57 protein-coding genes and 1 pseudogene (1 of these 58 cut by a window edge) are annotated in these 52,285 nt (G+C 65.9%); 20 read left to right on the top strand and 38 right to left on the bottom strand.

Features of this window, described 5'->3' with window-relative positions:
- Positions 1–208: 208 nt before the first annotated feature.
- From AC07O3_RS04510 to AC07O3_RS04485, 6 genes are all read right to left on the bottom strand, one after another.
- Positions 209–556, bottom strand: coding sequence for an alpha/beta hydrolase (locus AC07O3_RS04510; RefSeq protein ID WP_495338681.1), 348 nt, complete (start codon positions 554–556; stop codon positions 209–211).
- 193 nt (positions 557–749) lie between these two features.
- Positions 750–1,655 carry a LysR family transcriptional regulator gene (locus AC07O3_RS04505; protein ID WP_093173551.1) on the bottom strand — a complete coding sequence of 302 codons (906 nt, stop codon included), beginning with the start codon at positions 1,653–1,655 and terminating at the stop codon, positions 750–752.
- 38 nt (positions 1,656–1,693) lie between these two features.
- Positions 1,694–2,500, bottom strand: a complete 807-nt coding sequence (locus AC07O3_RS04500; RefSeq protein ID WP_495338680.1) for an oxidoreductase — start codon at positions 2,498–2,500, stop codon at positions 1,694–1,696.
- Positions 2,501–2,540: 40 nt separating this feature from the next.
- The gene (locus AC07O3_RS04495; RefSeq protein WP_495338679.1) at positions 2,541–5,618 is read right to left on the bottom strand and encodes an efflux RND transporter permease subunit; all 3,078 of its coding nucleotides are present in this window, start codon (positions 5,616–5,618) and stop codon (positions 2,541–2,543) included.
- A complete protein-coding gene (locus tag AC07O3_RS04490) occupies positions 5,615–6,724 on the bottom strand; it encodes an efflux RND transporter periplasmic adaptor subunit (RefSeq protein WP_495338678.1) in 1,110 nt (369 codons plus the stop codon). Before AC07O3_RS04490 ends, AC07O3_RS04495 begins: the two co-directional genes overlap by 4 nt.
- Before the next feature lie 82 nt (positions 6,725–6,806).
- Complete coding sequence (locus tag AC07O3_RS04485; RefSeq protein WP_093074232.1) at positions 6,807–7,424, bottom strand: TetR/AcrR family transcriptional regulator; 618 nt, start codon at positions 7,422–7,424, stop codon at positions 6,807–6,809.
- A 107-nt stretch (positions 7,425–7,531) separates the two neighbouring features.
- Here AC07O3_RS04485 and AC07O3_RS04480 point away from each other — a divergent pair, with 107 nt between their 5' ends.
- A complete protein-coding gene (locus tag AC07O3_RS04480) occupies positions 7,532–8,989 on the top strand; it encodes an efflux transporter outer membrane subunit (protein WP_495338677.1) in 1,458 nt (485 codons plus the stop codon).
- Positions 8,990–9,039: 50 nt separating this feature from the next.
- Positions 9,040–9,270: a Med9 domain-containing protein gene (locus tag AC07O3_RS04475; RefSeq protein ID WP_143062557.1), complete on the top strand. Its 231-nt coding sequence runs from the start codon at positions 9,040–9,042 to the stop codon at positions 9,268–9,270.
- Between the two features lie 46 nt (positions 9,271–9,316).
- On the opposite strand, the gene AC07O3_RS04470 is transcribed toward AC07O3_RS04475, so the two are convergent.
- Positions 9,317–10,012: a Crp/Fnr family transcriptional regulator gene (locus tag AC07O3_RS04470; RefSeq protein WP_093074236.1), complete on the bottom strand. Its 696-nt coding sequence runs from the start codon at positions 10,010–10,012 to the stop codon at positions 9,317–9,319.
- Between the two features lie 101 nt (positions 10,013–10,113).
- Between AC07O3_RS04470 and AC07O3_RS04465 the strand changes: the two genes are divergently transcribed.
- The gene (locus tag AC07O3_RS04465; protein ID WP_495338676.1) at positions 10,114–11,697 is read left to right on the top strand and encodes a tannase/feruloyl esterase family alpha/beta hydrolase; all 1,584 of its coding nucleotides are present in this window, start codon (positions 10,114–10,116) and stop codon (positions 11,695–11,697) included.
- A 138-nt stretch (positions 11,698–11,835) separates the two neighbouring features.
- On the opposite strand, the gene AC07O3_RS04460 is transcribed toward AC07O3_RS04465, so the two are convergent.
- The 4 genes from AC07O3_RS04460 to AC07O3_RS04445 form a co-directional block, all read right to left on the bottom strand.
- A complete protein-coding gene (locus AC07O3_RS04460; RefSeq protein WP_093074240.1) occupies positions 11,836–12,141 on the bottom strand; it encodes a high-potential iron-sulfur protein in 306 nt (101 codons plus the stop codon).
- A complete protein-coding gene (locus AC07O3_RS04455) occupies positions 12,138–12,296 on the bottom strand; it encodes a hypothetical protein (RefSeq protein WP_179830444.1) in 159 nt (52 codons plus the stop codon). Before AC07O3_RS04455 ends, AC07O3_RS04460 begins: the two co-directional genes overlap by 4 nt.
- A gap of 84 nt (positions 12,297–12,380) precedes the next feature.
- Entirely contained in the window at positions 12,381–13,823 is a 1,443-nt protein-coding gene (locus AC07O3_RS04450; RefSeq protein WP_495338675.1) for a trypsin-like peptidase domain-containing protein, read from the bottom strand.
- Positions 13,824–14,246 carry a universal stress protein gene (locus AC07O3_RS04445; RefSeq protein ID WP_093074244.1) on the bottom strand — a complete coding sequence of 141 codons (423 nt, stop codon included), beginning with the start codon at positions 14,244–14,246 and terminating at the stop codon, positions 13,824–13,826.
- A 136-nt stretch (positions 14,247–14,382) separates the two neighbouring features.
- Between AC07O3_RS04445 and AC07O3_RS04440 the strand changes: the two genes are divergently transcribed.
- Positions 14,383–14,910: a flavodoxin family protein gene (locus AC07O3_RS04440; RefSeq protein WP_495338674.1), complete on the top strand. Its 528-nt coding sequence runs from the start codon at positions 14,383–14,385 to the stop codon at positions 14,908–14,910.
- A 58-nt stretch (positions 14,911–14,968) separates the two neighbouring features.
- Here AC07O3_RS04440 and AC07O3_RS04435 read toward each other — a convergent pair whose 3' ends face one another.
- Positions 14,969–15,553 (bottom strand): hemerythrin domain-containing protein, encoded by a 585-nt coding sequence (locus AC07O3_RS04435; protein ID WP_093060135.1) that lies wholly within the window; start codon positions 15,551–15,553, stop codon positions 14,969–14,971.
- A gap of 165 nt (positions 15,554–15,718) precedes the next feature.
- On the opposite strand from AC07O3_RS04435, the gene AC07O3_RS04430 reads away from it, so the two are divergent.
- On the top strand, positions 15,719–16,225 hold the full coding sequence (locus tag AC07O3_RS04430) for a universal stress protein (RefSeq protein ID WP_093060133.1): 507 nt from the start codon (positions 15,719–15,721) through the stop codon (positions 16,223–16,225).
- Between the two features lie 4 nt (positions 16,226–16,229).
- Here the strand turns inward: AC07O3_RS04430 and AC07O3_RS04425 are convergent, their stop codons facing one another.
- The 6 genes from AC07O3_RS04425 to AC07O3_RS04400 form a co-directional block, all read right to left on the bottom strand.
- Positions 16,230–17,768: a bifunctional aminoglycoside phosphotransferase/ATP-binding protein gene (locus AC07O3_RS04425; RefSeq protein WP_495338673.1), complete on the bottom strand. Its 1,539-nt coding sequence runs from the start codon at positions 17,766–17,768 to the stop codon at positions 16,230–16,232.
- A 16-nt stretch (positions 17,769–17,784) separates the two neighbouring features.
- Positions 17,785–20,262, bottom strand: a complete 2,478-nt coding sequence (locus AC07O3_RS04420) for a cation-translocating P-type ATPase (RefSeq protein WP_495338672.1) — start codon at positions 20,260–20,262, stop codon at positions 17,785–17,787.
- Positions 20,263–20,317: 55 nt separating this feature from the next.
- Positions 20,318–21,160, bottom strand: a complete 843-nt coding sequence (locus tag AC07O3_RS04415; protein ID WP_495338671.1) for a universal stress protein — start codon at positions 21,158–21,160, stop codon at positions 20,318–20,320.
- A 63-nt stretch (positions 21,161–21,223) separates the two neighbouring features.
- On the bottom strand, positions 21,224–22,261 hold the full coding sequence (locus AC07O3_RS04410) for a zinc-dependent alcohol dehydrogenase family protein (RefSeq protein WP_093173570.1): 1,038 nt from the start codon (positions 22,259–22,261) through the stop codon (positions 21,224–21,226).
- An 81-nt stretch (positions 22,262–22,342) separates the two neighbouring features.
- On the bottom strand, positions 22,343–23,299 hold the full coding sequence (locus AC07O3_RS04405; RefSeq protein ID WP_495338670.1) for a hypothetical protein: 957 nt from the start codon (positions 23,297–23,299) through the stop codon (positions 22,343–22,345).
- A 39-nt stretch (positions 23,300–23,338) separates the two neighbouring features.
- On the bottom strand, positions 23,339–24,523 hold the full coding sequence (locus AC07O3_RS04400; protein WP_495338669.1) for a DesA family fatty acid desaturase: 1,185 nt from the start codon (positions 24,521–24,523) through the stop codon (positions 23,339–23,341).
- A 244-nt stretch (positions 24,524–24,767) separates the two neighbouring features.
- Between AC07O3_RS04400 and AC07O3_RS04395 the strand changes: the two genes are divergently transcribed.
- A complete protein-coding gene (locus AC07O3_RS04395; protein WP_495338668.1) occupies positions 24,768–25,694 on the top strand; it encodes a histone deacetylase family protein in 927 nt (308 codons plus the stop codon).
- 36 nt (positions 25,695–25,730) lie between these two features.
- Here AC07O3_RS04395 and AC07O3_RS04390 read toward each other — a convergent pair whose 3' ends face one another.
- Together AC07O3_RS04390 and AC07O3_RS04385 are read right to left on the bottom strand one after the other, a co-directional pair.
- Complete coding sequence (locus AC07O3_RS04390; RefSeq protein ID WP_371127432.1) at positions 25,731–27,458, bottom strand: cation acetate symporter; 1,728 nt, start codon at positions 27,456–27,458, stop codon at positions 25,731–25,733.
- Positions 27,455–27,775 carry a DUF485 domain-containing protein gene (locus AC07O3_RS04385; protein ID WP_093060066.1) on the bottom strand — a complete coding sequence of 107 codons (321 nt, stop codon included), beginning with the start codon at positions 27,773–27,775 and terminating at the stop codon, positions 27,455–27,457. Before AC07O3_RS04385 ends, AC07O3_RS04390 begins: the two co-directional genes overlap by 4 nt.
- 126 nt (positions 27,776–27,901) lie before the next feature.
- Between AC07O3_RS04385 and acs the strand changes: the two genes are divergently transcribed.
- A complete protein-coding gene (gene acs, locus AC07O3_RS04380; protein ID WP_426388627.1) occupies positions 27,902–29,878 on the top strand; it encodes an acetate--CoA ligase in 1,977 nt (658 codons plus the stop codon).
- Positions 29,879–29,893: 15 nt separating this feature from the next.
- Here the strand turns inward: acs and AC07O3_RS04375 are convergent, their stop codons facing one another.
- Positions 29,894–30,787, bottom strand: a complete 894-nt coding sequence (locus AC07O3_RS04375; RefSeq protein ID WP_495338667.1) for an MBL fold metallo-hydrolase — start codon at positions 30,785–30,787, stop codon at positions 29,894–29,896.
- 88 nt (positions 30,788–30,875) lie between these two features.
- Between AC07O3_RS04375 and AC07O3_RS04370 the strand changes: the two genes are divergently transcribed.
- The 5 genes and pseudogenes from AC07O3_RS04370 to AC07O3_RS04350 all read left to right on the top strand — a co-directional run.
- The gene (locus AC07O3_RS04370; protein ID WP_495338666.1) at positions 30,876–31,199 is read left to right on the top strand and encodes a metalloregulator ArsR/SmtB family transcription factor; all 324 of its coding nucleotides are present in this window, start codon (positions 30,876–30,878) and stop codon (positions 31,197–31,199) included.
- The gene (locus tag AC07O3_RS04365) at positions 31,199–31,633 is read left to right on the top strand and encodes a YeeE/YedE family protein (protein ID WP_495338665.1); all 435 of its coding nucleotides are present in this window, start codon (positions 31,199–31,201) and stop codon (positions 31,631–31,633) included. The genes AC07O3_RS04370 and AC07O3_RS04365 overlap by 1 nt, the downstream gene beginning before the upstream one ends.
- Before the next feature lie 9 nt (positions 31,634–31,642).
- Positions 31,643–32,059: a DUF6691 family protein gene (locus AC07O3_RS04360; RefSeq protein WP_495338664.1), complete on the top strand. Its 417-nt coding sequence runs from the start codon at positions 31,643–31,645 to the stop codon at positions 32,057–32,059.
- Between the two features lie 136 nt (positions 32,060–32,195).
- Positions 32,196–32,645, top strand: coding sequence for a host attachment protein (locus AC07O3_RS04355; RefSeq protein WP_093060076.1), 450 nt, complete (start codon positions 32,196–32,198; stop codon positions 32,643–32,645).
- Positions 32,646–32,687: 42 nt separating this feature from the next.
- Positions 32,688–33,398: pseudogene (locus tag AC07O3_RS04350) on the top strand (response regulator transcription factor); the annotation flags it as partial.
- A gap of 112 nt (positions 33,399–33,510) precedes the next feature.
- On the opposite strand, the gene AC07O3_RS04345 reads toward AC07O3_RS04350, so the two are convergent.
- Complete coding sequence (locus AC07O3_RS04345; RefSeq protein WP_495338663.1) at positions 33,511–33,669, bottom strand: hypothetical protein; 159 nt, start codon at positions 33,667–33,669, stop codon at positions 33,511–33,513.
- The gene (locus AC07O3_RS04340) at positions 33,666–34,040 is read right to left on the bottom strand and encodes a hypothetical protein (protein ID WP_495338662.1); all 375 of its coding nucleotides are present in this window, start codon (positions 34,038–34,040) and stop codon (positions 33,666–33,668) included. Before AC07O3_RS04340 ends, AC07O3_RS04345 begins: the two co-directional genes overlap by 4 nt.
- A 224-nt stretch (positions 34,041–34,264) precedes the next feature.
- Here AC07O3_RS04340 and AC07O3_RS04335 point away from each other — a divergent pair, with 224 nt between their 5' ends.
- Together AC07O3_RS04335 and AC07O3_RS04330 are read left to right on the top strand one after the other, a co-directional pair.
- Positions 34,265–34,993, top strand: coding sequence for a winged helix-turn-helix domain-containing protein (locus tag AC07O3_RS04335; protein WP_495338661.1), 729 nt, complete (start codon positions 34,265–34,267; stop codon positions 34,991–34,993).
- Complete coding sequence (locus AC07O3_RS04330) at positions 34,986–37,100, top strand: PAS domain S-box protein (RefSeq protein ID WP_093074278.1); 2,115 nt, start codon at positions 34,986–34,988, stop codon at positions 37,098–37,100. The genes AC07O3_RS04335 and AC07O3_RS04330 overlap by 8 nt, the downstream gene beginning before the upstream one ends.
- 17 nt (positions 37,101–37,117) lie before the next feature.
- Here AC07O3_RS04330 and AC07O3_RS04325 read toward each other — a convergent pair whose 3' ends face one another.
- Positions 37,118–37,870, bottom strand: coding sequence for a Crp/Fnr family transcriptional regulator (locus AC07O3_RS04325; RefSeq protein WP_495338660.1), 753 nt, complete (start codon positions 37,868–37,870; stop codon positions 37,118–37,120).
- A 236-nt stretch (positions 37,871–38,106) separates the two neighbouring features.
- Here AC07O3_RS04325 and AC07O3_RS04320 point away from each other — a divergent pair, with 236 nt between their 5' ends.
- On the top strand, positions 38,107–38,610 hold the full coding sequence (locus AC07O3_RS04320; RefSeq protein ID WP_093060163.1) for a Rossmann-fold NAD(P)-binding domain-containing protein: 504 nt from the start codon (positions 38,107–38,109) through the stop codon (positions 38,608–38,610).
- Positions 38,611–38,663: 53 nt separating this feature from the next.
- A complete protein-coding gene (locus AC07O3_RS04315; protein WP_093173597.1) occupies positions 38,664–39,317 on the top strand; it encodes a BON domain-containing protein in 654 nt (217 codons plus the stop codon).
- 193 nt (positions 39,318–39,510) lie between these two features.
- Here AC07O3_RS04315 and AC07O3_RS04310 read toward each other — a convergent pair whose 3' ends face one another.
- Positions 39,511–40,335, bottom strand: a complete 825-nt coding sequence (locus AC07O3_RS04310) for a universal stress protein (RefSeq protein ID WP_495338659.1) — start codon at positions 40,333–40,335, stop codon at positions 39,511–39,513.
- Positions 40,336–40,522: 187 nt separating this feature from the next.
- Between AC07O3_RS04310 and AC07O3_RS04305 the strand changes: the two genes are divergently transcribed.
- Both AC07O3_RS04305 and AC07O3_RS04300 read left to right on the top strand, forming a co-directional pair.
- On the top strand, positions 40,523–42,103 hold the full coding sequence (locus AC07O3_RS04305; RefSeq protein ID WP_495338658.1) for an oleate hydratase: 1,581 nt from the start codon (positions 40,523–40,525) through the stop codon (positions 42,101–42,103).
- Positions 42,104–42,268: 165 nt separating this feature from the next.
- Positions 42,269–42,514, top strand: a complete 246-nt coding sequence (locus AC07O3_RS04300) for a hypothetical protein (RefSeq protein WP_176928965.1) — start codon at positions 42,269–42,271, stop codon at positions 42,512–42,514.
- Positions 42,515–42,520: 6 nt separating this feature from the next.
- On the opposite strand, the gene AC07O3_RS04295 is transcribed toward AC07O3_RS04300, so the two are convergent.
- The 3 genes from AC07O3_RS04295 to AC07O3_RS04285 form a co-directional block, all read right to left on the bottom strand.
- The gene (locus AC07O3_RS04295; RefSeq protein WP_256216638.1) at positions 42,521–42,694 is read right to left on the bottom strand and encodes a hypothetical protein; all 174 of its coding nucleotides are present in this window, start codon (positions 42,692–42,694) and stop codon (positions 42,521–42,523) included.
- A gap of 83 nt (positions 42,695–42,777) precedes the next feature.
- Complete coding sequence (locus AC07O3_RS04290) at positions 42,778–43,314, bottom strand: hypothetical protein (RefSeq protein WP_495338657.1); 537 nt, start codon at positions 43,312–43,314, stop codon at positions 42,778–42,780.
- On the bottom strand, positions 43,311–43,643 hold the full coding sequence (locus AC07O3_RS04285; protein WP_495338656.1) for a hypothetical protein: 333 nt from the start codon (positions 43,641–43,643) through the stop codon (positions 43,311–43,313). The genes AC07O3_RS04290 and AC07O3_RS04285 overlap by 4 nt, the downstream gene beginning before the upstream one ends.
- A gap of 215 nt (positions 43,644–43,858) precedes the next feature.
- On the opposite strand from AC07O3_RS04285, the gene AC07O3_RS04280 reads away from it, so the two are divergent.
- Positions 43,859–44,476 (top strand): LexA family protein, encoded by a 618-nt coding sequence (locus AC07O3_RS04280; protein ID WP_495338655.1) that lies wholly within the window; start codon positions 43,859–43,861, stop codon positions 44,474–44,476.
- A 126-nt stretch (positions 44,477–44,602) separates the two neighbouring features.
- Positions 44,603–44,830, top strand: coding sequence for a hypothetical protein (locus AC07O3_RS04275; RefSeq protein WP_495338654.1), 228 nt, complete (start codon positions 44,603–44,605; stop codon positions 44,828–44,830).
- Between the two features lie 25 nt (positions 44,831–44,855).
- Here AC07O3_RS04275 and AC07O3_RS04270 read toward each other — a convergent pair whose 3' ends face one another.
- From AC07O3_RS04270 to ccoS, 10 genes are all read right to left on the bottom strand, one after another.
- On the bottom strand, positions 44,856–45,548 hold the full coding sequence (locus tag AC07O3_RS04270) for a sulfite exporter TauE/SafE family protein (protein WP_495338653.1): 693 nt from the start codon (positions 45,546–45,548) through the stop codon (positions 44,856–44,858).
- Between the two features lie 2 nt (positions 45,549–45,550).
- Positions 45,551–46,957: an oxygen-independent coproporphyrinogen III oxidase gene (gene hemN / locus AC07O3_RS04265; protein ID WP_495338652.1), complete on the bottom strand. Its 1,407-nt coding sequence runs from the start codon at positions 46,955–46,957 to the stop codon at positions 45,551–45,553.
- Complete coding sequence (locus AC07O3_RS04260; protein WP_093058420.1) at positions 46,954–47,220, bottom strand: hypothetical protein; 267 nt, start codon at positions 47,218–47,220, stop codon at positions 46,954–46,956. The genes hemN and AC07O3_RS04260 overlap by 4 nt, the downstream gene beginning before the upstream one ends.
- Entirely contained in the window at positions 47,217–47,513 is a 297-nt protein-coding gene (locus tag AC07O3_RS04255; RefSeq protein ID WP_256329603.1) for a FixH family protein, read from the bottom strand. The genes AC07O3_RS04260 and AC07O3_RS04255 overlap by 4 nt, the downstream gene beginning before the upstream one ends.
- A gap of 9 nt (positions 47,514–47,522) precedes the next feature.
- Positions 47,523–48,935, bottom strand: coding sequence for a cytochrome c oxidase accessory protein CcoG (gene ccoG / locus AC07O3_RS04250; RefSeq protein WP_495338651.1), 1,413 nt, complete (start codon positions 48,933–48,935; stop codon positions 47,523–47,525).
- 22 nt (positions 48,936–48,957) lie between these two features.
- Positions 48,958–49,881, bottom strand: a complete 924-nt coding sequence (gene ccoP / locus AC07O3_RS04245; protein WP_495338650.1) for a cytochrome-c oxidase, cbb3-type subunit III — start codon at positions 49,879–49,881, stop codon at positions 48,958–48,960.
- A 13-nt stretch (positions 49,882–49,894) separates the two neighbouring features.
- Positions 49,895–50,035 (bottom strand): cbb3-type cytochrome oxidase subunit 3, encoded by a 141-nt coding sequence (locus AC07O3_RS04240; RefSeq protein ID WP_093074305.1) that lies wholly within the window; start codon positions 50,033–50,035, stop codon positions 49,895–49,897.
- A gap of 24 nt (positions 50,036–50,059) precedes the next feature.
- Complete coding sequence (ccoO, locus tag AC07O3_RS04235; protein ID WP_093074307.1) at positions 50,060–50,689, bottom strand: cytochrome-c oxidase, cbb3-type subunit II; 630 nt, start codon at positions 50,687–50,689, stop codon at positions 50,060–50,062.
- 9 nt (positions 50,690–50,698) lie between these two features.
- Positions 50,699–52,138, bottom strand: coding sequence for a cytochrome-c oxidase, cbb3-type subunit I (gene ccoN / locus AC07O3_RS04230; protein WP_093058415.1), 1,440 nt, complete (start codon positions 52,136–52,138; stop codon positions 50,699–50,701).
- Between the two features lie 65 nt (positions 52,139–52,203).
- Positions 52,204–52,285, bottom strand: partial view of a cbb3-type cytochrome oxidase assembly protein CcoS gene (gene ccoS, locus AC07O3_RS04225; RefSeq protein ID WP_093058414.1) — the 3' portion only. 56 nt of this gene lie beyond the right edge of the window; 82 of the gene's 138 nt are visible here — the last part of the coding sequence; its start codon lies off the right edge, out of view; it ends in the stop codon at positions 52,204–52,206.

Genomic DNA, 52,285 nt, shown 5'->3' with positions numbered 1-52,285 from the left:
CTGGCTCATCGCTCGTGCTCCTTTGCAGGGTTCAGTCCTTCATGCAAGAAACGTGCTCTTGTTCAGACCTTCCCTAGCTGTTGCGGCGTGAGTTGCGACTCTACAGACTTGCACAAGCGTCTCGGCTTGGCGCGTCAACTCCGCTCCCTGTACCACTCAAGATGAACGCCCTGCGCATCGACTTCTGGCATCAACAGGTCCGGGGCTTCTACTTCGCAGCGTTAACCTGCTGCGGCTGATTCAGGTACTGGGACGGAATAGCGTCTCTGTAGTAGGCCTTTCCAGTGAGGTTCTGATTTGTCGAATGCGCCTCCTTGACTGCTTCGGCATGGACGGCATCCCGGGACTTCGAGTACCCGAGTGGAGCAGCGACTCCACTCGATGCGGAATCCCGATAAGGGTCTTCCTTTTTCGCCACGGCTGCGGCCTCTGCGTCGACGTCCGCCCGAGAGCGAACGCTGGAGCTTTGGAGTACGCCATCGTAGATTTCTGCCTGGGCGTTCGAAGCGAAAAGAAGCGCAAGAAAAGCGCCCTGAGCAATTTGAATCTTCTTCATATCGGTCCTTGAAAATTGTCGGCTGGTACTTTCTCGGCTCAAACTTTCATCGATCTGAAAGTTGTCGGCCAGAGAACGCAATTTTCTGGTGCGTTATTACCGTCGGAGTACGGGTACGTAGCAACGCCGCGTCTTCAAAGCGGAAACCTTATCCCTCTTCGCCTAGGAGGTCGAGCAAGTCGACCGTTCTGGCTCAAGCACCGCGTGCAGGCTTGAGAGGTTTGATCCGGTCCTCAAGAAAGTTCAGGAACGCACGCTGTACAGCCGTACTGTGTCGCCTCTGCAAGTAAACAGCCGACAGCCACATGTCGCTGCGAACGAACTTCGACAACGCCGGCACCAGCCGTCCGCTTTCGATGTAAGGCGCCAGCATTGCCGTAGGCAAGTAGAGAACCCCTGCTCCCAATAGCGCGGCCTGGATCAGCGGCGCCGCCTCGGTTGCATTCAGGCGTCCGCTCACGGGGACTTCCAATGGAGCACCGTCAACCTCGAAACGCCACTTCGGTTGAGGGTTCAGATGTGTGCTGACCAGCGCGTTGTGGCTGGCGAGATCATTGGGGTGAGCCGGCATGCCGTGCGCTGCCCAATACATCGGCGCAGCACAAACGCTCAGGTCCATCGCAATCAATTTTCGAACAATGAGATTCTCGTTGGCCGTCGGCGCAAACCGCAGTGCGATGTCAATGCCGTCCTCCGCCAGATCTACGATCCGGTTGGTGAGGACCAGGTTGATGCTGACTTCCGGATAGTGGCCCAGGAAGGTATTGATAAGCGCTGGAAGCTGCGTCTGGTCTATGCCATGCGGCGCGGAAATGCGCAGGCGTCCGCGGGGAGTCAACGCCCGATCCTGGAGTTCTGCTTGAGTTTCTTCCACCAGTTCCAGCATGGGTTTGCTTCTTTCGAGCAGCAATACGCCGGCGTCCGTCAGACTTACAGCGTGGCTGGTGCGGTTCAGTAAGCGGACACCGAAGCGGCTTTCCAGCGTCGCGATGTACTTGCTGACGGTTCCTCTGGACAGCTTCAGCTGACTCGCGGCGCGGGAGAAGCTGCCGGAGCCCGCGACTTCGCTGAAAGTTCTCAAGAGATCCAGGCTATCCAAGGGCTTCTCCCGGCTGTGCGAGCCGCAGGACGAACTCTTCAGGCGAGACCGAGTTTTTTTCTGAGGCTCGCATCGACGAGTCCTGCGGGCATGAAGCGGCGCAGTTTCGTCAGGATGGACGCCTGCCCCGATGGCGTGCAACGCATGCGCCAGGGACCGAGTGCCGCCTCAACGATGGTATTTGCCACGCTCTGCGGCCCGGGCGCGCTGCCGACGCTGTCGGTCACAGAACGCTCGACCAGGTTGCGTTCGCGGTCGTAGTCCGCGATCGGCGCGTTCGCACGGGGGGCGTTGGCGTCAAGGTTGGTCCGGGTGAACGCCGGCTGCACCAGCGTCGCGCGAATGCCGAACTGTCGCACCTCGTGGTCCAGCGACTCCGACAGCCCTTCGACTGCATGCTTGGTGGCCGCATACATTCCCATGTACGGTGCCGGCAATACACCGAACACCGAGCTGACATTGACGATTCGCCCGCGACGCTGCTTGCGCATGTACGGGAGCACGGCGCGCGTGGTGCGAAGCATGCCCAAGACGTTGGTGTCGAACAGCGCCGCGGCCTCGGCCGTCGCGGTCTCCTCGACCGCGCCGATCATCATCATCCCCGCGTTATTGACCAGCACATCGATGCGCAGGGCCCTGGCAATGATGGATTCGATGCCGGCCTGCACCGATTCCTCTTCCCGGACATCCATCTCGACGAACTCGACATCGGGCAGCGCGGGCACCTTGCGCAGGTCGCGCGCTGTGCCGAAAACCCGGCAGCCTCGCGCGGCAAAGATTTCCGCAGCGACGCGTCCGATGCCCGATGACGCGCCGGTCACAACAACAACCGATGAAACCGACATGGTGTTTTCCTTCGATCGGAATGAGTGATGAAACGCGCCGTCAGTGCGTCGCCGCGTTGCCGCTGCCCGGCCTGATCCTGAACCAAATAGAGTACATGGCCGGCAAGAACACCAAGGTCAGAACCGTCCCCGCCAAGGTGCCGCCGATCAGCGTGTAGGCGAGCGCTCCCCAGAACACCGAGTGGGTCAATGGAATGAAGGCCAGGATCGCCGCCAGCGCCGTCAGGATCACCGGTCGCGCACGCTGCACGGTGGCTTCGACCACCGCATGGAACGGGTCCAGCCCCTCCTGCTCATTGTGGTGAATCTGCCCGATCAGGATCAGCGTGTTGCGCATCAGGATGCCCGACAACGCAACAAGGCCGACGAGCGCATTGATGCCGAACGGCGCCCGGAAAAGAATCAGCATCGGCACCACGCCGATCAGGCCCAGCGGACTCGTCAGGAAGACCATGACCATCGCCGAGATGGAGCGCACCTGGAAGATGATGATGAGCAGCGTGATCGCCAGCATGATCGGGAACAACGGCAGCATGGCCTTGGTTGCCTTTTCCGACTCCTCGATGGAGCCGGCCTGATCGATGCGATAGCCGGGCGGCAGCTTGTCCACGAGGGGCTGAAGCTGATGGGTGATGGCCGTCGATACGTCCGGCGGCTGCAGGCCATCGGCGATGTCGCCATGAACGGTGATCGTCGGCATGCGGTCGCGCCGGCGCATGACCGGTTCTTCCATGCGTACGTCGACCTCGCCCACCTGCGACAGCGGGATGCGTTGCCCGTTGGCGCCGGACAGCGTGAAGTCCGCAATTCGCGCCGGGTCGAGGCGGGTGGCGCCGGCCGAACGGGCCACGACCTGCACCGTGCGGATGTCCTCGCGCACGGCGGTGACAGGCACGCCACTCAGGAAGAACTGCAGCTGCTGCGCCACCGCGCTGGAGGTCAGCCCCACGGCCTGCAGCCGGTCCTGGTGCAAGGTGAAGTGCAGCGTGGGCGTGCGCGTGCCCCAGTCGGTGTTGACCGTGCGCATCATCGGACTCGCATCCATGACCTGCTGCACCTCGGCCGCAATATTGCGCAGCTTGTCGGGGTCCGGGCCCGTGACCCGGTAGGCAACGGGGAACGGCGAATACGGGCCGAACACGAGTTGGGTGACGCGCACGCGCGCCTCGGAGGCAAGACCGTCGGCGATCGCCTGGCGCAGCCGGTGCTTCAAGGCATCACGCTCTTCCTGGCTGGCGGTGCGGACCACGATCTTGGCGAACGACGGATCGGGAAGCTCCGGCCCCATCGCGAAGTAGAAGCGCGGCGCGCCCTGCCCGATGTAGGCCGTGACGATATGGGCTTCCTTCTGCTTGGCCAGCCACGCCTCCACCTTCGCCGCCGCGTCGCTGGTCTGCGTGATCGAAGTGCCATAGGGCATCTGCACCTCGACCAGCACCTCGGGGCGATCGGAGATCGGGAAGAACTGCTTCTTGACCAGTCCCATGCCGAGAATGGCCGCCACGAAAAGGCCGACCACCGCGCCGGCGACCAGCCACTTGCGCGCGATCACACGCCCCAACACCTGACGCAGACGGTTGTAGCGCGGCGTGTCGTAGATCGCGGCATGGCCGCCCTCGACCTTCTTGAAGTCGGGCAGCAGCTTGACGCCGAGGTAGGGGGTGAAGACCACAGCGACGACCCAGGACGCGATCAGCGCAATGCCGACGATCCAGAACATGTTGCTGGTGTATTCGCCCGCGGTCGATGGCGCGAAGCCGTTGGGCATGAAGCCGACGGCCGTGACCAGCGTGCCCGAGAGCATCGGCGCCGCAGTGTGGCTCCAGGCATAGGCGGAGGCGGCGACGCGGCTGTAGCCCTCCTCCATCTTCACCACCATCATCTCGATCGCGATGATCGCGTCGTCCACCAGGAGGCCCAATCCCAGGATCAGCGACCCGAGCGTGATGCGGTCAAAGTTCTTGCCGGTCGCGGCCATCACCACGAAGACGATCGCCAATGTCAGCGGCACGGCGGCAGCGACCACGAGGCCCGCACGCCAGCCCATGCTCAGGAAGCTCACGAGCATGACCACCAGCAGCGCGGCGAAGAACTTGACCATGAATTCGTCGACCGAGGCGCTGATGTTGACGGCCTGGTCCGTGACCTTGCTCAGGCTCATGCCCAGCGGCTGCTCGGCGTTGATGGCGCTGACTTCGTGATCCAGCGCCTTGCCCAGGTCGAGCCCGTTCCAGCCTTCGCGCATGACGACGCCCAGCAGCAGGGTTGGCTCGCCGCCGTTGCGGATCATGAAGGTCGCCGGGTCTTCATAGCCACGCTTGACGGTGGCGATGTCGGACAGCTTCAGGGTGCGGCCCTGTGCCACGACCGGCGTATCGCGGATCTTCTGCATCTCGTCGAAGGAGCCGTCCAGGCGGATGAACACCTGGGGCCCCTTGGTTTCGACAGAGCCCGCCGGCGTCAGGGCATTCTGGCCATTGAGCGCGCCGAACACGTCCTGCGGACCGATACCCAAGGTAGCCAGGCGCTCGTGCGAGAACTCGACATAGATGCGTTCGGATTGCTCGCCGGCGATGTTGACCTTCTTCACGCCCGCCACATGCAGGAGGCGCTGGCGCAGCGTCTCCGCGTCGCGCACCAGCAGGCGCTGCGCCTCGCCCTTGGCCTTGAGCGCGTACAGCGCAAAAGTGACGTCCGCGTATTCGTCGTTGATCATCGGCCCGATCACACCGGCCGGTAGGTTGCCCGCCTCGTCGCCGACTTTCTTGCGGGCCTGGTAGAACTGCTCCTGGACCTGCGAGGGTGGCGTGCTGTCGAGCAGGGTCAGGGTCGTGAAGGCCAGGCCGGGCCTGGTGTAGGTTTCGGAACGGTCGTAGTAGCGCAGCTCCTGCAGGCGCTTCTCGATCTTCTCGGTGACCTGGTCCTGCATCTCCTGCGCGGTGGCGCCAGGCCAGGCGGTGATGATGGTCATCACCTTGACGGTGAAGGCGGGGTCTTCCGCCCGGCCCAGCTTGAAGAACGAAACAAGACCCGCCAGCGAGATCAGGAAAATCAGGAACAGGGTGATGGAGCGCTCGCGGACCGCGAGCGCCGACAGGTTGAATCGGCCTTCGCTCACGGGCGGACTCCGTCAGCAGCAGCCTGGCCCGCCACCCGCACCTGCTCGCCCTCGTGCAACAGGTGGGCGCCGAGCGCGACGATGCGGTCGCCTTGCTTGAGTTGGCCGGCGACGATGCGTGCGCCGTCGTCTTCCAGGTGCTCGACCACGACCGGCCGCCAGTTGACCTTGGCCGGCTCGCCGCCGATGACCCACACGCCTGGCCCCTTGCCAGCATCGAACAGGGCGCCGATCGGCACCTGCAAGCCACCTTGCGCAGAGGAAAGCCGGTCCGGAATCCGGATGGTGACCGTGGCGCCCAGCGGCGCATTGGCAAGGTCGCCCTTGAGCACATAGCGCGCCTCGAAGGTGCGGGTCTGCCGATCCGCGGCCTCCGAGAGCTGCCGCAGCGTGGTCGGCACCGTCACGCCCTCTTTGCCGAAAAGCGTGGCCTGTCCGGCGGATCCGACCGCCGGGCGCAGGGTTTCCGGCAGCTGGACAACGGCTTCGCGCGGACCGGCGCGGGCCACGCGCACCACGGCCTGCCCAGCGCTCACGACCTGGCCGGGTTCGGCCAGCGTTTCCATGACGACGCCATCGCCGTCCGCCACAAGCTCGGCATAGCGGCTCGCGTTGCGGGCCACGTCGGCCTGGGCCTCGGCCGCGCTGAGCTGGGCTTTGGCGGCGTCCGCGGCCGCCTTGATCTGGTCGTAGGCCGATGCCGAGATCGCACCAGTGCCGCGCAGATCGCGGTAGCGGGCTTCATCCTCCGCCGTCTGCTGCGAGCGCGCCCGCGCGGCGACGACCGCCTCCAACTGCGCATGGGCCGCGAGCTTCAGGTCGGCAGGGTCGATGCGCATGAGCAACTGACCGCGCTTGACGGCCTGCCCCGCGTCCACAAGCCGCTCCAGCACCTTGCCGGAAATCCGGAATCCCAGGTCACTCTGGACCCGGGCGGCTACGGTGCCAGTGAAGGCGCGCGATGTGGCACCGGCCCCCTGGACGGTGGCGGTGCGCACCTGCGGCGCTTGAGTGCGCGGATCGGACGGCGATTTTTCGCCGCAAGCGACCAGCGCGAACGGCAGTGCGCAGATGACTGCAGAGGTAGCAAGGCGGCGCCAAAGCATGAGAGTCCCAGAGACGAAGTGATCAGGACCCGCATTTTGATACCAGTGACCAATTCAGTCAATAGTCACATCAATCCCTGCCTCATGGCGAAAGGCTGCGCAGCACCAGCCCAGACAGTTGCGCCGGCGCTTCAGCCGTGTGGTCGAAGCTGTGCTGCAGGAGAAGCGGATTGATGTAGGGGCGCATGACAAGGTGGATGGCCCCCACCGCCTCGTCCAGCGGCGTCTTGCGCTCGAACTCGCCCATTTCCCGCCCTTCGCGCAGGATGTCCTGGAGCAGTTGCCGAATGCGCTCTTCATAGACGACTACCGCCTGCCACCGCTCGGTGGCCGCCGAGATCGCGATTTCGTAGAGCTTGCGATCCTCGGAGAACAGCCGAAGGCTTGCTTCGACCACCGACTTGAACATCCGACGCAGCTTCTCAGGGGGGCGATCGGCGCCGTCGACGGCTGCCCGGACCTCGGCTTCGATCTCGCGCAGGCAGTTCGCGCAGATCATTTCGCCGATCGCCTGCTTGGACTCGAAGAACTTGTAGATGTAGGCCTTGGAAAACCCGATGGCCTTGGCGAGGTCGGAGACGGTCGTCTTCTCGTAGCCATACCGGCTGAAGTGCTCGGTCGCCGCGGCAACGATCTGGTCTCGCACATCGTGGTCGGCAGGGCCGCGCGCCACAGCCGGAGAAAGAGTTGCATTGCTCATGGCCGACAGCTTACAGCGAGCAGGGGAAATCAACAACGAGTGACCATATTGAATTATAGTCACATCAATTCGACGCCTCTTTCCCGCCCTCTTTCCGGAAGAACTCCATGCTCCAGCGCGTTTTTGTCCCGCTCTTCGCTGCCAGCCTCGTCGCAGGTTGCGCGGTCGGCCCCAACTATGTCCGGCCCGATACGCCCCTGCCGCAGCAGTACCTCGGCCAGACGGCCGTCGATGCACGACCCGCCTCAATAAGCGTCGACCGACTCGCATGGTGGACAGGTTTCGGCGACCCGCAACTGGCTCGGTTCGTCACGCTTGCACTGGCGCAGAACCTCGATCTTGTGCAGGCGGCCGCGCGCGTCGCTCAAGCGCGTGCGGGACTGGGGGCGGCGAATGCTGCCTTGCTGCCTTCTGGAAACATCAGCGGACAAGCCGCCCGGGCTTATCAGTCCGTTGAAACGCCGCTGGGACAAGTCTTGAACTCGAGGCCCGGCTTCGACCGCTACGGCAATGCCTACGAAGCGAATCTCGGTGCAAGCTGGGAAGTGGATGTTTTCGGCGGCCTGCGCCGTGGACGCGAAGCGGCACTTGCCGAGTACCAGGCTTCGGAAGCAGGCGCGGCCGCAACAAGGTTGACCGTGGCGGCGCAGACCGCCGACATCTACATCAGCATCCGCGGACTGCGGACCCGGCTCGACGTGGCGCGCCGGCAGGTGCTCACGCAGCAGGAGTTGCTGTCCAAGGTCAATCTTCTGTACGGCAAGGGGTTGACGGCCGAACTTCAGGTGCGGCAGGCCGAAGGCGCGCTGGCACAGGTTCGGGCATCCGTCCCGGCGCTCGAGGCGGGGCTGGACGCGGCCATGAATGCGCTGGATGTGATGCTGGGCTCGCCCCCGGGCACGCACCGGGCGGAACTGGCCAACTTGGGCGTCATCCCGGTCGCCCCGCAGATCACGGACGCGGGAACGCCGGGCGACTTGCTCAGGCGGCGGCCCGATCTGATCGCGGCCGAGCGCCGCCTCGCCGCATCGAACGCACGCATCGGCGTCGCCATTGCCGAGTACTACCCCAAGCTTTCCCTGAGCGGCCTGATCGGCAGCGCGACATCGGTGTCCGGCGGCAACCTGTTCACCAGCGGCGCAAGCCAGGCCACTGGTGTGCTGGGCCTGCGCTGGCGCCTGTTCGACTTTGGCCGCATCAACGCGCAGATCGATCTCGCCAAGGGCCAGGATGCCGAATTGCTAGCCGCGTATCGGCTGGCCGTGCTGCGCGCTACCGAAGATGTGGAAAACGCCTTCTCAGCCCTGGTCAAGCGCGAGGAACAAGCCAGCGTTCTTGCGCAGGGCGTCGACTCGCTCGGCCGTGCGCGAGGCGCGTCATTCGCCGCCTACCAGAAAGGCGTTGTCAGCCTGATCGAAGTGCTTCAGGCAGACGAGAACCTGCTGCGCGCTTCCGACGCGCGAGCACAAGCGCAAACCGAATCGGCACGCGCCGCGGTCACCGCCTTCAAGGCATTGGGGGGTGGCTGGCAACCAAGTGGAACCGACGCGGTTGCAACCCGATAGGTGCCGTCCGTGTACGACCCTTTGCAAGCACTTGAACTGGGGGAATCAAAATGAGTGATGACCGCGGTGCTACGGAAAAACCTGCGCCGGGCTTCTGGCGGAAATTGATACTGGCGCTTGAAGGTATGGACGAGTCCTATGTAGCGGACTTGGAATCGCGCATTCGCATGCTCGAAGTCGAGGTAGCTCGACTTGGTGAACTCGAAAGAAAGCGTGGCAACTCCTCGCCGCACTGCGCTACCTGGAATGCTTCTGAAGCCTCCGGCTCGATGACATCCTGACCCGAAGGCACGAGGTCTTACGCTGCCATCGAATGGCACGAGGCCCCTACTCCGAATGCTCGCGCGCGTACACCCGCAAGCCATCGACGTTCAGGACGTCGATGCTTCCGTAGCGGATGTGAAGCAGGCCCGCTTCCTCCAACTCGTGCAGGGCGCGATGGGCGACCTGGCGGGAAATTCCGGCCAGCCGGCCAATCTCCTCCTGCGAAATATGCAGGACTGGATGGGTCTGGGGGTTGAGTTGAGGATTGAAGAGTTCAGCTAGGCAGCCCGCCACACGCGAACTGATGTCGTGCATCCGATAGCTCTCGGCCAGCGCAATGAACTGGCCGAGCCTTGCGTTGAGCTGATCGATCATGAAATGGCAAAAGCTCAAGCTGTTGGCGACCAAGTAGTGAAAGGTCTGGCTCGGCATCAACGCAATGCGGGTGTCGCGCAGCGCGACAACGCCATAGGGACGCAACTCCCCCTTGAGAACGGAACCTTCCCCGAGCCAACCGCCATTGGTGACCCCGGTCAATGTGGTGCTTCGGCCGTCCGCTGACAGGACGTCCACTTTGACCATCCCTTCGACGATTCCGATCCAGTGCGTCGCCGCGCTTGATTTGTGGCAGACGATCTCACCAGCCGAATAGAAGCGGTCCTGCGTTTCCAGTTCGACGCGCTGAAGTTGGTCGCGCGTCAGTCCGCCAGCCCAAGCAGCCGCTCGCAACATCGAAATGGTCTGCGCGTGATTTGTCATCGGAAAGACTTTCTTCCTCGGCCTTAGTGCCTAGCATGCGCTGCGCAGGCGACGGCCTGAGTCGTCTGAGTTTATGTGGCAGTACGAACAGGAGACAAATCATGAGAAACCCTCTCTCGATGGCAGGCTACGCGCTGCTGAGCATTCCCATCCTGCTGACCGCCTGCGGCGGCGGAAGTGACGGCGCAGGCAACTGGCCGGTGCTGTTCCCGACACCGGCGCCAACGCAAACACCGCCGCCGACACCGGTTGCGACAGCGCAGGAGAAGTGCTCGATCTTCGCCGGCGCTTCGCTTGCCGGTGCAGCGCTCAAAGAGGCGACGCTCGTCCCGGCGGCAGCAGGAGCCGCGGAGTACTGCAAGGTCACGGGCATCCTGCACGGCACGCTCAACTTCGAAGTGCATCTCCCCACTGTGTGGAACAACAAGCTCCTGTATGCCGGCGGCGGCGGTTGGGACGGCAGCATCAACATCACGCCCGTCTCGCCAAGCGGTGCAACTGCCGGCTACGTACTCGTGGCCTCGGATGGCGGGCGTCAGGGAGACGCCTTGGACGCTTCGGCCTTCCTGAACAATCCCACGGCTCAGGCGGACTTCGGCTATCTCTCGATCCATTCGGTCAATGAGGTCACCAAGGAGATCGTTCGCAAGCGCTATGGCTCGGATGCCGCGTTCAGCTATTTCGAGGGCTGCTCCAATGGCGGCAGGGAGGCATTGATCCAGGCCACGCGCTTCCCGAACGACTTCGACGGCATCGTCGTGCGGGCGCCGGCCTACTCTTTTACCGAACTGTTCCAGGCCTTCGTCGCGAACGGAAAGGCGCTCGCCGCGCCGGGCGGGCAACTCAGCGATGCGAAGGTCTCGCTTATCGGGAAGACCATCACCGCTCAGTGCGACGCACTGGATGGTATTGCCGATGGCATCGTGAGCAACCAGGAAGCCTGCACGTTCAACCCGGCGGTGTTGCGCTGCACGGCAGGCGACGCCGACACATGCCTGACCGACCAGCAGATAACGACCGCCAACACGATCTACTCCGAGCTCAAGCGTAAGGACGGGACAACCGTCTACCCCGGCTGGGGACCTGGCGGCGAAGACCAGGGCTGGCCCCTGTGGGTGACAGGCTCCGCCATCGGCGGAACCGGCCTCCAGTTCCAGTTCGGCAGCGGCCTCGTGAAGTATTGGGTCACGGGCGATCCGGCCTTCAACGTGCTTGGCTTCGATCCGGAGTTCTACTCCGCGGGACTGCGGCTCGCGGCCACCACGCTCGATGCGACGCCGGACCTTCGCTCCTTCTTCGGGCAGGGCGGCAAGATGATCCTTGCCCATGGAACGAACGACTGGGCGATCAGCTACAAGGGCTCGATCAAGTATTTCAACGATGTAGCGACCACGGTCGGCGGCGCATCCACGCGGGATGCCTCGATGGAGTTCTTCCTCCAGCCGGGCGTTCAGCATTGCGCCGGCGGTGTCGGTCCTGACACCGTCGACCTTGTGGACGCAGTCGCGAAGTGGCGAGAGGGTGGCACAAAGCCCTCCACGCAAAACATCGTGGCGACGAAGCTGGATTCGACGACCAAAGCTCCGGTACTTGCGCGCCCCTTGTGCAAGTACCCGACCTTTCCGAAATACAAGGGCAGCGGCGACGTGAATTCGGCGGACAGCTACAGCTGCCAAAGTTCTTGAGCGTCTTCATTTGCTGAGGTAGCCCTACTTTCCCGTGTGTCCGGCCGTCGCCTCGCGCGGCCGGTCCATGACGTGTGCGCGGACGCGCTCGACACGGAAGCGAAGGTACCCTTCGACAGCAACACTCAAGTTGCGCTGCTAGGCCTTCTTGGCCCAAGCGCTGCACCAGCCTTTGGCACTGACCTGTTTTCCAGCAAACAACGCGCAGTTACCTTGCGCGTCCGTCGGCTTGGATTGCCAGAGCGCGCAACCGCTGCATAACTGGGCGTTGTCGTGCTTGGGAAATTTCTTCGCGTCGGCCTTCGACGAATCGGCGACGTAGCCCAGAGCCGCGGCCTGCGGATCCTTTTCTTCAAGCCGGGCCTGCGCGAACGAGCTGGGGGCGGAAATGGCAGCGCCCGTCGCGGCAAGCGTGAGCATGAAGGTGCGGCGGCTGGAGTTCATCGTGAGTCTTTCGTTGTGTGGGAGACGGAAATCAGGTTGCCCGACGCAGAGTTGCGCTCGCTCAGACCCGCAAGCACGAGAACACCCGTGGCCAGGAGCGTGGCGATGCAGAACCCCAGGGTTTGCAGGGTTCCGCTCAATGTGATGTTGTTCATGGGACGACCTCGTTATGGGTGATTGGCATTGCCTGCGGTCATTCTTGGGCGAGCGGCCACGCGCGACCTTGCGCAGGATCAATCTCACGGCGTCCGTGCGGTGGCATCGCCCGCGCCTCGCGCCACAGGGGCACGTTGCGGACCGCGCGGAAGAATCGGCACATAGCTGCGGGTCGAGCCGCGCATGACCAGCAAAGCGACCGTGTCGCTCTCTTTGATGGACTGGATCGCTGCATCGAAATCCGCCAGGCCGGCCACTTGCACGTCGTTGACCGCGATCAGCATGTCGCCGTAGCGCAACCCCGCCCGCTGGGCCGAACCCGAGGCCGATTGCACAAAGAGGCCGGGATCCAGAAGGCTGATGCCCAGCACACCCTTTCGCTCCGAGAGTTCGAGCCCGAAGCGCGTCTCTTGCGGCAAGGCACGCGCGGCCAGCCGAGGCGCGAGGTCCGGTGGGATCTCGGCCACGCCTACCTGCATCGTCAACGGCGTCCTGTGGCGCCAGACTTTCAGTGCGAGCAGGCTGCCCTTGCGGGCTCCAGCTACACGATCCTGTATGTCGGCATAGGGCATTGCGGCAGCGCCATCGATGGCCAGCACGACGTCGCCGCTGCGAAGCCCAGCCTGCTCGGCGGGGCTGTCCGGGTCGACGCGCACCACCAGCGCTCCCAATGCGGTATCGAGCCCGAAGGCCGGCGCGAGTTCGACGGTCAGGGGCTGGATGCGGGCACCGATATGCCCCCGCATCACCCGCCCGGTGATACGAAGCTCGTCCGCAATGTGCATCGCCGTGTCGATCGGCAGGCTGAACGACATGCCGGAGTACCCACCGCCGGGCGAGTAGGCCATCGAGTTCATGCCGACCACCCTGCCCCGTTCGTCGAACAACGGCCCGCCCGAGTTGCCCGGGTTGAGCACGACGTCGGTCTGGATCAGCGGCACCCCGCTCCCACCTGGCACGTAACGCGGATTGGCGCTCACCACGCCGGCGGTCACGCTGCGCTCGAAGCCGAATGGGGCACCCATCGCGGCGACCCATTCGCCCGGGCAGAGCTCGCTGCTGCGGCCCACGGTGACGACCGGCAAGTCGGATGCCGCGATCCGCAGCAGTGCCACGTCGGTGCGGCGGTCGATGCCAATCACTTCGGCATCGAAGCGGCGCTGGTCCTCGGTGACGATGGAGATCGCCTGGGCACCGGTCACCGCGTGCGCACTGGTCAGGATGTAGCCGTCGCGGCGGAAGATGAACCCCGACGCGAAACCGCGCTCAACGCCGCGGCCCCATTGCGTCGGCGCGCGCTGATCGCTGTTGGCAACCCAGTCGTTGCCCGTGCCGGCGACTGTCACGCTCACCACCGCAGGCGACTGACGCGCCGCGGCCGCCACGAAATCAGACCCTTGCAATGCCGACGACGTGCGCTCAAGGCACGACGATCGCGTCTGCGACCAGGCGCTCGTTCCGCCCGCCAGTGCGAATGCACCGAAGGCGGCCACGATCGCGCCCCGTGCCAGGGTTGCGGCACTCATTCAACGCACCAGCAAGACCGGCACCGTGCACGCAGCCAGCACTTTGGTGGCAACCGACCCCAGTACCAGGTTGGTCAAGGTGCCATGGCCCCGCGAACCCATCATCACGAGGTCGAACTGCCCCTTCTGCGCGAACGAAGCTATCTCTTCGGCGGGATGACCGATGCGGTGCTCGAAGCGGGCTTCAATGCCGTTCCTGGCCAGTAAAGCGCGCACGGGCTCGAGCACCACCCGCGCATCGTCTTCGTAGTACCCGTGCACGATGTCCGGCCCTGCGAAGGCCGCGGCTCGGTGCGGTACCGGCAGCACCGCATGAAAGACCGTGAAAGCGTGGCCCGCATTCGCCCATTCCTTGTGCGTGGTCAGGTAGGACAGCATGCGATTCGTGTAGTCGCTGCCATCGACGGCAAGCAGGATTTTCATGATGGTTCCTTGGGCGGAGACGTTCCCCGGTGCAAGGATGGTCCTCGCGCACCCGGCGCCTCGCCTTGATGCAGCGCAAGGCCGCAGCTTCCGGCGCTGCCTACATTGACCGTCCATGAAAGCAGCAGAGGCAAGCATGAACAACGTCCTGGTGATCGTCTACTCCTACACGGGCACTTCCCGCCAGGTCGCGGAGCTCCTGTGCAGCCAGCAGAGCTGGCAACTCGCGAGCGTCACCGAGGTGCGCCCTCGCAGCGGCGCTCTCGGCAGCTTGCGTTGCGTGCTCGATTCGTTCTTCCGGCGACAGCCCGCCATTCACTACGACGGTCCGCCGCCCGGCGACTTCGATGCCGTCGTGCTGGTGTCGCCGATCTGGATGCTGCAGCTCGCCGGCCCCATGCGCAGCTTCGTCGCGCGCCAACGCTATCGGCTGCCCGACGTCGCCGTGCTCTCGGTCATGGGTGGCCAGGGGGCACCGAACGCGGCAGCAGAAATCAGCGACTTCATGGGCCGAGCGCCGATCCTGAGCTCTTCGGTCACGATGCGCGAGGTCGATGACGGCGGCTGTTCAGCGCGTCTTCAGGCCTTCGGCACTGCCGTCAGAAGCGCGGAAGATTCGCGAGACGTGGTGCGCCCGGTCACGCTGTCGCCGCAATCGATCTGAGGGGCGGCATCCAATTGATGACCGCCCTTCTCTTTCCGGTCGGCCTGCGGCTACCGGCCTAGAGGGCCGGGCCCAGGCCGATGGGCGCGGGAACGATATTCACGATGCGCGTGAAGAGCGCGTTGTATTCGAGATCCGGCACGTGTCCGGTCATCGGGTCGCGGTTCTGCGCGAAGGCCTCGTCCAGGTCGCGCCAGTCGTTCTCGGTCAGCACCCGCTCGGCCAGCGGCAGGATCTCTCGCTCCTCCAGCGCCATGTGGCTCAGGTAGAAGTCGACATATTCGCCGACCGTTTTCTCGAATTCTTCGCGCCGCGACTCGCCCAGCATCTCGAACGCGAGCAAGGCGTGCTCGACGTTGCGGATCCTGCGTTCACCCTTGGCATGGTCGCCGTCGAGCTTGTCGAGCAGATCCCGCGAGATCGGCGTCCTGGCGCGCAGCTTGGGAAACAGCAGTTCGGTCTCCTTGCGGTGGTGGCGCTTCTCCGGAAACTCGTCCACGTAGAAAAGCATGGCTCGCAGCGTCGCGAAATCGGGCAAGGTGCCCTTCTTTCGGTGTTGCTCGAGCAGCATGACGATGGAACGGAGCACGGCGGCGAGCGCGGCGTGCTCCTGGCGAATGATGCGAACGGTGGCGTGGGTCATGAGGGTTGTCCTGTGCATGCCTCAAGGGTCGCGCTTTCATTCACGCGCGGGTTTGTTCCAGATCAAGTCCCGTCCAGTCGCAGCTTCGCACTTGATCAATGTCAAGCCGCGCGGAGCGCCCGTGCGGATACTGGACCGATCCATTCAACAAACCGGAGTCGTGCCATGTACCAGCGAATTCTTGTTCCCATTGACGGCAGTTCCACATCCAGCCATGGCCTGGCCGAAGCCATCAAGCTGGCAAAGCTCACGGGCGGACGCCTGCGCCTGGCGCACGTCATCGACGAGCTGTCCTTCGCGCTGGCCATGGATGCCTACGCGGGCCATGCCGGCAACTGGCTCGAAGAGCTGCGCGGCAACGCCACGAAGCTGCTCCAAGCCGCGCGGGCCACGGCTGCGGGAGCAGGCGTCGAAGCCGACACAGTGCTGCTCGACAGCTTCAAGGGCACCGTGCACGACCAGGTCATCGCCGAGGCGGAAGCATCGAAGGCCGAACTGATCGTGATCGGCACTCACGGCCGTCGAGGAATCGGCCGCTGGGTCATGGGCAGCAGCGCGGAGCACATCCTGCGCCTGTCGCCCGTACCGGTGTTGCTGGTGCGTGCTCCCGAAAGCGCGAAGACCGAACACGAGCGTTTCACACTGCCGAGCGGGACGCTCGCCAGCCAGTGAGGGTTCAGCGGTTCGCGGTCGCAGCGCGCCAGCGCGCGGCGACCAGCGCGATGTCTACGGTGTCTTCCGTGGAGACCTCGATGGCCAGCGCGCGCTCGTCGGCCTCCAGCGGGTCTTGCCATTCAAACTGACGCTCCAGCACTGCGAGGCCGGCTTCCGAGGCATCCGTGCCTGCCGCGTCGCGCTCGGCCACGCGGCGGCGCAACGTGGCCGGGGCTGCGCGGCAATCCAGGATCGTGAAAGGCACGCGGAGCTCGGTTGCCAGGGCTTCGAAGCTGCGTCGCTCGGCGCCGCGCAGGAAGGCCGCGTCCACGATCACTGGGTAGCCCGCCAGCAGCGCGTCGCGGGCGCAGGCGCGCAATCTCTCGAAAGTCTGCCGGGTTGCCTGCGCGCTGTAGATGTCGAGCCCAAGGGCGACGGATCGCGCCAGCGGATCGAGGCCATACAGGCGCTTGCGCTCCACGTCCGACCGCACGCGGACAGCGCCCGCGGCGCACAACAGTTGCAAGGCAACGCTGGATTTTCCCGAGCCCGACAAGCCGTGCGTGATCATCAGGCGGGCGCCCTCCTCCGGCTGCGTCGTCAGCCGCGTCGCGCAGGCAAGGTAGTCGGGGCGGGCCTCGCCATCCGGGGGCCTTGGACCCAGCCCCGTGGCCATGGCCCGCACCAGCGCCCGATAAACCTCGTAGAAGCGCCACACCTGCAGGCCCGGGTAGTCACCGGTGTGCTGCATCCAGGCATCCAGGAAGCGGAACGCAAGATCGTCGTGGCCATGGGCCTTCAGGTCCACAGTGAGGAATGCAAGGTCGCTCATCACGTCGATCCAGCGCAGCGCCGGGTCGAACTCGATGCAGTCGAAGGGCATGAGCGCACCGTCGACCAGGACCACGTTGGCCGTGTGCAGGTCGCCGTGGCACTCACGTATCGAACCGCCCTTTTGGCGGGCGATCCATGCCATGCGCAGCACCTGGCCCTGCTCCCGAATCCACGTGTCCAGCGCGGCAAGGGTGGCGAGACGGCTGTCGTCGCCCTGTGCTCGCAACGCGGCCAGCACATCCGTAGCCGCTCGAACAATCGAGTCGGGGCTGCCGAAGCCTGACACCGGCGTCGCTTGCTCCGCGGCCACGTGCAAAGCCGCCAACCGCTGCGCGAAGCCGTCGAGCAACGCGGGCTGCAGCCGGTCTTCCACCAGCAGATTGCGTAGCAGCGACGAATCGGGAAATCGCAGCATGCGCACCACGTGGTCGATCACCGTGCCGGCGCCGCCGATGCGCGGCGACTCGCGCGTGCCGCAGACCGGTGCCACGTCGATGTAGAGCGAAGGAGCAAAGCGTCGGTTGAGGCGCAGCTCCTCCTCGCAGAAGTGCTTTCGGGCCTCGACGCTGCCGAAGTCCAGGAACGGCAGGCGTACCGGCTTCTTGAGCTTGAAGGCCTGCGTCTGCGTCAGCAGCACCCAGGAGATGTGCGTCTCGACCAAGGCCACGGGTTGCCCGGTCTCCCGCTGGAGTTGCTCTCGCAGTGCGTTGACCAGTGTGGTGTCCATGTGGCGTGTTTGCGATTCAACGACGTTTGGAAATGGCGAAAAGGCGCCACAGCGACCAGCCCGCAGGAAGCACGATCCACAAGGCCCACGGCGAAGACGTATCCGGCAGGCCGAACACGGCCCCCACGCCAGGCACTGCTGTCAGCATCCCCCAGACCACGCACACGCCAACCAATAGTGCATTGAACACCGTGTTGGTGTGCGTAAGCCGGACACTGGCGCCGCGAAACCACACGAGCAGCAGCAGGTTGCCGAGCACGATCGACCCGAGGCTGGCCATGCGCAGTTCCTCGTGCGTGGCCCCCAACGCGCGGCAGCCCCATTGCACCAGCGCCACGCCGACGAAGACCAGGGCCCCCATCGCGAACGCGCGGGCCGCCGAAGCTATCGAGAACAGCGCGTCGCCCCGGGGACGCGGCGGCACCGTCATGCTGTCGTCGGGCGCCGGTTCGGCCTCGAACACCAGCGAGCAGGCCGGGTCGATCAACAGTTCCAGCAGCACCACGTGCAGCGGCAGCAACAGCACCGGGCCGCCCATCACGACAGGGATCAGCGCCACGCCGACGATGGGCACATGCACCGCGAAGAGATAGCCCAGCGCCTTGCGCAGGTTCGCGAAGATGCGCCTGCCGGCGCGCACTGCCTCGACCAAAGAGGCGAAGTTGTCGTCCAGCAGCACCAGCGAGGCGGCTTCACGCGCAACATCGGTGCCGCGCAGGCCCATCGCGACACCGATGTCGGCAGCCTTGAGCGCCGGTGCGTCGTTCACGCCGTCGCCGGTCATCGCCACGATGTCACCCTTCTGCTGTAGAGCCCGCACGATGCGCAGCTTCTGCGCGGGATCGACCCGCGCAAAGACCTGCACGTCGCGTACGCAGCGGCCCAGTGCCTCGTCGTCCATCGTGGCCAGTGCCTTGCCACTCATCACCTGCCACTCGCTGCCATCGATCAGCCCGGCTTGCTGCGCGATAGCGCGGGCTGTGAGGGCCGCGTCCCCGGTGATCATCACCACGCGGACGCCCGCACGCCGGCATTCCTCGATGGCGCCGGGCACCTCCGCGCGCAATGGGTCCATGAAGCCGAGCAGGCCCAACGGCGCCAGGCGCAGTCCGCCGGGCAGCGCGGCGTCGTCGCCGGCTTGCGCCGCATGCCCCTCGGCCACCGCGAGCACCCGCAGGCCGGCCGTGCTCCATCGGTCGGCGGTTTCCCGCAGCCGCTGCATCAGCGCCGGCTCGGCATCGCAGAGCGCGAGCACGGCCTCCGCGGCGCCCTTGACCGCCACCGTCTGCGCGGCCTCGCCGGGCGCCTGCCACCAGTGCACGACATAGGGCGCACCGTCGCGGATGCCGCGGCGCGGGCCGGCCGTCCAGCCGGCATCGCCGCCGGCCAGGCCCGCGGCTTGCGCGGTGGCGCGCACCGCGTGGTCCATGGGCTCGACTCCGCCCGTGCTGCTGGCGCGCAGCGCGCCCGACAGCAGGCGATGAAAGCGTGCGGCCGGCGCGCCCGCGCCCGGGTTGCATTCCGCCTCCATGTCGTGCAGCGCCGTGAGCGCCATGCGGTTGTGCGTTAGCGTTCCGGTCTTGTCCACGCAAAGTACCGTGGTGGTGCCGAGTGCCTCGATGGCCTGCGGCTGGCGGGTCAGCACGTTCGACCTTGCAAGGCGCCAACTGCCGAGTGCCAGCATCACGCTCCACACGACCGCGAACTCCTCGGGGATCAGCGACATTGCCAGCGTCAGTCCTACCAGCAGGCCCTGCGTCCACGAGCCCTCGCGCAGCGCGAACACCGTTGCCGCGACGACACAGGTGAAGGCTGCAAGCCACGCGACGCGTCCCACCAGCTGGCGCAATTCCTCCTGCAGCCGGCTCGCGCGGGGCGCGAGTTGGGAGATCGAGCGGTGAATGGCACCGAGCGCGGTGTGCGCGCCGGTGCCGGTCACCTCGGCCACACCGTCGCCGCGCACCACCAGGCTACCCGCGAAGAGCCGGCCGCCCTCGCCTTCGCCGTTTGCGTGCTTGCCCTGCGGCATCGATTCGCCGGTGCGCAAGGACTCGTCGACCTGCAGCCCGACAGCCTCGACGATCCGCGCATCGGCGGACAACCGGTCGCCCTCGTTCACCAGAAGGCGATCACCGCGCACTAAATCACGGCTCGCGATGTGCAGCGCGCGCCCCTGTCGCACGACCGTGCAGCGGGGGCTGGAGAGCTCCTTCAGCGCTTCGAGCACACGCTCGGTCCGCTGCTCCTGATAGATCGACAGCCCGCCCACCAGCAGCACCGAGAGCGCGAGCATGCCAGCGTCGCCCAGGCTGCCGAGCAGTGCATACAACGCGGCGGTCGCCAGCAGCAACAAGAACATCGGCTGCGTCAGCGCACTCCAGGCGATGCGGGCCAATCCCTTGCGGGAGACGGAGGGCAGCACGTTCGGACCGTCGCGGCGCAGACGCTGCGCGGCTTCGGCATCGGTCAGGCCCTGAGGCGGGTTGTCGGTCACGATGGTTCCTGGGTGTCTTGCGCCAAGCGACACTTGGCCGCCGCGGCCGCTCACGTCAGTGCGCCATCAGGACCGGCACCGTCATCTGCGCGAGGATCTGCCGCGTCACGCCGCCAAGGATCCGCTCGCGCAGGCGCGAGTGGCTGTAGCCGCCCATCACCAGCAGGTCGGCGCTCAGGTCCGAAACCCGCGACAGCAACGCGTCCGCGATGTCGATTTCGGTCACCTCGGACTCGGCGCGCGCCTGCACGCCGTGCCTCAGCAGGAACTGGATCATGTCCGATACCAGCAGCTGCTGCGTGTTGTCTTCGTCGCGCGGGTGGCGCAGCGACAGGAGCGTGACGCGTGCCCCGCGCCGCAGCGCCGGCAATGCCGCCTGAAGGGCCATGGCGGCTTCACGCGAGCCGTCCCAGGCCGCGACGATGTTCTTCGGGATCCCCCCGAACATACCGGCCGAAGGCACGACCAGCACCGGTCGCCCCACTTCCATCAGCACCTGCTCGGCGAGCCCGTGCACCGTGGTGTCCCTCCTGTTCGAGTCGTCGTCCTGTCCGAGCACCACGAGATCGCTCGCGCGCCCGTATCGCACAACGGCGTCCACCGTGGCGCCATCGACCAGCCGCACCTCGTACGACAAGGGCCCTGATCCGGCGATGCCTTCCCTGAACTCGCGCGCGATGGCTTCGGCTCGCCGATGCAGGTAGTCGGCGGACTCGGCGATGTAGTCGGTCATGCCGGTGGCGATGGCGTCGGCGGGAATCACGCCGTCGTACAGGCCCGTGGGCACCAGCCCGACCAGGTGGCTCTCGTGCACTCGAGACCACTGGGCCGCCATAGCGGCGCGCACGGGGCTGCGGACCGAGTGGTCCAGGTGAACGAATATGGTTTTGAAGTTCATGGATGCTCCCGCAAGGTGGTGCGCCGCGTCCTGGCGCAGGAAATGGACCGGAAAATCCACTGCCTACGCTTCGATGATCACCTTGAGCGCATGCGTCTCGGCGGCGCGCCCGAAGGTGTCGTAGGCATCCAGCACTTGGTCCAGCGTGAAGCGGTGCGTGATCAGCAGGGCCGGGTCCACCTTGTGGGACTGCACCGTCTTCAGCAGCATCGGCGTGGACACGGTGTCGACCAGCCGCGTGGTGATCGCGATGTTCTGCGACCACAGCCGCTCCAGGTGAAGCTCGGCCGGGTGCCCGTGAACGCCGATGTTCGCGATGGTGCCGCCGGGCGCCACGATGTCCTGGCACAGCACGAAGGTGGCCGGTATGCCGACCGCCTCGATCGACACGTCGACGCCGCGCCCGCCTGTCAGCGCGAGCACCGCCTCGGCCGCCTTGCCGTCGGTGCTGTTGATCGTGTGCGTCGCGCCGAAGCGGCGCGCAACCTCGAGCCGGCCGTCGTCCAGGTCGATCAGGATGATCTGCGACGGCGAATAGAACTGGGCCGTGAGCAGCGTGGCCAGGCCGATCGGCCCGGCGCCCACGATGGCCACCGTGCTGCCGGGCGCGACCTTGCCGTTGAGCACGCCGCATTCGAAGCCGGTCGGCAGGATGTCGCTGAGCATCACCAGCGCCTCTTCGTCCGCGCCGGGCGGAACGGGATACAGGCTGGTGTCCGCATGCGGAATGCGCACGTACTCGGCCTGCGTGCCGTCGATGGTGTTGCCGAGAATCCAGCCGCCGGTGGCGCAGTGCGAATACATGCCGCGGCGGCAGTTCTCGCACTTGCCGCACGACGAGATGCACGAGATCAGCACATGGTCACCCGGGCGGAAAGCCGTGACGCCGGCGCCGACGCTCTCGATCACGCCCACACCCTCGTGCCCGAGGATGCGGCCCGGCGTGCAGGTCGGCACATCGCCCTTGAGGATGTGCAGGTCGGTGCCGCAGATGGTCGTCTTGAGTATCTTGACGATGGCGTCGCCCGGCGCCTGGATCTCCGGCTTGGGATGGTCTTCGAGCGATTTGAGGCCGGGGCCCCGGTATACGAGTGCTTTCATGCCGCAACGTTATGCGTCCCTGCCCGTCCTCCCCTTGCGATAGCGCAAGGAATCCTCGCGTCTGCAACGTCGTCTGGCGCGCTAACTCCAGGACGCCTCGGCGAAAGCCTCGACAAAGCGCGACAAGTCACCACGCGGCAGCCGGTCAATGCCGGCCGCGCGCGAGCGGCCGGCGCCGCCGAAGCGGCTGCACAGCGCATGGGCGCCGCGCGGAAGTGCCAGCGGCGCGCGCACGCTGACGACATAGCCGTCGCCCTGCACCTTCAGCACCGCATGCGCACAGCCGGGCTCGCCGTTTGCCAGCTCGTTGGCAAGACAGCCCTGCACGCGCCGGCTCCACTGCGCATCGGGCAGCACGCGCACGCTGCCCTGAGGCCCCTGCCAGAGTACGGCGGCGTCCGCACCCAGCCGCAGGTCGCTGTGGCGCATTGCATCGATTTCGTCGACGACGCTCTCGTGCGCCAGCATGTCGCGCGGGTCCGGGTAGCGCGCCATCAGCGGAAACAGCAGGCGGGGTGCGATGCGCACGTCGTGCTCGAACTCGCCATAGGCGTTGTAGTTGATCAGCACGCCCAACCGGCGCAGCCCGGCGCAGTCGCCGGGCTCGAAGCCGCCTTCGAGCGCCAGCCGGTCGGCCACTGCGCCCAGGTTGTCGCCATAGATGCCGACCAGCGCCCAGGCGCGATGCGCTCCGCCCAGGTGGCGGTCGACCAGCAGGCTGGTGCAGACATCGCTCGCCTCGTCGATGTGTGCCTCCAGGTTCGGGTGCACCGGCACCTTGCCGGCGGCGTGATGGTCGAAGTAGCGCACGCGCAGGCCGTCGTCGAGCAGGCGCTGCAGTTCGCCGCGGTTGCGCTGCATCGAGATGTCGAACACGTTGACTTCGTCGCCGGCTTGTCCCTGGACGCGGCCGAGCAGCGCGATGTCGCGCTTGAGCCCCGTCACGAGCTCTGCCGGCCCGGGCTCGTGCAGCCGCCACTGCACGACGGCGCAGAGGCCGTCGGCATCGCCGTTGCAGACATCGAATCGCCAAACCATTACGCAAGCCTCAATCGCATCCTCTCGGCGCAGGGCCGTTCAGGCGTAGGAACGCAGGCGGCGGGAAAAGTCCGCCAGCGGTGCGATGCCGCTCGCCTCGGCGCGCTGGCACCAGTCCTGCAACTGCCTGGCAAGCTGCTCGCCAGTGGCGGCGGAACGGCTCCACAAGGCGGTCAACTCCCCGCGCATGGAATACATAGTAGTCAGTGCCTGCGATGCATTCAACGCCTGTATCACCTGCTGGTACCGCGACGGGCCGAGCAGGCCCTGGTCCTTGCCCAGCAATGGCTTCACGGCCTTGAGGGCACGCGCGGCTTCAGGCGACATGCGGCGCAGGCGACCGAGCTCCACTGCGCAGGCCTTCTTCAGCGAGCGCGAGTAGTTCGACAGCACGTCGTAGTGGCAGCGGATGACTGCCTGCACCGTGGCGAGATCGACATTCGCCTTGGGCGCGACGAGGCGCGGCGTGGGCGCCACGTGCTTCACCGTCGCCAGGCCCAGGGCCTGCAGCGTGCGGATGTAGAGCCAGCCGATGTCGAACTCGAACCACTTGCTCGAAAGCTTGGCCGAGCTGGGAAAGGCATGGTGGTTGTTGTGCAGCTCTTCCCCGCCGATCAGGATGCCGATCGGCGAGATGTTCGTGCTGGCGTCACGGGCGGGCCAGTTGCGGTAGCCCCAGTAGTGGCCGATGCCGTTGACCACGCCGGCCGCCCAGAACGGGATCCACGCGATCTGCGTGAGCAGGACCAGGCCGCCCGGCACCACGCCGAAGAGTGTCATGTCCACGATGCCCATCAGCACGATGCCGAAGATCTTGTGCTTCGAATAGAGATTGCGCTCCAGCCAGTCGTCAGGCGTGCCGTGGCCGTAGCGCTCGAGGGTTTCCGCATGCCCCGCTTCGCGCACGTAGAGGAACACGCCGCCCCACAGCACCCTGTTGAGCCCGTACACCTGCGGGCTGTGCGGGTCTTCGGGTGTTTCGCACTTGGCGTGGTGCTTGCGGTGCACCGCGGCCCACTCCTTCGTCACCATGCCGGTGGTCAGCCACAGCCAGAAGCGGAAGAAATGGCTCGCCGCCGGGTGCAGTTCGAGAGCGCGATGCGCCTGGTGGCGGTGCAGGAAGATGGTGACCGAAGCGATGGTGACATGCGTGAGCGCCAGCGCGGACAGCACCGCGCCCCACCATGGAAGATCGAGAAGACCGGAATAAAGAAGGGATTGCATTCGTACCTCGTGAACAGTGCGGGCGATTCTGCGGACCGCACCTCCCACGGCCTTTGATGCACGTCAACACCGTGCCGGCATTCCAGCCGTAGCGAATGCGGCGCTTGTCGTCCGCTTGCTTGATACAGCGCAACAGCGACATGCGCCTGTTTGCCTAGAGTGAAACTTCCCCAACCCACTTCGGGGTCGCGTCTGGCAGCGAGCCTTCCGCGCGTACCGCCCCCGGGACTCCGAAGGAACTCGCATGCTCAGCGCCTACATCACCCATCCCGACTGCGCGCACCACGACATGGGCGCGGGCCACCCGGAATGCCCCGAGCGGTTTTCCTCCATCCATGACCGGCTGCTGATCGCGGGCCTGCTCGACTACATGGCTCCGTACGATGCGCCCCTTGCCACGCGCACCCAGCTGGCGCGCGCGCACACGATGTCGTACGTGCGCGAACTCATTGCCGCCGCTCCCACCGAAGGCCACCGCTTCGTCGACCCCGACACCCTCATGAACCCGCACACCGTGCAGGCCGCGCTGCGCGCCGCCGGTGCCGCGGTGCTGGCAACCGACCTGGTGCTGGCGGGCAAGGCGTCCACGGCTTTCTGCAACGTGCGCCCGCCCGGGCACCATGCGGTGCGCGAAGCGGCCATGGGGTTTTGCTTCTTCAACAATGTGGCAGTGGGCATCCGGCATGCGCTGGACGTGCACGGCCTGCAGCGCGTGGCCCTGATCGACTTCGACGTGCACCACGGCAACGGCAGCGCCGACATCTTCCGCTGCGACGATCGCGTGCTCATGTGCTCCATCTTCGAGAAGGGCATCTACCCCTTCTCGGGCGAAGACGACAACGGCTCGCACATGGTGAATATTGGCTTGCCCGCGCGTTCGGGCAGCGATGCGTTCCGCGCGGCTGTCACCGGGTGCTGGCTGCCGGCGCTCGAAGCCTTCGCGCCGCAGCTCGTCTACATCTCGGCGGGCTTCGACGGGCATCGGGAGGACGACATGGGCAACCTCGGCTTGGTGGAGCGCGACTACGCCTGGGTCACACGGCAGATCATGGATGTGGCGCAGCGCCATTGCCACGGGCGCGTCATCTCTTGCCTTGAGGGCGGCTATGCGCTCAGCGCCCTCGCCCGCAGCGCCGCAGCGCATGTCAAGGTGCTGATAGGCGCTGACTGACCACGGCGCCGGACCGTGGCCAGCGTGCAGGCTCGTTCAGTGCCCGCTCGCGCCATGCGCGCCGATGCCGGTCTCGGAACGCACCTGCTGGGCGAGGAAGCCGCCGCGGTCCACCTGGGAGCGCGCGCTGCGGTCCAGCACCGAGAACAGCCAGATGCCCGCGAACGCGATGCTCATCGAGAACAGGCACGGCGAGGTGTACGGGAACGGCGCCGACCCCGCCGGGTAGCCGAAGGTGGCCTCCCAGACCGAAGGCGACACCACCGTCAGCGCCACCGAAGAGACCAGCCCGAGGAAGCCGCCGATCACCGCGCCGCGCGTGGTGCAGCCCTTCCAGAGCACCGACATGAAGAGCACCGGGAAGTTGGCCGAGGCCGCGATGGCGAAGGCCAGCGACACCATGAAGGCAATGTTCTGCTTCTCGAACACGATGCCCAGCAGCACCGCCAGCGCACCGAGCGCCAGCGTGGTGATCTTGGACACGCGCAGCTCGGCCGCGCTGCCGGCGTCGCCCTTCTTGATGACGGTGGCATACAGGTCGTGCGACACCGCCGACGCGCCCGACAGCGTAAGGCCTGCCACCACCGCGAGGATGGTCGCGAAGGCCACCGCCGAGATGAAGCCCAGGAACACGTTGCCGCCCACCGCATTGGCCAGGTGGATCGCCGCCATGTTGCCGCCGCCCTTGAGCACGCCCTTGGCGTCGAGGAAGTCGGGGTTGGTCAGCACGAAGGTGATGGCCCCGAAGCCGATGATGAAGGTCAGCAGGTAGAAGTAGCCGATCCAGCCCGTGGCCCACATGACCGACTTGCGCGCCTCCTTGGCGCTGGGCACGGTGAAGAAGCGCATCAGGATGTGCGGCAGGCCTGCCGTGCCGAACATGAGCGCCATGCCGAAGGAGATGGCCGAGATCGGGTCCTTCACGAAGTTGCCCGGGCCCATGATCGACTGCCCGATGCTCGCTGCCACCTGGGCGGTCTTGCCGTCCTTGAGCGCCAGGTCGGTCTTGACCTTCACCGCACCGGCGAACATCGCCTCCGGGCTGAAGCCGAAGTGCCACAGCACCGACACCGCCATGAAGCTCGCGCCGCCCAGCAGCAGGCCGGCCTTGATGATCTGCACCCAGGTGGTGGCCGTCATGCCACCGAAGAGCACGTAGACCATCATGAGCGAGCCCACGATGACCACCGCAATCCAGTATTCGAGGCCGAACAGCAGCTTGATGAGCTGCCCTGCCCCCACCATCTGCGCGATCAGGTAGAACGCCACCACCACCAGCGTGCCCGAGGCCGCGAAGATGCGCACCGGGGTCTGCTTGAAGCGGAAGGCCGCCACGTCGGCGAAGGTGAACTTGCCGAGATTGCGCAGCCGCTCGGCCATCAGGAAGGTGATGACCGGCCAGCCCACCAGGAAGCCGATGGAATAGATCAACCCGTCATAGCCGGTGGCCATCACTGCGGCCGAAATGCCGAGGAACGACGCCGCCGACATGTAGTCGCCCGCAATGGCAAGCCCGTTCTGGAAGCCCGTGATGCCGCCGCCGGCCGTATAGAAATCGGATGCCGAGCGCGTGCGCGCCGCGGCCCACTTGGTGATGAAGAGCGTTCCCACCACGAACAGCGCGAACATGCCGATGGCGGTCCAGTTGGTGGGCTGCCGCTGGAGCTGGCCCAGGTCGGCGCCAGCCGCAAGAGCGCCCGCCGAGACCGCGCCCAGCGCAAGAAGGACGGCGGCGGATCGCATGCGCAGGAGGTGTGCGTTCATGGCTTGGCCACCTTCTGCACGGCCTTGACCACGGCGTCGGACAGGGTGTCGAACTCCGCGTTCGCACGGCGCACGTAGTAGCCGGTAATGGCCACGGTGAAGACGATCACGCCGAAGCCGATCGGCATGCCAAGGGTCATGACGCCTTCGCCCATGCGTCGCGCCAGGAACTCTTTGTCGAAGGCCACCAGCAGCACGAAGCCGTAGTAGGCGGCGAGCATCAGCACCGCCAGCGTCCAGCCGAAGCGGTCACGCCGGCGCTTGAGTTGCTTGTACTGCGGATTCGCGGCAATGCGCGCGACCAGATCGTCTTCCATGGAGTCTCCTTGTGTGCGATGGCCCGATTAGGAGTGCACGCGCCGCATCGAAGCTTGCGCTGGCGCAAGGTTTTCTCCTTCACCGTCGGCAAGATCGCGCCACCACCCCCACGAAAGACACGAGACATGAACGCTCCCGATCTCCCGTCCCGTCTTCCGGTCTATGCGCCCCCGGAAGCACTCTCCCGCACCGCGCATATCGCCGGTCGCGCCGCATACGACGCCCTTGTGGCCGAAGCCGATGCCGACCACGAGGGCTACTGGGCTCGCCTTGCGCGCGAATTCATCGGCTGGAAAACGCCGTTCACCAAGACGCTCGACAGCAGCGATGCGCCCTACTACCGCTGGTTCGAGGACGGCACCCTCAACGTCTCGTGGAACTGCCTCGACCGCCAGGTGGAGGCCGGCAAGGGCAACAAGGTGGCGATCATCTTCGAGTCGGACGACGGCAAGGTCACTCGCACAACCTATTCGCAACTGCTCGCGCAGACCTGCCGCATGGCCAACGCGCTGAAAGCGCGCGGCGTGAAGAAAGGCGACCGCGTCGTCATCTACATGCCGATGTCGGTCGAAGGCGTGGTCGCGATGCAGGCCTGCGCACGGCTGGGCGCGGTGCACTCGGTGGTGTTCGGCGGCTTCTCGGCGCACGCGCTGCGCGACCGCATCGCGGACACCGGCGCCGCCGTGGTCATCACGGCCGACCAGCAGGTGCGCGCGGGCAAGCAACTGCCGCTCAAGGCAATGGTCGACGAGGCGCTTGCACTGGGCGGCTGCGAGGCGGTGGAGTCGGTCATCGTCTACCGCCGCACCGGTGGGCCCATTGCATGGACGCCGCGCGATCTGTGGATGCACGAGATCACTGAAGCACAGGGCGACAGCTGCGAACCCGAATGGGTGGGCGCCGAGCATCCGCTGTTCCTGCTCTACACATCGGGCTCCACGGGCAAACCGAAGGGCGTGCAGCACTGCAGCGGCGGCTACCTGCTGCATGCGGCACTCACCACGAAGTGGACCTTCGACATGCACGACGACGACGTGTTCTGGTGCACGGCCGACATCGGCTGGGTCACCGGCCACACCTACATCGCCTACGGCCCCCTGGCCATCGGCGCGACGGAGGTGGTGTTCGAGGGCGTGCCCACCTTCCCCGACGCGGGGCGCTTCTGGCAGATGATCGAGCGGCACGGCGTCACGGTCTTCTACACGGCACCCACCGCCATCCGCTCGCTCATCAAGGCAGCCGAAGGCAACTCCGCCGTTCACCCCGACCGCTACGACCTGCGCAGCCTGCGCGTGCTGGGCTCGGTCGGCGAGCCGATCAACCCGGCCGCGTGGGAGTGGTATCGCAAGCACGTGGGCGGCGGCCGCTGCCCGGTGCTCGACACCTGGTGGCAGACCGAGACCGGCGGCCACATGATCACGCCGCTGCCGGGTGCCACCGACCTCGTGCCGGGCTCCTGCACCCTGCCCTTTCCGGGCATCGCCGCGGCCATCGTCGACGAGATGGGCAACGACGTGCCCAACGGCGAGAGCGGCCTGCTGGTCATCAAGAAGCCCTGGCCGAGCATGATCCGCGCGGTGTGGGGCGACGACGCGCGCTACCGTTCGAGCTACTACCCGCCGGAGCTGCGCGGCTACTACCTGGCGGGCGACGGCGCCGCTCGCGATGCGCTCACGGGCTACTTCACCATCGGCGGGCGCATCGACGACGTGTTGAACGTCAGCGGCCACCGCATGGGCACCATGGAAATCGAATCGGCGCTCGTGGCCTGCACGGCGCTGGTGGCCGAGGCCGCGGTGGTCGGCCGGCCAGACGACACCACCGGCGAGGCGATCTGCGCGTTCGTGGTGCTCAAGCAGCCGCGCCCCGAGGGCAAGGAAGCCGACCGCCTGGCGGCCGAGCTGCGCGCCTGGATCGGCAAGGAGATCGGCCCCATCGCCAAGCCCAAGGAGATCCGCTTCGCCGACAACCTGCCCAAGACGCGCAGCGGAAAGATCATGCGCCGCCTGCTGCGCTCGGTGGCCAAGGGCGAGGCGATCACGCAGGATGTGTCGACGCTGGAGAACCCGGCGATCCTCGATCAGCTGACCGAGGCGCACTGAACCCGCCCTGCCCGGCTAGCTCCGGGCCGGGGAGCGGTGCACCGGGAGCGCATTCAACGGAATGCGCAGGTACGCAACGCCGTTGTCGTCGGCCGGAGGAAGCCGCCCCGCCCGCACGTTCACCTGGATCGACGGGAGGATGAGCGTCGGCACATCCAGCGTCGCGTCGCGGGCCGTGCGCATCGCGACGAACTCGTCGGCGCCGATGCCGTCGCGCACATGGATGTTGTGTGCGCGCTGTTCCGCCACGGTGCTCTGCCAGCGGGCCTGCCGCGATGCCGGCGGGTAGTCGTGGCAGACGTACACGGCGGTGTCGGGCGGCAGATCCAGCAGCCTGCGCATCGACCCGTAGAGCTGGCGCGCATCGCCGCCGGGAAAGTCGGCGCGTGCGCTGCCGAGGTCGGGCATGAAGAGCGTGTCGCCGACGAAGACGGCGCCGTCCACCAGGTAGGCCATGTCTGCGGGGGTGTGGCCCGGCACCAGCAAGGCGGTGGCTTCGATGTCGCCGATCCTGAAGACTTCGCCATCCTTGAACAGGTGATCGAACTGGCTTCCGTCCGGCAGGAAGCCGCGTTCGAGATTGAAGAGCTTCTTGAAGGTCGACTGGACGACGCGGATGTTCTCGCCAATGGCGATCTTTCCGCCGACCTGCTCCTGGACGTGGCGGGCACCGGACAGATGATCGGCGTGCGCATGGGTCTCCAGGATCCAGTCGACGCTCAGGCCCTGGTCGCGGACATAGGCAAGCAGCTTGTCTGCCGACGCAGTGCCGGTGTGCCCTGACTTGAAGTCGTAGTCCAGCACGGGGTCGATGACCGCGGCATGCCTGGTGGCGTGCTCCCACACGACGTAGGAAATCGTCCATGTCGCGGGATCGAAAAAGCCTTGGGTCGTCGTGCGTGCTGTCATGAGTGCTCCATCCATGGATGTTCCGTTGCCCGTCACAACAATATATATTTGAATATAATATGTCAATCGAAAGCGAAGCCCGGAACCCATGAAGCACTCATCCCTGGCCATTGACCCTGAACTCCTGCGCGGAGCCGCCGGCAAGGCGGTCGTGGCGCTGAAGCTCCTGGCCAACGAAGACCGCCTCCTCCTCCTGTGCCAACTGTCGCAGGGCGAGATGTGCGTGAGCGATCTGGAGCAGAAGCTGGGCATTCACCAGCCCACGTTGTCGCAGCAACTGGGCGTGCTGCGCAACGAGGGCGTGGCCAACACCCGTCGCGACGGCAAGAACATCTTCTACAGCGTGGCCGACCCGGCGATGCTGGAAATCCTCGCGGTTCTCTACCGCCTCTACTGCCCGAAAGAGGAATGATGGCCATCGACTGGAACCACTTCACCCCGTTCGCAGCGCTGGCCGGCGGCGTGCTCATCGGCATCGCCACGGCGTTGTTCGTGTTGCTCAACGGGCGCATCGCAGGCATCAGCGGCGTGCTCGGCGGGCTGCTCAGGCCGATCAGGGGCGACGTTGCCTGGCGCGCCGCCTTCACGCTCGGGCTTGTCGGCGCACCGCTGGTCTATCTGCTCTTCGCGGCGCTGCCCAGGCCGCAGATCGACGCGAACTACGGCACGCTGATCCTGGCGGGGTTGCTCGTCGGCCTGGGCACTCGCTACGGGTCTGGCTGCACCAGCGGCCACGGGGTCTGCGGCCTTTCCCGCCTGTCGCCGCGCTCGCTCATGGCCACGGCCGCATTCATGGGCGCCGGCTTTGCCACGGTGTTCGTGACACGTCATCTGCTCGGTGCCTGAGGAGATTTCATGCTCGTTCTCGCTTCGCTGCTCGCCGGCCTGGTCTTCGGGCTCGGCCTCATCGTCTCCGGCATGGCCAATCCGGCCAAGGTGCTCGGCTTCCTCGACCTCTCCGGCGCCTGGGACCCGTCCCTGGCCTTCGTCATGGCCGGTGCCATCGCCGTCGGCATGGTCGCATTCATGCTGGCAAGGCGTCGCACGGTATCCATCCTCGGGGTCGAGATGCGCCTGCCCTCGGCGCGCCACATCGACCGTCGCCTGATCGCGGGCAGCCTGCTCTTCGGCATCGGCTGGGGCATCGCAGGCTTCTGCCCCGGCCCGGGCCTGGTCGCCCTCGGAATGGGCGAAGTCAAGGCCCTTGTCTTCGTGGCTGCGATGCTGGCAGGCATGGGCATTTTCGAATTCTTCGAGCGGCTCGGTCGCTGACAGAGTCCGGGGCGGTCAAAGACCGCCTCGTGCGCCGCACAAGCAGCCCGGGCAAGGGGCGGAACTTGATCCAGCGCAACGTCTGCCGTGAATGCACGTCCTAGTCTTGGGCATCGCCCTTACTCCGGGAAGCGTCATGAAGACCCAATTGATCGTCATCGCCAATGCCGCATCGGCACGCATCTTTCGCCGAGACACCGCCAAGTCGCCGCTCGTGCCAGTCGAAACCCTCGCACACGATGCAAGCCGGCTGCACGCCAGGGAACTCGAGTCGGACCGTCCCGGCAGCCAAGCCGCCGACAACAGCCGGGGCCTCAACCATTTCGAGCCGCGCAGCGACGCACGGCGCAAGGAGCACCAGCGCTTCGCGAAGGAAATCGCCCAGCGGCTGGAGGCGGGCCTGAAGGTCGGCGAGTACGCCTCCCTCACGCTTTTCGCCTCGAACCCTTTCATGGGCGAACTGAAGGCGCAGCTGAGCGAAGCGGTCACCCAGCGGCTCAAGGCCACGCTGAACAACGACCTGTGCCACGTGGGCATCGCGGAACTCGAAAGCCGCATCTCGGGCTCGTGGTCCGCAGTGCTCTGATGCCATGGACTCCTTCAGCCTGAACTGAACTTCAGCAACAGCATGGAGCCATCCTTGGATGCAGTCCCACCCGAGCCGTCACCGCTGACGCGTGGCGCCCCGCACTGGCTCGCGAAGATCGAAAGCGCCCCTGCGCAGGAGACGAATCGGGTACCGGCGAATTCATGGCCGGGCTTCCTGACCGGCCAGCCTGGGAAGCCGGTGCGGGTGCTGGTGATCGACGAAGACGCCGATGCGCGGCGTGCAATCGCCCGCGAACTGGCCACAGACGCGCGCGTGCGTATCGTCGGCGAAGCGGGCAGCCTGCAGGAAGGCAAGCGCCTTCTGACACAGCATGAATTCGACGTGCTCATCATCGATGTCCGGCTCGGCGGCGGCAAGGGATTCGAACTTATCGAGAGCGCCCGACGCCATTGCAGTTCGGTCGAAGTCATCGTGCACTCGGCACTGGAAGACGAGGTTCATGTGCGCCGGGCGTTCACCGCGGGTGCATGGGGTTATCTCGTCAAGAACTCCTGGTTCCAGGATTTCGCGCAAGCGGTGCTGCAGGTCGTCAATGGCGGCGCGGCGGTGTCGCCGAGCGTGATCCGGCACCTGCTGATGCGACTTGGAAATGCTCCCCTTGCACTGCGGGAAGCCGAAGGCGGCCCCCGCGGAGTTCTCTCGGCGCGGGAACGCGAGGTGCTCCGGCTCGTTGCCGAAGGCCATGTCACAGGGGACATCGCCCGCCATCTTTCGATCAGCGGGCGGACGGTCTGCGCCCACATGAAAAATATCTGCCTCAAGCTGCAGGTGCGCACGCGTGCGCATGCGTGCGCATGCGGTGATCGCGGCCGCCAACCAGGGGCTGCTGTAGCCGCGCGCGTCAGTGCTTCACGAGCATATCGGCCCATCGGCCGCTTCTTCCGCGCGAGCAGGTGGCGGCGCCGGGTTGCAACAGCCTGGCGATCCGCACCGCCAGACGGGTGCGGACCTCGCACCGCTCGGTGTGGTCGAGGTGCACGGAGATGGTCGAGAGCGTCACGCTTTCCTTCGCGTCGCGGCTGCCTTGCGACCAGCATGCTGCCGGCGTGCGGGCGGTGCCGCGGCCAATGCCCCGTGCAGGGTGCGCAAGGCGTCGTTCACCACGGCCCGCCGGGATGGTGTGGCCTCGATGGCTACCGGTGGCGTGTGGGAAACATCGTTCGTGTCCGAGCGCCGGAACGCATGCATCGGCGCCATGGCCAACGCCCGCCAGTCCTCGGCCCGCGTGACGGCATCCGTCTCGGCGCGGGTCAGTGCGATGCCGTCCTGCAGGATGCGCGATCCGATCGTCTCGAACATTTCGAGCGAGTGCAGCCAGATGCCGTACTGCGCCTTGCACAGCGCCAGCGGAAAAGTGAAGTCGGAGTTCATGTGTGTCCTCTTGCCCCGATGGGGCGTTCACACGAATGCTGACGCCGCACCGCCCTGCCCGGCTTGCGCGGGATCAAAGGCCGCACAAGATCGCACATCCTTTATCGCTGGACGCTACGGCCGACGGCACGGCTGCAAAGAGAGCCGCAAACGAGGCTTGCGTGCTACGCTCCCCTTCGATTCAGGATGTTTACAACATTCGTGCTCTATTTCCTTGCCCTTGTATGAAACTTGCCTCCCACATCGCGGTGCTCGACGACGAGGTTGACATCACGCTGCTGCTGGCCAACTACCTGCAGGGCCACGGTTTCCGTGTCACCCAGGTCCACAACGGCCGGGCCCTCATGGCGCTGATGGACACCGATCCCGCAGACCTCGTACTGCTCGATCTCGGCCTGCCCGGCGAAGACGGCTTCACCATTGCGCGCCACGTGCGCGAGAGCTGGCGCTGCGGCCTCGTCATCGTCACCGGCCGGGGCGATGCTGTGGACAAGGTCGTGGGCCTTGAGGTTGGGGCCGACGACTACGTGACCAAGCCCTTCGACCTGCGCGAGCTGGTGGCGCGCGTGAAGGCGGTGCTGCGCCGGCTCACGCCCGAGACACCCGCGTCCCCGGCGCCCGTTGCAGCCTCTCCCGACAAGCTGAGCTTCGCCGGCTGGCAGCTCGACACCGCCGCGCGCAGCCTCAGGAACCCGCAAGGCGAGCAAGTGCCGCTGACCGGCGGCGAGTTCGACCTGCTGCAAGCCTTTGCCCGCCATCCCGGCCGCGTGCTGTCGCGCGACTTCCTGCTCGAGCAGACACGCGGACGCGAAGCCGCCCCCTTCGACCGCACGATCGACGTGCAGGTCGGCCGGCTGCGCAAGAAGATCGAGGCGGATGCGGACGACCCGCAGCTCATCAAGTCGGTGCGAGGCGCAGGCTACATCCTGGTGCCGCCGGTTTCCCATGGCTGACGCTGCACGCAACCCGCCTTTCCTGCTCGACGTGCCCATCCAGGGCTTGCCGTCGGGCATCGAGGAAGGCAGCGTGTTCCGCTCGCTCTTCATCGCCTACCCCGATTCGCTGCTGCTGGTGGACCAGTCCGGCAGCATCATGCTCGCCAACCCCTCGGCAGCCGCGCTGCTGGGCTATGCGGTGGAAGAACTGGTGGGCCTGAACGTCGACGTGCTGGTGCCCGACAGCATCCGCCCGCGCCACGCCTCCTACCGTGAAGCCTATGGCCGCTCCCCCCGCCCGCGCCCCATGGGCACGCAGATGGAGCTGGTGGCCAAGCGAAAGGACGGCAGCGAGGTCATGGTCGAGATCGCGCTCAGCCCGCTGCAGAACCATGGTTTGCCCTTCGTCGTGGCCGCCATCCGCGACATCGGCGCCTACCCGCGCGTGAAGCAGGCACTGCAACGCGCCCGCTACAGCGAGCACCTGGCCCAACTGGGGCGCCTGGCAGTCGACACGCGCGATCTGCAGGTGGTGCTCGAGCATGTGCCGGAAATCATCACAACGGCCTTGCAAGTCGAGGTCGCGATGGTGTGGCTGCTCGACAGCAACGGCCTCGAGTTTCGCGTAGTCAGCGGCATCGGCCTGATCGCCGGTGAAGAGATAGGTTCGCGCATTGCCAACCGCCCCGACACCCCGCCGGGTTTCGTGCTCTCCCAAGGCCGGCCGGTCGTGGTGCCGGACTATGGCAAGGAACATCGCTTCGCCGTGCCCCAGGCTTACCTCGACGCCGGGCTGGTCAGCGCACTCGCGGTGCCGCTGTCCGACCGGGGGCGGGTAATCGGCATGCTGTCGGTGCGCTCGAAGGAGTCCAAGCGCTTCGGCGACGAAGAAGTGCGCTTTCTCGAGTCGCTTTCCAGCCTGCTTGCCACCAGCCTGCAGCGCGTGCAGACCGAGGAGGCGCTCAACCATGCGCAGCGGCTCGAAAGCGTCGGCCAGCTCACGGGCGGCATCGCGCACGATTTCAACAACCTGCTGACCGTCATCCAGGGCAACCTCCAGGTTCTGGAAGAACTGCCCGCACTTGCTCAGGACAGTTACGCCCAGCAGTTGCTGGGCGCCGCCACACGCGCCACGCGACGGGGCGCCGAACTCACCGGCAAGCTGCTGGCGTTTTCCCGCCGGCAGATGCTGCAGCCGATCGCCGTCGACACGCATGCGCTGCTGCACTCCCTGGCCGACATGCTGCGGCGCACGCTGGACCAGCGCATTCGCATCGAAATCGACACCGCGCCTGGTTGTCCGCCTGTGGTGGCAGACGCGGGGCAGCTGGAATCGGCGCTGCTCAACATTGCGATCAATGCGCGTGACGCCATGCCCGAAGGCGGCACGCTGCGGTTTCGCACCGAGCTGTGCGGTGCGTTGCCGGAGGCGCTGCGCAGCGAACGCAACGACCCGAACAGCAACGCTGCCGCGCGCTTCGTCGCAATTTCCATCGCTGACAGCGGCACGGGCATGTCCGAGGAGGTGAAGGAGCGCGCCTTCGAGCCCTTCTTCACCACCAAGGACGCCGGCCGCGGCACCGGGCTGGGCCTGAGCACGGTGCACGGCTTCGTCAACCAGTCCCGGGGCGCGGTCGCGATCGACAGCAAGGCGGGCCGGGGCACTACCGTGACGCTCTACCTGCCGCAACAGGAAGAAGCCGGACCGCCAGCCACCGAGGACGAACGTGCCGACGAAACGATTCCGCCCGGACTGCGTGTGATGCTGGTCGAGGACGACGCGGAGGTGCGCAAGGTGGTGCACACCTTCCTTGCCACGCTGGGCTGCGATGTCGTCACGGCCGCCACGGCCGAGCAGGCGTTGTCGGCGCTGGACGCAGGCGCCGGGCCTTTCGACCTGCTGCTGAGCGACATCGCCCTGGGCGCCGGCATGCGAGGCACGCGGCTGGCCATCGAGGTGCAGCAGCGCTTTCCCCGGCTGGCGGTGTTGCTGATGTCGGGCTTCTCGTCCGAGTTGCTGGATGCCGACCGAGAAGTGCCGCAGAGCTGGGAACTGCTGCGCAAACCCTACTCGCGCTCCGAACTTGCGCGGGCCATGGCAAAGGTGCTGGCCGGCCACGCCTGAACGCGCGGCTGCGACCTTTACTGGAGCATTGCGGGTGCAGGTGCCAGGCAGCGCTGCACGAAGGCCGACAGTGCGCCGACGTCGGGAATCTGCACATCGCGGCGCCCCTTGGTGGCAAACCCGATGACGTTGTCGCGCGCCAGCCGCGACAGCGCGCGGCTCACGCTCTCGAGCGTCATGCCCAGGTAGTTGCCGATCTCGGCGCGCGTCATGCGCAGCGTGATCTCGTCGGTGCGCATGCCGCGCTCGGCCAGCGTCTCCGCCCAGTAGCGCAGGAAGTCGGCCACGCGGGCGTCGGCCGGCAGTGTGCAGACGGACATCAACGAGTCCCGGTCGTGCGAGATCTCCCGGCTCATGGCGGTGTGCAGAACTTGCAGCAAGCCGGGATGCGCGACGCAGGCGGCCAGCAGGGCCTCGTACGACACAACCCAGATCTCGCCGGTATCCATGGCCACCGCATCGCATGAATAGCGGCTGCCCGCGATGCCGTCGAAGCCGAGCCAGTCACCGCGGAACTTGAGACCCACCACCTGCTCGCGCCCATCGGCCGAGAGATTCACGATCTTGAAGAAGCCCGAGTTCAGGATGTAGAGATTGCCGAAGCGCTCGCCCGCCTGGTAGATCGTGTCACCCGTGTGCACCACACGGCGCTGCGGCTTGAGTTGCTCGGCAAGCAGCTTCAGCGTATCGCCGGTGCTCCGGTCCGCGCACTCCCGGCCGATGGTCGGCAGGACCGGTGTGGTCTTCGAGGAAGTGGCGGTATTGAGCATCTGGACTCCTTGGTGAACTGTCGCGTGTCGATGGATGGATGCTAGGAAGCCCGCGGCAACGCAATGACAACGGTCGGAATCGGTGGGTAACGCTCGGTGAATGAAGTGTGTCCGGCGTGTATCAACGGCATTCGGTGTGCTGCAAGTCGCACGAGGCCCGCTCCGTGCTTTGACCTGCATCAAGTCCGGGACCGTTGGCGTCCCTAACCTTGGCGAGTCACACATTGACCATTGCCATGCCCCTTTCCAACAACGCCCGCAGTCCCGAGGCCGAGCCGCAGCTCTCTCCACTGAACGTGGCGAGCCTGCTGTGCCACGCGCGCATCCTCCAGCGCGCCTCGCTGGACGGGACCACCCGCCAGCTGCTGCGCGGCAAGAACCTGGGGCTGCTGTGCGAAACGCAGCCCGACGAGGCTCAGGCGCTGTTCCGTCGCGCCGCGGAGGCGTTGGGCGCCCACGTAGCCGTCATGCGCTCGAGCCTGTCGTCCGCGAGTACGCCGCAGGAAGTGCAGCACACCGCCCGCATGCTCGGCCGCCTCTACGAGGCCGTGGAGTGCCAGGGCCTGGAGCCCGTGCTCGTTCAACAGATCGGCCAGCATGCCGGGATTCCGGTCTTCGATGGTGCCGCCATGCGAGGCCATCCGGCCGAGCAACTGGCCGGGCTTCTCGGAGACAAGACCCCGCTGGCCGACAACCGGTGCTTCGTGCTCCAGGCCCTGCTGCTGGACGCCATCGCCTGAGCTGCCGGGCCCGAGGCAACTGCCCTTCCATTCATTCACCGCAAGGAATCCTCATGAAGACCGATACCCAATTGCGCAACGACATCCAGGCCGAGCTGACCTGGGCGCCCGAGGTCAAGACCTCCGACGTCGGCGTGATCGTCAAGGACGGTGTGGTCACCCTCACAGGCCACCTCGCCAGCCACGCCGAGAAGTACGCCGTCGAGCGCGCCGTGCAGCGTGTGCATGGCGTCAAGGCGCTGGCCGTCGAATTGACCGTGAAGCTGCCCTTCGACAACCAGCGCACCGATGCCGACATAGCCATGGCGGTCGAATGCGCACTCGACTGGAACGCGCTCGTTCCCGACGACAAGATCCAGCCCCTGGTGGAAAACGGCTGGATCACGCTGGCTGGCGAAGTCGAGTGGGGATATCAGCGCAGCGCCGCCGAAAGCGCAGTGCGCGACCTGATGGGGGTGACCGGCGTGTCGAACCTCGTGAAAGTCAAGCCGAAGGTGAGCCCCGCCGACGTCGAGAAGAAGATTCACGACGCGCTTTCGCGCCAGGCCGACCGCGAAGCCCGCAAGCTTGCCATCACGGTCAACGGCTCGCAGGTCACGCTGCGCGGCACGGTCCATTCCTGGACCGACCGCGATGCGGTGCAGGGTGCCGCATGGGCCACGCCAGGCGTCACTGTGGTGGTGAATGACCTGCTGGTGGACGCCTGAGGCGGCAACGCCCGAGCTGTCTTTTGAGCGAGTCCTGCCGTGAATGCCGCACTGCCGCCACTCGTACTGGAGCAATGCAATATCCCCGGGCCCGGCTCCGGGGGAACAGGCTATCGCGCGGGCGCGCAATTCGCGTAGCTGCGGGCAGTCAAGCGCATTGCAGCCTCCCCTGCGCACTGACGCCCCAGTGGCCTCAGTGCGACATCAGCACGGGCAGAGTCATCCACTGGAGCATGGACAGCGTGGCGCCGCCCATCACCCATTCGCGCGCCCGGCTGTGGCCGTAGCAGCCCATCACCAGCAGGTCCGAACCCAGGTCGGCAGCGAAGGACAGCAGCTTGTTGCCGATATCGTCGTCCTTGTCGCCGCCGGGATGCAGCGTGATGTTCTGGACGTCCTGCATCCGCAGGTAGTTCTGCAGGCGCTGCAGCGACGCCTCTGCGTCCTCGCCGTAGGCCACGACATGCACCCGGGCCGCCTTTCGCAGCCATGGCAGCGCGGCGGTCACGGCGCGCGCGGACTCGGGGGTTTCCTTCCACGCCACCAGCACGTTGCGGCCGACGGAACCGACCGGCCCCGCATACGGCAGCACCAGCGCCGGCCGACCGCTCTGCACCAGCACGCTGGGCAGGAAATCGCCGGGGAGCTCGCCGTCCATCGGGTCGTTCCGGTCGCGTTGGCCGAGGACCATCAGGTCGGTGTAGAGCGCACGCCGCGCGAATCCCCACGGACCGTCGCTCTCCGGCTCGGCCCAGTGCAGGCGCTGGGAGCCTGCGCTGTGCTCCATGAAGGTGGCGTGCATCGCGCCGCGCGCGTCCTTGTCGATCTCCTGCATGATCGCGACGGCCTCCGCGGCAGCCTCGATGGCGAACGGGTAGCGCATGAGCGCGGACAGGGTGCACGGCTGGCCGGTCACCTCGGCATCGAAAGTCTCTGCGAGCTGGCGCGCCAGCTTGATGCGCTCCACCGTACGGGCCGAGCCGTCGAGGTGAAGCAGGATGGATTTTGGGGTCTGCATGAGGGGCTCCTTGGACTGACGGGCTTTGGACGGGGCGACCTTAGGCCTGCTCGAATCGCACAGCCTTGCGCTGAATCAATCGCCCGCGAACTTCCACGCGACAGCGCCGATGCTTGATCGAGCGCAAGGCCGGGCCGGGCGCGCAGGCCTAGCCTCGGACCTCGTCTTCGCATCACGGCACCACTCCATGAACTCTTTCCAACAGGCCTGCATCGTCGGCAGCGGCATCGGCGCGCTTTCCGCGGCCGTGCTGCTGATCCGCGACGCCGGCATGCCCGGATCGCACATCCGCATCCTCGAGGAGGGTCCGACACCCGGTGGCGCTCTCGATGGCAGCGGCAATGCCATCCAGGGATACGTGACGCGCGGCGGCCGCATGTTCACTGACGAAACCTATACCTGCCTGTGGAACGTGCTGCAGAGCATTCCCTCGCCTGGCGCGCCGAACCGCACGGTGCGCGACGAGATTCAGGCCTTCAATGCGCTGTGGCGCTCCGATGCGCACGCCCGCCTGATCGACCGCCATCGCCGCATCCTGAACGCCAGCGACCTGGGTTTCAACTTCCAGGACCGCGTGGAGCTGATGCGCCTGCTGGCCACGCCCGAGCGGGTGCTGGGCAGGCAGCGCATCGAGGAATGCTTTTCCACCCACTTTCTCGACACTCATTTCTGGGCCATGTGGCGCACGACCTTCGCATTCCAGAACTGGCACAGCGCCGTCGAGCTGAAGCGCTACATGCTGCGCTTCCTGCAGGAGCTGCCGCGCATCCACACGCTGGGCGGCGTGCGGCGCACCGAGTTCAACCAGTACGACACCATCGTGCGCCCCATGGTGAGGTGGCTGCTGGATCGCGGGGTCCGGTTCGACTACGGCATGCGCGTGGTCGACGTGGACTTTGCCGCCGGTGCAGACGGCCTGCGGCTCGAGACGCTGCATTGCGTCAGGGAAGGCCGACCCCTGGCATACCGCCTCGGCGCAGAGGAATGTGCCTTCATCACCATCGGCTCCATGACCGCCGACTCGCGCAACGGCAACGACCACCAGGCGCCGGAACTGGTGCGTGACCAGAGCGACGGGGCCTGGACCCTGTGGCGCAACATGGCTCGCAAGGCACCGAGCCTCGGCAAGCCGGAAAACTTCTGCGGCAACGTGGACGAGAGCAAGTGGGAGTCGTTCACGCTCACGATGCGCAGCCCCTTGCTGATCCAGCGCATCCAGGCACTCTCAGGCAATCCGCCCGGCACCGGCGGGCTCATGACCTTCAAGGATTCGAGCTGGCTGATGTCGATCGTGGTGCCGCACGCGCCGCACTTCGAGGGCCAGCCCGAGGGGGTCTACACGCTGTGGGGCTACGGGTTGCTGATCGACACCCAGGGCAACCACGTCGACAAGACGATGGCACAGGCTGGTGGCCAGGAAATTCTCACGGAACTGATGCATCACCTGGGCTTCGAGGACATCCTCGAGGAAGTGCGGCGCACCACGACCGTGGTGTCGGTGATGATGCCCTACATCACCAGCGAGTTCGCATGCCGCAGCGCATCGGACCGCCCGCCCGTCATACCGGCCGGCGCGAAGAACTTCGCCCTGCTGGGCCAGTACGTGGAGATTCCGGAGGATGTGGTCTTCACGGTCGAGTACTCGGTGCGCGGCGCGATGCACGGGGTGTACGGACTCATGGGCCTGGGCCTCGAGGTGCCGCCCATCTACCACGGCATCGCCGATCCGAAGGTGGCGCTCGCGAGCCTGCGCGCATTGATGGGTTGACGCGCGAAGCTTGATCCATCTCAACACCCACCGCTGGTCGGGCGCGCAAGATTCCTCTTCAGCCATCCAAGGAGACAGTCGCGTGCCTTTCCTGCCGAAGAATGTCGGGATCCTTGACCGGGCGCTGAGCTACGGACATGACTGCATGGAGGCGCTGCGATGTGCATGACCCTGCTCAGGAAACTCGCCACAGCGAAGCTGCCTTGCACCGAGGCTGCCCTGGCGACGATCGACAGGCTGCGCGTGCTCGAAGCCGCCGGGCACGTCAAGGTGCGGATTCCTCCTGCCCACGTGGACTGCGACGACTGCCTGCGCCAGGACGCGGCCACGGTATTCGAGATCACGCTCCGGGGATGGAAGACCCTTGCCGCCGATGCGCCCGAAGAGGAAGCACCGTTGCGTCGCGGGTAGATGAAGCTATCGGATGCTGGAGGCGAACCATCGAAAGATGTTCTGCCGGCTCTCCGAGCTACCTCCAGTCCGCACGAAGAGGAAGCCGGTTTTCGCGTTGCCCAGCCAGTCGACTGGAATGCCTGCGGTTCGCAGAGCCTCGATTTCATCGCGCGCGTTCATGCCGAGCGGCAGTTTCAAGGTGATGGTCGCGCTGTGGATGGTCCGCCTTTTCGTCATTCGCTTCCCTTGCGTGTTCCTGGAGATCCGGCCGAACCATTCCCCTACGCAGGACCGGCAGCCAGGAGCCTTGCGCGCACCATGCCTTCGCGCAAGGCACGGGCAACATCGGCAGACATGCCGTTCCTTGAATCGAAGGTGGTTGCCTCGCCTGCGCCCGATCTCGCGACGACGGCAGCCTGCGCGCTACCCGGCGTCTCCACCACTTGCTGCAGGTACAGATCGAAGCGCCCATGAAAGCCGAGCGGGAGCAATTCACCATGCTCCTGCCGGACGGCTTGCCGATAACGCGGCCCGGGGAAGAAAGCGGACTTCCAGCGAATGCTCGCACCCGTGTCATCGATGGAGGTCACGCGAGCTCCAACGAAGACCGCACCATCGGCAAACATGCTGAATTTTCCGAGCGCCTCGAAGTACTGGAACTGACGGTCGATACGCTCCTGAACCCGGCCGATCGTGTACTCGATCGGTTTCGGCGCAAACGGCGCCTGGCAGGCGGCCCTTATACGCGCACCGAGCGTTGTGCCCACAGCGACTTCACTGGGCGGAGTCACACGCAGATCGTGGAACATTGCCGTCATGGCCTGCGCGCGGCGGCAGCCGATGGTGGGCCGATCTTCGCAAGCACGTATGAAGCACTGGCCGATGCAGCGGAAAGAGCGGCGTGCAAGTGGATGTGCGTTGGCTTGCTCTCGCAGGAAGGGAATGCAGCAGCCGTTCGACGGCCGTTCTCCGTGATCTGGAACATCGTCGCCATGATCACTTTGCCCCCGGTGGAAGGCGTCGAGTCCACACGCAGATCCGCGCGCACGAGACCACCAAGAACCAGAACCTTGATCTCCTCGATTTCATCGAGCGAGAAGGTTCTCGCTGGCAATGCCCCTTCGACCAGGCGATGCAGCAACAGCATGGGCATGGGACTCCCCCCAAAACCGCCAGCGATGGACTGATTGTTACGCGGGCTGACAGTTAGATCATCCTAAGACTGCGAAAGCTTTAAAACCAGGATAGAAATTTCGTCGAACAGGTACAAAACTATCAAGTTGCCGGAATGCCCTCTGGCTTGACGATGGAAGAGCTATCATCGATTTTCTTTCTATCTGAAACAGCGCCTACCCTAGGGCTGTGAATAGCCGTCAACTAATTCGCGAAGGACGCAAGCGCCTCCAGATGAGCGAGCAGCAATTTGCTGATGCGCTGGGGGTGAGCCGTGGCGCAGTACAGCAATGGGAAAAACAAGGCGGCACAGCTCCCAAGCGCGCCAACCAGGCGCGTGTGGCCAAGCTGCTTGGAATTTCCGTTGCGGAACTGGTCTCGGGTGTGTCGGCGGGTGCACGGGGAGTCGACGTGCGCGCTGAGGTTCCTCTGGTGTCCGAGGTCGAGGCAGGCAACTACACCGTCATCGACAACTTCAAGCCGACGACGCAATTCGACACCGTCCCGGTGAGCGTGCCGGTCAAGAAGCACACCTACGCACTGCGGGTGCATGGCGACAGCATGGTCAGCGAGGCCGGCGACTCGTTTCCCGCCGGGTCCATCCTGATCGTGGAGCCGGAGATGGAGGCGGTGCCCGGCGACTATGTCATCGCGCTGAACGAGGCCAGCGAGACCACGTTCAAGCAACTCGTGAAAGACGGCGGGGACCTGTATCTCAAGCCGTTGAACAGCCGTTACCCCATCAAGCCACTGGGCGATGCCCAGGTCATCGGCGTGGTGCGCGAGTTCACCAAGCGTTTTCGATAGCCGTCGCGAAAAACGCACGATGGCGTAGATAGATTTTCTACGCAGAGATACATTTTTCATCCTGACGCAGCAACGGCCTGAATTGCCCGAACAAGGCACGGGGGCTGCGGCGAAAGGATTGAAAACATGGGTCCGCCGCGGTACCGGGATCGGTTTGAATTCGTGTTCCATGTCGAGCAAAGCACCGATGGCCAGACAGTCGTGTGCAGAGCGGAAATCTTCGAGTACTCGGTCCTTAAGGCTGTGTTGCAGATCGTGGACACGCAGCTCACGCGCCTGGAAGTCGTCGATGTGGTCCTGGGTCGCTGCATCCGGTGGGCGGACCTCCGGATTGCCAGCGGGAATGCTTTCTGATCTGCATCCAGATCGCAGCGTTGCCTCAGCGGCACCAGGCGTCGATCTGGCGGATGAGGTCCGACCACAGGGCCTGTACCGCCACGGCCGCCAGCAGCAGGCCGGCCACCCGCGCACCCCAGGTCTGGCGTGCCCCGCCGCCGCCCCACCGCAAGCGCTGCCAGAGCCACGGCCCGATCAGCAGCGAAAGACTGCTCCCGAGCGCAAACAGCGCCATCAGTCCGGCGCCCTGCAATGGGCCGTTGCCCAGGCTGGCCAGCATCAGGGCTGAATAGAGCAGCCCGCAAGGCAGCGCGACCCAAAGCAGCCCGGTCGCAAGCACTCCCAGCCATGTGCCGCCGGCATGGGGGCGAAGACGCGACTCGAGCGAGCGGCCGACGCGCTGCGCCCACAGCGGCTGCCGCCCCGTGGCGGCCAGCATCGCACCCCAGGCGAACACGAAGACGTGCAGCAGCACCCACAGCGGCCGCAGCGCGGCAACCTGCGTGCTGGCCTGCGCCAGGCTGTCGACGCTGGCCGCGGCAATGGCACCTGCCGTCGCGTAGCTCGCGATGCGACCGAGATGGAAGGCGGCCGGCGCCGCTCGCGCCGACGCGGCGCCCTGCCCCGCCGGCACGATCCGTATCACCGCCGATGAAGCGGCGCCGCACATCGCCACGCAATGCGGCCCACCGGCCAGGCCCATGAGAAACGCGGCACTGGCGAGCGCGAGTTGCATGATCAGACCACGCGGGAAAAGCGCGTGCGGGTCGCGCGGCAGTACCGGTCGAACACCATGGCGACCGCGCGCACCAGGAACCAGCCCTGCTCGGTGACCACCAGATCGTGGTCGCTCAGCCGCACCAGGCCGTGAGCGACCATCGGCCCGAGCGCCGCGAACTCGGTGGCGAAGTAGCGCTGGAAGTCGACTGCAAACGCGTCCCCCATGACGTTGAAGTCGACCCGACCGCGGCACATCAGCGCCATGATCACGTCCCGCCGCAACAGATCGTCGCGCGACAGCGCAAGGCCGCGAACCACGGGCAGGCGCCCCTGGTCGAGGAGGTCGTAGTACTCGTCGAGGCTCTTTGCGTTCTGGCTGTAAGTGGCGCCCACGCGGCCGATGCCGGAGACGCCGAGTGCGATCAGGTCGCCCTCGGGCCTGGTGCCATAGCCCTGGAAGTCGCGCTGCAAGCGCCCTTGCCTCCTGGCAACCGCAAGAGGATCGTCGGGCAGCGCGAAGTGGTCCATGCCGATGTAGACGTAGCCCGCTTCGGTCAGCCGCGTGATTGCGCTTGCGAGCATGCGCACCCGCGTGGCGGCATCAGGCAATTCTTCGGCCGCAATGCGCCGCTGCGGCTTGAAGCGCTCGGGCAGATGCGCATAGGCGTAGAGCGCAATGCGGTCGGGCCGCAGCTCGTTGATCTGCGCGAGCGTGCGCTCGAAGGAGGCGTCGTTCTGCCGCGGCAGGCCGTAGATCAGGTCGACGTTGATCGATTCGAAACCCAGCGTGCGCGCCGCATCCATCAGCGAGAAGACCTGCGATGCCGGCTGGATGCGATGCACGGCTTGCTGCACCTCGGGGTCGAAGTCTTGCACGCCGAAGCTCAGGCGATTGAAGCCCAGCGCGGCCAGGTTCGCCAGCCGCTGCGCATCGACCGTGCGCGGATCGATCTCGATGGAGCGCTCGCCTCCGGGCACGAAGGCGAAAGACCGGTGCAGCAGCGCCATGAGCTCGCCCAACTCCGAGTCGTCGAGGAAGGTCGGCGAGCCACCCCCTAGGTGCAGCTGGCCTGCGGTGGCGCTGCGGCCCAGTTGCGCGACTTGCAGCTCCACCTCGCGCGCGAGGTAGGCCAGGTACTGCCGGCCCCGCTCGCGGTGGCGAGTGACGACCTTGTTGCAGGCGCAGTAGTAGCACAGCGACTCGCAGAACGGAATATGGACGTACAGCGACAGCGGCGGCGCCTCAGCGCTCGCCGCGCGCCGACGGCTCAGCGCCCTGGCGTAGTCGTCGGCGCCGAAGGCCTCGACGAAACGGTCGGCTGTGGGATAGGAGGTGTAGCGCGGCCCGGGAACGTCGAACTCCCTCAGTAGATCGATGGGCAGCGGTGCCTGCACGGGCACAGGAGCAACGGCGGCAGGAATCATTGCGAGGGTGTCCGCAGAGGTGCTCCAGAAGGTTCCGAAGCCGATGGCCTGGCGAGCAATGCCGTGCATGCGCTCGACGACGCCGCCATCAGCCAGAAGACGAAGAAGGCGGCGGTGTAGATACCCTGGCGCGACATCCGCAACGCATCGGCCCCGCAGAACGCGTTGACGGGGTCGACGAGCGCGAACACCAGCACCTCCATGCCGCAGGCCACCAGGAAGGACGGCCACAGGATGCCCGCGAGCTGGCGCACTCCGTTCATGGCGCGGCCTTCCGGGCCGGCGGCGGCATGTCGCTCGCGGGCGTGGTCGCGTGGTTGCGACCGGTCAGCGCGGGCAGCAGCTTCTTCGCGGCCAGGGTCTTGTTGATCTCGACGCCTTCGCGGTAGTAGTCCTCGGACACCAGCGCATCGGGGCTGCGCCAGGCCAGCCAGAAGGTCACGAAGCTCGCGACCACCACGACCGCCGGACCGCCGATCACCATCCAGAGCAGCGGATAGCGCCACCAGCCCTGGGCCGCCGGTTCGTTCGTTGTCGCCATTGTTGTTGCGTTCATCTCGATCTTTCAGCGCGGCACAAGGAAGGCCGCTTTTTCCGAAACCTGGGCGCCGCCGCCCTCCTCGCGGATGCCGAAGTGCACCGTGTGCGATCCGGCAGGCACGGCCCCATAAGGCACCTGCAGCCGCACCGCGACCCAGCGTGACTGGGCGGCGTCGACCGTCACCGGCTCGTCGGGCGAGACGCTGAGGCCTTCCAGTCCGTCGGCGACGATGCGGTACTGCTGCGGTTTTTCAGTGGCGTTCATGATCTGGAGCCGATAAACGTTCTCCAGCCGCCCGCCCTCGGCAATGCGGGCTAGCGAGGCGCGGTCGCGCACCACATCGACCTTGAACGGCGTGCGCACGATCAGGCTGACCAGCAGTCCGGTCACCAGCAGCGCCAGGATCGTCGTGTAGAGCAGCACGCGCGGCCGCAGCACACGCCGCAGCAGTTCGCGGCGCGACCAGCCGGTTTCCATGCCGTTTTGCGTGTCGTAGCGGATCAGCCGCGGCGGGTAGGCCATCTTCTGCATGACGGTGTCGCAGGCATCCACGCAAAGGCCGCAGCCGATGCACTCGTACTGCAGGCCCTGGCGGATGTCGATGCCGGTCGGGCACACCTGCACGCACAGGCCGCAGTCGATGCAGTCGCCCAGCGCCAGCGTGCGTGGGTCGGGGCCCTTGCGGCGCGGCGCGCGAGGTTCGCCGCGCTGCGGGTCGTATGTGACGATGAGCGTGTCGCGGTCGAACATGGCGCTCTGGAAGCGCGCGTAGGGGCACATGTACTTGCAGACCTGCTCGCGCATGAAGCCGGCATTGCCGTAGGTGGCAAAGCCGTAGAAGAAAACCCAGAACACCTCCCACGAGCCCATCTGCGTCTGCAGGAAGGCCATGCCCAGTTCGCGGATGGGCGTGAAGTAGCCCACGAAGGTGAAGCCGGTCCACAGCGCGATGCCGATCCAGACGATGTGCTTGAACCATTTCTTCACCAGCTTCTCGAGCGACATCGCCTCGGCGTCCAGCCGCATGCGCGCGGTGCGGTTGCCTTCGATCTTGTGCTCCACCCACATGAAGATCTCGGTGTAGACCGTCTGCGGGCAGGCGTAGCCGCACCACAGCCGCCCCGCCACCGCGGTGAAGAGAAAGAGCGACAGCGCACTGATGACCAGCAGGCCCGAGAGATAGATCAGGTCCTGCGGATACAGCACCAGCCCGAAGATGTAGAAGCGGCGCGCGGCCAGGTCGAACAGCACCATCTGCCGCTCGCCCCACTCCACCCACGGCAGGCCGTAGAACACCAGCTGCGTAAGAAAGACCATGGCCCAGCGCCAGCGCGCGAACATGCCGCGCACTGTGCGTGGATAGATCTTCTTCGTGGCTTCGTAAAGGCCGACCTCCTCGCTGCCCGCGCTGACGATGGGAATGATCTTCCGGGTCATGGCGTTGCGCCGATCTCGGGTTTCACGGCGTGGCCGCGGCCGTGTTGGTATTGTTGGAGAACCCCCAGACATACGACGCGAGCATCCGGATCTGTGCCTCGGTAAGACGGCCTTCCTGCGCGGGCATCTCGTTGTGCTTGCCCGCGTTGATCATCTGGACGATGGCGGCCTCGCCGTAGCCGTGGAGCCAGATCCTGTCGCTCAGGTTGGGCGCACCGATGGCCTGGTTGCCCACGCCGCCGATGCCGTGGCAGGCCGCGCAGACCGTGAACTTCGACTTTCCGAGGCCGGCACGCAACGAATCGTGCGGCTCGCCCGCCAGGCTCAGCACGTAGTTGGCAACGTTCTTCACGTCATCCGGTGTGCCGACGGCCGCAGCCATCGGCGGCATCACGCCGACACGGCCCTTGGTGATGCTCTCGACGATCTTCTCGGGCGTGCCGCCGTGCAGCCAGTCCTTGTCGGTCAGGTTGGGAAAGCCCTTGCTGCCGCGCGCGTCGGAACCATGGCACTGGGCGCAGTTGTTCATGAAAAGACGCTCCCCGATGGCCTTGGCCTGCGGGTCCCTTGCAACCTCCTCGACCGGCATGGCGGCGTATTTCGCGTAGACGGGTGCCAGCTCTTGCGTGGCCTTGGCGACGTCCGCCTCGTATTCGCCGCGCGAACTCCAGTCGGACTGGCCGCGAAAACTCCCCAGGCCCGGAAAGATCGCCAGGTAGCCCAGCCCGAAGACGATGGTCAGCACGAACAGTCCGATCCACCACATGGGCAACGGGTTGTTGGCTTCGCGCAGGTCCTCGTCCCAGACGTGGCCCGTGGTGTTGTCGGCGTTCGGCGCAACCCGCTTGCGGGCTGTGAACCACAGCAGCAGCACGCAGCCGAGGATGCTCAGCAGCGAGGCCGCGGCCACGTAGTTCGACCAGAAATGGCTGATGAAATCGCTCATCGTGGTTCTCCCTTCAGTCCTGCTCGAACGGCAAGCGGGCCGCTTCCTGGAAGTCGCGCGCGTTGCGACGCGAATACGCCCAGATCACGATGCCGATGAATAGCGCGAAGCACACGACGGTGGCTGCAACGCGCAAGGTGGTGACGTCGATCATGGTTTCAGTCCTTTGCCGCTGTGCTTACTTGAGAGCCAGGCCCAGCGATTGCAGATAGGCCACCGTGGCCTCCATCTCGGTCTTGCCCGTGACCTCTTCCGTGGCCTTGGCGATTTCCTCGTCGGTGTAGGGCACGCCGACACGGCGCAGCGCGCGCATGTGGGTTGGCAAGGCTTCGGCGTCGACGAGGGCCTTTTCCAGCCATGAATAGGCCGGCATGTTCGATTCGGGAACCAGGTCGCGCGGATTGTTCAGGTGGATGCGGTGCCACTCGTCGCTGTACTTGCCGCCCACGCGATGCAGGTCGGGGCCGGTGCGCTTGCTGCCCCACTGGAACGGGTGGTCGTAGACGAACTCGCCAGCCACCGAGTAATGGCCGTAGCGCAGCGTCTCCGAGCGGAAGGGCCGGATCATCTGCGAGTGGCAGTTGTAGCAACCCTCGCGCAGGTAGACATCGCGGCCGGCGAGCTGCAGCGGCGTGAGCGGCTTGACGCCCTGCACCGCCTCGGTGGTCGACTTCTGGAAGAAGAGCGGCACGATCTCGACAAGGCCGCCGACGGCCACGACCACGAGGATCAGCACGATCATCAGCAGGTTGTTGGTCTCGATCTTCTCGTGGGTAAAGCCGCTGGACTTGGGAGTGTTCGGGTTCATCGTGCGTCCTCAGGCGTGGGCCATGACGGGGGGCGGGATCTCGACGCGCACCGAGCGGCCCGAGATGACGGTCATCCAGACGTTCCAGGCCATCACCAGCATCCCCGACAGATAGAGCAGTCCGCCGATCAGGCGCACCACGTAGAACGGGAAAGTGGCCTTCACGCTCTCCACGAAGGTGTAGGTGAGCGTGCCGTCGGGGTTGATGGCGCGCCACATCAGCCCTTGCATCACGCCGGCGATCCACATGGCGGCGATGTACAGGACGATGCCGATGGTGGCGATCCAGAAGTGCGCCTCGATGGCCTTCACGCTGTACATGGTGGTGCGGCCATACATGCGCGGAATCAGGTAGTAGAGCGAGCCCATGGTGATGAACCCCACCCAGCCGAGCGCGCCGGAGTGCACGTGGCCGATGGTCCAGTCGGTGTAGTGGCTCAGGGCGTTGACGGTCTTGATGGACATCATCGGACCCTCGAAGGTCGACATGCCGTAGAACGACAGCGCGACGATCAGGAAGCGCAGGATCGGGTCGGTGCGCAGCTTGTGCCAGGCGCCCGAGAGCGTCATCACGCCGTTGATCATGCCGCCCCAGCTCGGCGCGAGCAGGATCAGCGAGAACACCATGCCCAGCGATTGCGTCCAGTCCGGCAGCGCCGTGTAGTGCAGGTGGTGCGGGCCGGCCCACATGTAGGTGAAGATCAGCGCCCAGAAGTGGACGATGGACAGCCGGTACGAATACACCGGCCGGCCGGCCTGCTTGGGGATGTAGTAATACATCATCCCGAGGAAGCCCGCGGTGAGGAAGAAGCCCACGGCGTTGTGGCCGTACCACCACTGCACCATCGCGTCCTGCACGCCGGCGTAGGCCGAGTAGCTTTTCATCCAGCCCGCCGGAACCTCTGCGCTGTTGACGATGTGCAGCAGCGCCACCGCGATGATGAAGGCTCCGAAGAACCAGTTCGCCACGTAGATGTGGCGCACGCGGCGCATGCCGATGGTGCCGAAGAACACGATGGCGTAGGCCACCCAGACCACCGCGATCAGCAGGTCGATGGGCCACTCCAGCTCGGCGTATTCCTTGCCGCTGGTGTAGCCCATCGGCAGGCTGATGGCGGCCGCGACGATCACGGCCTGCCACCCCCAGAACACGAAGGACGCGAGCTTCGGCGCGAAGAGGCCCACCTGGCAGGTGCGCTGAACCACGTGGAAGCTCGTGGCCATCAGCGCGCAGCCGCCGAACGCGAAGATGACCGCGTTGGTGTGCAGCGGCCGCAGCCGTCCGTAGCTGAGCCATGGAATGCCGAGGTTGAGCTCGGGCCAGGTCAGCTGGGAGGCGATGATCACGCCGACCAGCATGCCGACCACGCCCCAGACCACGGACATGAGCGCGAACTGCCGCACGACGGTGTCGTCGTATACCGCGGCGGGTGGGTTCGGTTGTTGCATCGTCGTGCCCTTGAATGAGTTGTGGGCAGTTTCCGTGGGCGTCTGCCTCGCGGGCTTGATGCAAATCAATCGCCGTGCAGGATGCGGTCGCCTTCGGTTTCGACGTCGTCGAACTGGCCGCGCTCGATCGCCCACCAGAGCCCGCCG

This window comes from Variovorax sp. GW821-FHT09D05 (genome assembly GCF_059416325.1).
The sequence above is the reverse complement of the archived record's forward strand: the minus strand, read 5'-3'. Positions and strand labels throughout refer to the sequence as shown.

What these genes read in the sequence shown, in the direction of transcription:
- AC07O3_RS04510 (WP_495338681.1), bottom strand. Translation starts at nt 556, where the DNA reads ATGAAGAAGATTCAAATTGCTCAGGGCGCTTTTCTTGCGCTTCTTTTC.
- AC07O3_RS04500 (WP_495338680.1), bottom strand. Translation starts at nt 2,500, where the DNA reads ATGTCGGTTTCATCGGTTGTTGTTGTGACCGGCGCGTCATCGGGCATC.
- AC07O3_RS04490 (WP_495338678.1), bottom strand. Translation starts at nt 6,724, where the DNA reads ATGCTTTGGCGCCGCCTTGCTACCTCTGCAGTCATCTGCGCACTGCCG.
- AC07O3_RS04485 (WP_093074232.1), bottom strand. Translation starts at nt 7,424, where the DNA reads ATGAGCAATGCAACTCTTTCTCCGGCTGTGGCGCGCGGCCCTGCCGAC.
- AC07O3_RS04480 (WP_495338677.1), top strand. Translation starts at nt 7,532, where the DNA reads ATGCTCCAGCGCGTTTTTGTCCCGCTCTTCGCTGCCAGCCTCGTCGCA.
- AC07O3_RS04475 (WP_143062557.1), top strand. Translation starts at nt 9,040, where the DNA reads ATGAGTGATGACCGCGGTGCTACGGAAAAACCTGCGCCGGGCTTCTGG.
- AC07O3_RS04470 (WP_093074236.1), bottom strand. Translation starts at nt 10,012, where the DNA reads ATGACAAATCACGCGCAGACCATTTCGATGTTGCGAGCGGCTGCTTGG.
- AC07O3_RS04465 (WP_495338676.1), top strand. Translation starts at nt 10,114, where the DNA reads ATGAGAAACCCTCTCTCGATGGCAGGCTACGCGCTGCTGAGCATTCCC.
- AC07O3_RS04460 (WP_093074240.1), bottom strand. Translation starts at nt 12,141, where the DNA reads ATGAACTCCAGCCGCCGCACCTTCATGCTCACGCTTGCCGCGACGGGC.
- AC07O3_RS04455 (WP_179830444.1), bottom strand. Translation starts at nt 12,296, where the DNA reads ATGAACAACATCACATTGAGCGGAACCCTGCAAACCCTGGGGTTCTGC.
- AC07O3_RS04450 (WP_495338675.1), bottom strand. Translation starts at nt 13,823, where the DNA reads ATGAGTGCCGCAACCCTGGCACGGGGCGCGATCGTGGCCGCCTTCGGT.
- AC07O3_RS04445 (WP_093074244.1), bottom strand. Translation starts at nt 14,246, where the DNA reads ATGAAAATCCTGCTTGCCGTCGATGGCAGCGACTACACGAATCGCATG.
- AC07O3_RS04440 (WP_495338674.1), top strand. Translation starts at nt 14,383, where the DNA reads ATGAACAACGTCCTGGTGATCGTCTACTCCTACACGGGCACTTCCCGC.
- AC07O3_RS04435 (WP_093060135.1), bottom strand. Translation starts at nt 15,553, where the DNA reads ATGACCCACGCCACCGTTCGCATCATTCGCCAGGAGCACGCCGCGCTC.
- AC07O3_RS04430 (WP_093060133.1), top strand. Translation starts at nt 15,719, where the DNA reads ATGTACCAGCGAATTCTTGTTCCCATTGACGGCAGTTCCACATCCAGC.
- AC07O3_RS04425 (WP_495338673.1), bottom strand. Translation starts at nt 17,768, where the DNA reads ATGGACACCACACTGGTCAACGCACTGCGAGAGCAACTCCAGCGGGAG.
- AC07O3_RS04415 (WP_495338671.1), bottom strand. Translation starts at nt 21,160, where the DNA reads ATGAACTTCAAAACCATATTCGTTCACCTGGACCACTCGGTCCGCAGC.
- AC07O3_RS04410 (WP_093173570.1), bottom strand. Translation starts at nt 22,261, where the DNA reads ATGAAAGCACTCGTATACCGGGGCCCCGGCCTCAAATCGCTCGAAGAC.
- AC07O3_RS04405 (WP_495338670.1), bottom strand. Translation starts at nt 23,299, where the DNA reads ATGGTTTGGCGATTCGATGTCTGCAACGGCGATGCCGACGGCCTCTGC.
- AC07O3_RS04400 (WP_495338669.1), bottom strand. Translation starts at nt 24,523, where the DNA reads ATGCAATCCCTTCTTTATTCCGGTCTTCTCGATCTTCCATGGTGGGGC.
- AC07O3_RS04395 (WP_495338668.1), top strand. Translation starts at nt 24,768, where the DNA reads ATGCTCAGCGCCTACATCACCCATCCCGACTGCGCGCACCACGACATG.
- AC07O3_RS04390 (WP_371127432.1), bottom strand. Translation starts at nt 27,458, where the DNA reads ATGAACGCACACCTCCTGCGCATGCGATCCGCCGCCGTCCTTCTTGCG.
- AC07O3_RS04385 (WP_093060066.1), bottom strand. Translation starts at nt 27,775, where the DNA reads ATGGAAGACGATCTGGTCGCGCGCATTGCCGCGAATCCGCAGTACAAG.
- acs (WP_426388627.1), top strand. Translation starts at nt 27,902, where the DNA reads ATGAACGCTCCCGATCTCCCGTCCCGTCTTCCGGTCTATGCGCCCCCG.
- AC07O3_RS04375 (WP_495338667.1), bottom strand. Translation starts at nt 30,787, where the DNA reads ATGACAGCACGCACGACGACCCAAGGCTTTTTCGATCCCGCGACATGG.
- AC07O3_RS04370 (WP_495338666.1), top strand. Translation starts at nt 30,876, where the DNA reads ATGAAGCACTCATCCCTGGCCATTGACCCTGAACTCCTGCGCGGAGCC.
- AC07O3_RS04365 (WP_495338665.1), top strand. Translation starts at nt 31,199, where the DNA reads ATGGCCATCGACTGGAACCACTTCACCCCGTTCGCAGCGCTGGCCGGC.
- AC07O3_RS04360 (WP_495338664.1), top strand. Translation starts at nt 31,643, where the DNA reads ATGCTCGTTCTCGCTTCGCTGCTCGCCGGCCTGGTCTTCGGGCTCGGC.
- AC07O3_RS04355 (WP_093060076.1), top strand. Translation starts at nt 32,196, where the DNA reads ATGAAGACCCAATTGATCGTCATCGCCAATGCCGCATCGGCACGCATC.
- AC07O3_RS04340 (WP_495338662.1), bottom strand. Translation starts at nt 34,040, where the DNA reads ATGAACTCCGACTTCACTTTTCCGCTGGCGCTGTGCAAGGCGCAGTAC.
- AC07O3_RS04335 (WP_495338661.1), top strand. Translation starts at nt 34,265, where the DNA reads ATGAAACTTGCCTCCCACATCGCGGTGCTCGACGACGAGGTTGACATC.
- AC07O3_RS04330 (WP_093074278.1), top strand. Translation starts at nt 34,986, where the DNA reads ATGGCTGACGCTGCACGCAACCCGCCTTTCCTGCTCGACGTGCCCATC.
- AC07O3_RS04325 (WP_495338660.1), bottom strand. Translation starts at nt 37,870, where the DNA reads ATGCTCAATACCGCCACTTCCTCGAAGACCACACCGGTCCTGCCGACC.
- AC07O3_RS04320 (WP_093060163.1), top strand. Translation starts at nt 38,107, where the DNA reads ATGCCCCTTTCCAACAACGCCCGCAGTCCCGAGGCCGAGCCGCAGCTC.
- AC07O3_RS04315 (WP_093173597.1), top strand. Translation starts at nt 38,664, where the DNA reads ATGAAGACCGATACCCAATTGCGCAACGACATCCAGGCCGAGCTGACC.
- AC07O3_RS04310 (WP_495338659.1), bottom strand. Translation starts at nt 40,335, where the DNA reads ATGCAGACCCCAAAATCCATCCTGCTTCACCTCGACGGCTCGGCCCGT.
- AC07O3_RS04305 (WP_495338658.1), top strand. Translation starts at nt 40,523, where the DNA reads ATGAACTCTTTCCAACAGGCCTGCATCGTCGGCAGCGGCATCGGCGCG.
- AC07O3_RS04300 (WP_176928965.1), top strand. Translation starts at nt 42,269, where the DNA reads ATGACCCTGCTCAGGAAACTCGCCACAGCGAAGCTGCCTTGCACCGAG.
- AC07O3_RS04290 (WP_495338657.1), bottom strand. Translation starts at nt 43,314, where the DNA reads ATGACGGCAATGTTCCACGATCTGCGTGTGACTCCGCCCAGTGAAGTC.
- AC07O3_RS04285 (WP_495338656.1), bottom strand. Translation starts at nt 43,643, where the DNA reads ATGCTGTTGCTGCATCGCCTGGTCGAAGGGGCATTGCCAGCGAGAACC.
- AC07O3_RS04275 (WP_495338654.1), top strand. Translation starts at nt 44,603, where the DNA reads ATGGGTCCGCCGCGGTACCGGGATCGGTTTGAATTCGTGTTCCATGTC.
- AC07O3_RS04270 (WP_495338653.1), bottom strand. Translation starts at nt 45,548, where the DNA reads ATGCAACTCGCGCTCGCCAGTGCCGCGTTTCTCATGGGCCTGGCCGGT.
- hemN (WP_495338652.1), bottom strand. Translation starts at nt 46,957, where the DNA reads ATGATTCCTGCCGCCGTTGCTCCTGTGCCCGTGCAGGCACCGCTGCCC.
- AC07O3_RS04260 (WP_093058420.1), bottom strand. Translation starts at nt 47,220, where the DNA reads ATGAACGGAGTGCGCCAGCTCGCGGGCATCCTGTGGCCGTCCTTCCTG.
- AC07O3_RS04255 (WP_256329603.1), bottom strand. Translation starts at nt 47,513, where the DNA reads ATGAACGCAACAACAATGGCGACAACGAACGAACCGGCGGCCCAGGGC.
- ccoG (WP_495338651.1), bottom strand. Translation starts at nt 48,935, where the DNA reads ATGACCCGGAAGATCATTCCCATCGTCAGCGCGGGCAGCGAGGAGGTC.
- ccoP (WP_495338650.1), bottom strand. Translation starts at nt 49,881, where the DNA reads ATGAGCGATTTCATCAGCCATTTCTGGTCGAACTACGTGGCCGCGGCC.
- AC07O3_RS04240 (WP_093074305.1), bottom strand. Translation starts at nt 50,035, where the DNA reads ATGATCGACGTCACCACCTTGCGCGTTGCAGCCACCGTCGTGTGCTTC.
- ccoO (WP_093074307.1), bottom strand. Translation starts at nt 50,689, where the DNA reads ATGAACCCGAACACTCCCAAGTCCAGCGGCTTTACCCACGAGAAGATC.
- ccoN (WP_093058415.1), bottom strand. Translation starts at nt 52,138, where the DNA reads ATGCAACAACCGAACCCACCCGCCGCGGTATACGACGACACCGTCGTG.